Annotated in this window: 53 protein-coding genes and 1 pseudogene (1 of these 54 only partly in view); 17 read left to right on the top strand and 37 right to left on the bottom strand. The window is 36.1% G+C overall.

What is annotated here, in order from left to right; translation table 11 throughout:
* Nucleotides 1-366 carry the beginning of a pyruvate carboxylase gene (gene pyc / locus NST98_RS12950; RefSeq protein ID WP_340715282.1) on the bottom strand. Its footprint begins 3063 nt before the window's first position, so only the first 366 of its 3429 coding nucleotides appear in the window; it begins with the start codon at nucleotides 364-366; the stop codon falls past the left edge of the window.
* A 73-nt stretch (nucleotides 367-439) separates the two neighbouring features.
* Nucleotides 440-2107 (bottom strand): L-lactate permease, encoded by a 1668-nt coding sequence (locus tag NST98_RS12945; RefSeq protein ID WP_340715281.1) that lies wholly within the window; start codon nucleotides 2105-2107, stop codon nucleotides 440-442.
* Between the two features lie 207 nt (nucleotides 2108-2314).
* On the opposite strand from NST98_RS12945, the gene NST98_RS12940 reads away from it, so the two are divergent.
* The 7 genes and pseudogenes from NST98_RS12940 to istB all read left to right on the top strand — a co-directional run bounded on the left by NST98_RS12940 (nucleotide 2315) and on the right by istB (nucleotide 8768).
* Nucleotides 2315-3034 carry a FadR/GntR family transcriptional regulator gene (locus NST98_RS12940; RefSeq protein WP_340715743.1) on the top strand — a complete coding sequence of 240 codons (720 nt, stop codon included), beginning with the start codon at nucleotides 2315-2317 and terminating at the stop codon, nucleotides 3032-3034.
* Between the two features lie 138 nt (nucleotides 3035-3172).
* A complete protein-coding gene (locus NST98_RS12935; protein ID WP_340715280.1) occupies nucleotides 3173-3889 on the top strand; it encodes a (Fe-S)-binding protein in 717 nt (238 codons plus the stop codon).
* Nucleotides 3890-3902: 13 nt separating this feature from the next.
* Entirely contained in the window at nucleotides 3903-5309 is a 1407-nt protein-coding gene (locus NST98_RS12930) for a LutB/LldF family L-lactate oxidation iron-sulfur protein (RefSeq protein WP_340715742.1), read from the top strand.
* Nucleotides 5310-5323: 14 nt separating this feature from the next.
* Nucleotides 5324-6031, top strand: coding sequence for a LutC/YkgG family protein (locus tag NST98_RS12925; RefSeq protein WP_340715279.1), 708 nt, complete (start codon nucleotides 5324-5326; stop codon nucleotides 6029-6031).
* 149 nt (nucleotides 6032-6180) lie between these two features.
* Nucleotides 6181-6276 (top strand): annotated as a pseudogene (locus NST98_RS12920) (NAD(P)H-binding protein); the annotation flags it as partial.
* Nucleotides 6277-6621: 345 nt separating this feature from the next.
* Nucleotides 6622-8046: an IS21 family transposase gene (gene istA / locus NST98_RS12915; protein ID WP_340715278.1), complete on the top strand. Its 1425-nt coding sequence runs from the start codon at nucleotides 6622-6624 to the stop codon at nucleotides 8044-8046.
* Nucleotides 8043-8768: an IS21-like element helper ATPase IstB gene (gene istB, locus NST98_RS12910; RefSeq protein ID WP_134229505.1), complete on the top strand. Its 726-nt coding sequence runs from the start codon at nucleotides 8043-8045 to the stop codon at nucleotides 8766-8768. Before istA ends, istB begins: the two co-directional genes overlap by 4 nt.
* Before the next feature lie 557 nt (nucleotides 8769-9325).
* On the opposite strand, the gene NST98_RS12905 is transcribed toward istB, so the two are convergent.
* Entirely contained in the window at nucleotides 9326-10294 is a 969-nt protein-coding gene (locus NST98_RS12905; RefSeq protein WP_096550003.1) for a serine hydrolase domain-containing protein, read from the bottom strand.
* A gap of 337 nt (nucleotides 10295-10631) precedes the next feature.
* Here NST98_RS12905 and NST98_RS12900 point away from each other — a divergent pair, with 337 nt between their 5' ends.
* On the top strand, nucleotides 10632-12341 hold the full coding sequence (locus tag NST98_RS12900) for a recombinase family protein (protein ID WP_340715277.1): 1710 nt from the start codon (nucleotides 10632-10634) through the stop codon (nucleotides 12339-12341).
* On the opposite strand, the gene rlmH is transcribed toward NST98_RS12900, so the two are convergent.
* The 17 genes from rlmH to rpsF form a co-directional block, all read right to left on the bottom strand.
* Complete coding sequence (gene rlmH, locus NST98_RS12895) at nucleotides 12282-12761, bottom strand: 23S rRNA (pseudouridine(1915)-N(3))-methyltransferase RlmH (protein WP_016838900.1); 480 nt, start codon at nucleotides 12759-12761, stop codon at nucleotides 12282-12284. The two genes, NST98_RS12900 and rlmH, sit on opposite strands and share 60 nt — an antisense overlap.
* Before the next feature lie 181 nt (nucleotides 12762-12942).
* The gene (locus tag NST98_RS12890; RefSeq protein WP_340435218.1) at nucleotides 12943-13107 is read right to left on the bottom strand and encodes a CxxH/CxxC protein; all 165 of its coding nucleotides are present in this window, start codon (nucleotides 13105-13107) and stop codon (nucleotides 12943-12945) included.
* 167 nt (nucleotides 13108-13274) lie between these two features.
* Nucleotides 13275-14537 (bottom strand): S1C family serine protease, encoded by a 1263-nt coding sequence (locus tag NST98_RS12885; RefSeq protein ID WP_340715276.1) that lies wholly within the window; start codon nucleotides 14535-14537, stop codon nucleotides 13275-13277.
* 196 nt (nucleotides 14538-14733) lie between these two features.
* A complete protein-coding gene (locus NST98_RS12880; RefSeq protein WP_173662482.1) occupies nucleotides 14734-15522 on the bottom strand; it encodes an MBL fold metallo-hydrolase in 789 nt (262 codons plus the stop codon).
* 10 nt (nucleotides 15523-15532) lie between these two features.
* Entirely contained in the window at nucleotides 15533-16381 is an 849-nt protein-coding gene (locus NST98_RS12875) for a two-component system regulatory protein YycI (protein WP_340715275.1), read from the bottom strand.
* Nucleotides 16368-17693, bottom strand: coding sequence for a YycH family regulatory protein (locus NST98_RS12870; RefSeq protein ID WP_340715741.1), 1326 nt, complete (start codon nucleotides 17691-17693; stop codon nucleotides 16368-16370). The genes NST98_RS12875 and NST98_RS12870 overlap by 14 nt, the downstream gene beginning before the upstream one ends.
* Complete coding sequence (walK, locus tag NST98_RS12865; protein ID WP_340715274.1) at nucleotides 17690-19525, bottom strand: cell wall metabolism sensor histidine kinase WalK; 1836 nt, start codon at nucleotides 19523-19525, stop codon at nucleotides 17690-17692. The genes NST98_RS12870 and walK overlap by 4 nt, the downstream gene beginning before the upstream one ends.
* Nucleotides 19526-19530: 5 nt before the next feature.
* Nucleotides 19531-20244, bottom strand: coding sequence for a response regulator YycF (yycF, locus tag NST98_RS12860; RefSeq protein ID WP_340436172.1), 714 nt, complete (start codon nucleotides 20242-20244; stop codon nucleotides 19531-19533).
* A gap of 292 nt (nucleotides 20245-20536) precedes the next feature.
* Nucleotides 20537-22015 carry a peptidoglycan DD-metalloendopeptidase family protein gene (locus NST98_RS12855; protein WP_340715273.1) on the bottom strand — a complete coding sequence of 493 codons (1479 nt, stop codon included), beginning with the start codon at nucleotides 22013-22015 and terminating at the stop codon, nucleotides 20537-20539.
* 798 nt (nucleotides 22016-22813) lie between these two features.
* Nucleotides 22814-24100 (bottom strand): adenylosuccinate synthase, encoded by a 1287-nt coding sequence (locus NST98_RS12850; protein ID WP_340715272.1) that lies wholly within the window; start codon nucleotides 24098-24100, stop codon nucleotides 22814-22816.
* Between the two features lie 169 nt (nucleotides 24101-24269).
* On the bottom strand, nucleotides 24270-25625 hold the full coding sequence (gene dnaB / locus NST98_RS12845; protein WP_096549981.1) for a replicative DNA helicase: 1356 nt from the start codon (nucleotides 25623-25625) through the stop codon (nucleotides 24270-24272).
* Nucleotides 25626-25638: 13 nt separating this feature from the next.
* Nucleotides 25639-26085, bottom strand: coding sequence for a 50S ribosomal protein L9 (rplI, locus tag NST98_RS12840; RefSeq protein ID WP_016838911.1), 447 nt, complete (start codon nucleotides 26083-26085; stop codon nucleotides 25639-25641).
* The gene (locus tag NST98_RS12835) at nucleotides 26082-28055 is read right to left on the bottom strand and encodes a DHH family phosphoesterase (RefSeq protein ID WP_340715271.1); all 1974 of its coding nucleotides are present in this window, start codon (nucleotides 28053-28055) and stop codon (nucleotides 26082-26084) included. The genes rplI and NST98_RS12835 overlap by 4 nt, the downstream gene beginning before the upstream one ends.
* A gap of 12 nt (nucleotides 28056-28067) precedes the next feature.
* On the bottom strand, nucleotides 28068-29009 hold the full coding sequence (locus NST98_RS12830) for a YybS family protein (RefSeq protein ID WP_096549979.1): 942 nt from the start codon (nucleotides 29007-29009) through the stop codon (nucleotides 28068-28070).
* Nucleotides 29010-29527: 518 nt separating this feature from the next.
* Nucleotides 29528-29764 (bottom strand): 30S ribosomal protein S18, encoded by a 237-nt coding sequence (gene rpsR / locus NST98_RS12825; RefSeq protein ID WP_016838914.1) that lies wholly within the window; start codon nucleotides 29762-29764, stop codon nucleotides 29528-29530.
* Nucleotides 29765-29808: 44 nt separating this feature from the next.
* Nucleotides 29809-30330, bottom strand: coding sequence for a single-stranded DNA-binding protein (ssb, locus tag NST98_RS12820; protein ID WP_340715270.1), 522 nt, complete (start codon nucleotides 30328-30330; stop codon nucleotides 29809-29811).
* Between the two features lie 38 nt (nucleotides 30331-30368).
* Nucleotides 30369-30656, bottom strand: a complete 288-nt coding sequence (gene rpsF, locus NST98_RS12815) for a 30S ribosomal protein S6 (protein ID WP_016838916.1) — start codon at nucleotides 30654-30656, stop codon at nucleotides 30369-30371.
* Between the two features lie 188 nt (nucleotides 30657-30844).
* Between rpsF and NST98_RS12810 the strand changes: the two genes are divergently transcribed.
* Complete coding sequence (locus tag NST98_RS12810; RefSeq protein WP_340715269.1) at nucleotides 30845-31390, top strand: DUF3267 domain-containing protein; 546 nt, start codon at nucleotides 30845-30847, stop codon at nucleotides 31388-31390.
* A gap of 74 nt (nucleotides 31391-31464) precedes the next feature.
* Here NST98_RS12810 and ychF read toward each other — a convergent pair whose 3' ends face one another.
* The 3 genes from ychF to NST98_RS12795 form a co-directional block, all read right to left on the bottom strand.
* Nucleotides 31465-32565, bottom strand: a complete 1101-nt coding sequence (gene ychF, locus NST98_RS12805) for a redox-regulated ATPase YchF (RefSeq protein WP_340704728.1) — start codon at nucleotides 32563-32565, stop codon at nucleotides 31465-31467.
* A gap of 160 nt (nucleotides 32566-32725) precedes the next feature.
* Complete coding sequence (locus NST98_RS12800; protein WP_096549975.1) at nucleotides 32726-32923, bottom strand: DUF951 domain-containing protein; 198 nt, start codon at nucleotides 32921-32923, stop codon at nucleotides 32726-32728.
* Nucleotides 32923-33843 carry a mechanosensitive ion channel family protein gene (locus NST98_RS12795; protein WP_340715268.1) on the bottom strand — a complete coding sequence of 307 codons (921 nt, stop codon included), beginning with the start codon at nucleotides 33841-33843 and terminating at the stop codon, nucleotides 32923-32925. The genes NST98_RS12800 and NST98_RS12795 overlap by 1 nt, the downstream gene beginning before the upstream one ends.
* A 99-nt stretch (nucleotides 33844-33942) precedes the next feature.
* Here NST98_RS12795 and yyaC point away from each other — a divergent pair, with 99 nt between their 5' ends.
* Nucleotides 33943-34572, top strand: coding sequence for a spore protease YyaC (gene yyaC, locus NST98_RS12790; RefSeq protein WP_340715267.1), 630 nt, complete (start codon nucleotides 33943-33945; stop codon nucleotides 34570-34572).
* Here yyaC and NST98_RS12785 read toward each other — a convergent pair.
* The 14 genes from NST98_RS12785 to rpmH all read right to left on the bottom strand — a co-directional run bounded on the left by NST98_RS12785 (nucleotide 34489) and on the right by rpmH (nucleotide 46748).
* Nucleotides 34489-35196, bottom strand: coding sequence for a DUF554 domain-containing protein (locus NST98_RS12785; RefSeq protein WP_340715266.1), 708 nt, complete (start codon nucleotides 35194-35196; stop codon nucleotides 34489-34491). The genes yyaC and NST98_RS12785 overlap by 84 nt on opposite strands.
* A 57-nt stretch (nucleotides 35197-35253) precedes the next feature.
* Nucleotides 35254-36129 carry a ParB/RepB/Spo0J family partition protein gene (locus NST98_RS12780; RefSeq protein ID WP_016838923.1) on the bottom strand — a complete coding sequence of 292 codons (876 nt, stop codon included), beginning with the start codon at nucleotides 36127-36129 and terminating at the stop codon, nucleotides 35254-35256.
* Nucleotides 36122-36883 carry a ParA family protein gene (locus NST98_RS12775; RefSeq protein WP_016838924.1) on the bottom strand — a complete coding sequence of 254 codons (762 nt, stop codon included), beginning with the start codon at nucleotides 36881-36883 and terminating at the stop codon, nucleotides 36122-36124. The genes NST98_RS12780 and NST98_RS12775 overlap by 8 nt, the downstream gene beginning before the upstream one ends.
* A 200-nt stretch (nucleotides 36884-37083) precedes the next feature.
* Nucleotides 37084-37971: a nucleoid occlusion protein gene (gene noc / locus NST98_RS12770; RefSeq protein WP_016838925.1), complete on the bottom strand. Its 888-nt coding sequence runs from the start codon at nucleotides 37969-37971 to the stop codon at nucleotides 37084-37086.
* 365 nt (nucleotides 37972-38336) lie between these two features.
* Nucleotides 38337-38480, bottom strand: coding sequence for a hypothetical protein (locus NST98_RS12765; RefSeq protein ID WP_172597780.1), 144 nt, complete (start codon nucleotides 38478-38480; stop codon nucleotides 38337-38339).
* A 463-nt stretch (nucleotides 38481-38943) separates the two neighbouring features.
* A complete protein-coding gene (gene rsmG / locus NST98_RS12760) occupies nucleotides 38944-39660 on the bottom strand; it encodes a 16S rRNA (guanine(527)-N(7))-methyltransferase RsmG (protein ID WP_340715265.1) in 717 nt (238 codons plus the stop codon).
* 85 nt (nucleotides 39661-39745) lie between these two features.
* On the bottom strand, nucleotides 39746-41641 hold the full coding sequence (mnmG, locus tag NST98_RS12755; protein WP_340715264.1) for a tRNA uridine-5-carboxymethylaminomethyl(34) synthesis enzyme MnmG: 1896 nt from the start codon (nucleotides 41639-41641) through the stop codon (nucleotides 39746-39748).
* Between the two features lie 35 nt (nucleotides 41642-41676).
* A complete protein-coding gene (mnmE, locus tag NST98_RS12750) occupies nucleotides 41677-43062 on the bottom strand; it encodes a tRNA uridine-5-carboxymethylaminomethyl(34) synthesis GTPase MnmE (protein ID WP_096549967.1) in 1386 nt (461 codons plus the stop codon).
* Between the two features lie 216 nt (nucleotides 43063-43278).
* Complete coding sequence (locus NST98_RS12745; RefSeq protein ID WP_172597780.1) at nucleotides 43279-43422, bottom strand: hypothetical protein; 144 nt, start codon at nucleotides 43420-43422, stop codon at nucleotides 43279-43281.
* 495 nt (nucleotides 43423-43917) lie between these two features.
* On the bottom strand, nucleotides 43918-44061 hold the full coding sequence (locus tag NST98_RS12740; RefSeq protein ID WP_172597780.1) for a hypothetical protein: 144 nt from the start codon (nucleotides 44059-44061) through the stop codon (nucleotides 43918-43920).
* Between the two features lie 464 nt (nucleotides 44062-44525).
* Nucleotides 44526-45278 (bottom strand): RNA-binding cell elongation regulator Jag/EloR, encoded by a 753-nt coding sequence (gene jag, locus NST98_RS12735; protein WP_168412426.1) that lies wholly within the window; start codon nucleotides 45276-45278, stop codon nucleotides 44526-44528.
* Entirely contained in the window at nucleotides 45275-46051 is a 777-nt protein-coding gene (gene yidC, locus NST98_RS12730) for a membrane protein insertase YidC (RefSeq protein ID WP_340715263.1), read from the bottom strand. Before yidC ends, jag begins: the two co-directional genes overlap by 4 nt.
* A gap of 140 nt (nucleotides 46052-46191) precedes the next feature.
* The gene (rnpA, locus tag NST98_RS12725) at nucleotides 46192-46545 is read right to left on the bottom strand and encodes a ribonuclease P protein component (protein WP_096552378.1); all 354 of its coding nucleotides are present in this window, start codon (nucleotides 46543-46545) and stop codon (nucleotides 46192-46194) included.
* A gap of 68 nt (nucleotides 46546-46613) precedes the next feature.
* Complete coding sequence (rpmH, locus tag NST98_RS12720) at nucleotides 46614-46748, bottom strand: 50S ribosomal protein L34 (RefSeq protein ID WP_016839592.1); 135 nt, start codon at nucleotides 46746-46748, stop codon at nucleotides 46614-46616.
* A gap of 531 nt (nucleotides 46749-47279) precedes the next feature.
* On the opposite strand from rpmH, the gene dnaA reads away from it, so the two are divergent.
* The 7 genes from dnaA to NST98_RS12685 all read left to right on the top strand — a co-directional run bounded on the left by dnaA (nucleotide 47280) and on the right by NST98_RS12685 (nucleotide 57595).
* Nucleotides 47280-48623: a chromosomal replication initiator protein DnaA gene (gene dnaA, locus NST98_RS12715; protein ID WP_096549965.1), complete on the top strand. Its 1344-nt coding sequence runs from the start codon at nucleotides 47280-47282 to the stop codon at nucleotides 48621-48623.
* A 169-nt stretch (nucleotides 48624-48792) separates the two neighbouring features.
* Nucleotides 48793-49929, top strand: coding sequence for a DNA polymerase III subunit beta (dnaN, locus tag NST98_RS12710; RefSeq protein ID WP_340715262.1), 1137 nt, complete (start codon nucleotides 48793-48795; stop codon nucleotides 49927-49929).
* Nucleotides 49930-50300: 371 nt separating this feature from the next.
* The gene (yaaA, locus tag NST98_RS12705; RefSeq protein WP_016839595.1) at nucleotides 50301-50531 is read left to right on the top strand and encodes a S4 domain-containing protein YaaA; all 231 of its coding nucleotides are present in this window, start codon (nucleotides 50301-50303) and stop codon (nucleotides 50529-50531) included.
* The gene (gene recF, locus NST98_RS12700) at nucleotides 50528-51640 is read left to right on the top strand and encodes a DNA replication/repair protein RecF (RefSeq protein ID WP_096549963.1); all 1113 of its coding nucleotides are present in this window, start codon (nucleotides 50528-50530) and stop codon (nucleotides 51638-51640) included. Before yaaA ends, recF begins: the two co-directional genes overlap by 4 nt.
* A 69-nt stretch (nucleotides 51641-51709) precedes the next feature.
* Entirely contained in the window at nucleotides 51710-53644 is a 1935-nt protein-coding gene (gene gyrB / locus NST98_RS12695; RefSeq protein WP_408647311.1) for a DNA topoisomerase (ATP-hydrolyzing) subunit B, read from the top strand.
* Nucleotides 53645-53669: 25 nt separating this feature from the next.
* Complete coding sequence (gene gyrA / locus NST98_RS12690; RefSeq protein ID WP_340704734.1) at nucleotides 53670-56201, top strand: DNA gyrase subunit A; 2532 nt, start codon at nucleotides 53670-53672, stop codon at nucleotides 56199-56201.
* 293 nt (nucleotides 56202-56494) lie between these two features.
* A complete protein-coding gene (locus tag NST98_RS12685; protein WP_340709625.1) occupies nucleotides 56495-57595 on the top strand; it encodes an HD-GYP domain-containing protein in 1101 nt (366 codons plus the stop codon).
* Nucleotides 57596-57671: the final 76 nt, after the last annotated feature.

Raw genomic sequence — 57671 nt, 5'->3', positions numbered from 1 at the left:
AGCCTTTACTTTATCCCCAAATATGCTTAAATGTTTTGATTTTGGTCCAATGAAGATGATTCCTTCTTCTTCGCAACGGCGAGCAAACTCTACATTCTCTGATAAAAAGCCATATCCCGGGTGAATAGCATCCACATTTGCTTCTTTTGCTATTTTTAAAATTCCTTCAATATCTAAATAAGCATCAATCGGTTTTTTTCCATTTCCTACTAAATAGGATTCATCCGCTTTAAAACGATGAATGGCGCCGCTATCCTCATGGGAATAAATTGCAACGGTTTTTATTTTTAATTCAGTACATGCACGGAAAATGCGGATGGCAATTTCGCCGCGGTTTGCTACTAAGACTTTTTCAATTTTTTTCATAAGTTTTCCCCCCATTACTCAAAATTGTTAGCAGCATCATCTATAACAGACAATACTGCTAAGATTTCAGAACTTATGGAATCATCCATGTAAGTACCGTGCTTTGCAAAAATGTAATGATACATATGCAGAGAAGTAAAATGAGACTATATTTTAAGGCGAATTTTAACAACTCTGATTCTCTTCCGATTAATCCCACCGCTGCAGCAGCTACAGCTAATGTTTGCGGCGAAATCATTTTTCCAGTCACGCCTCCCGATGTGTTGGCAGCCAACGCAAGAACCGGATCCATGCCGATGGATTCAGACGTAACTTGCTGCAACTTGGCAAACAATACGTTGGAAGATGTATCGGAACCTGTAACAAACACACCAATCCAGCCAAGCACCGGCGAGAAGAACGGGAATAAAGCTCCTGTTTTTGCCAATACTAAACCTAAAGTCGTCATCATGCCGGCTGTGTTTGCCACATAAGCATAACCAACAACGCAGCAAATAGTTAAAAGCGGGAATTTAATTTCGTTGATGGTTTCACCAAAAGTTTTTACCCATTTACCCCAAGAAACTTTCAATAGAAACTTAGATACTATAGCAGCAAATAAAATGGCTGTTCCCGCAGCACCTAATAATTCGAATTTATACACTGCCGCAATTTCTTTGCCTGTTGAACCATCAATCACTTGATTATGTAAAAACGGTACTTCCGGATAGAACGTGAGCGCACCACCAATGTTATTCACAAAGGTTAAAAATGCGTTCTCGCCTTCATATGTACCTAATAACGCCTTTTTGAAGGATGGAATTCCCCAGGCAGAAATAAATAGCGTTAATACAATAAACGGAGACCAAGCTCTTAAAATTTGTCCACTAGTATAATGATTTTTTGTATCCTCCATTTGGCCATCCGTTTCAAAACGATAAATATGTTTTGGCTGCCAAAAGCGCAAGAAAATCGCTAAAGCTACTAAGGATACTAAGGATGAAATAATATCCGGCAATTCGGCACCCAAATAATTGGAACTTAAAAATTGCGCCACTGCAAACGAAATACCGGATACTAAAATTGCAGGCAGCACTTCAAAAGCCCGTTTAAAACCGACCATAATCGCCACTAAAACAAAGGGAATAAATACGGCAATAATAGGCAATTGACGGCCTACCATTTTTGAAATTTCTAAAGCAGGAATCCCTGTAATCCCTTCCATTACTGTAATCGGTACCCCAATAGCCCCGAAAGCTACAGGAGCTGTGTTTGCAATTAAACAAAGTCCCGCCGCTTGCAACGGTTTAAAACCCAACCCTACTAGCAACGCCGCTGTAATGGCAACCGGAGCGCCAAATCCTGCTGCCCCTTCCAAAAATGCCCCAAAAGAAAAGGCTATCAATAGAGCCTGAATACGACGATCTTCAGTAATAGATAACACCGATGAACGAATAACATCAAAGTGTCCGGTTTTTACCGTCAAGTTATATAAAAATACGGACGTAATGATAATCCAGCCAATTGGAATAATTCCATATACAGCCCCTTGCGAAGCAGATGCTACTGCTGTCAAAACTGGCACCTTAAATGCTAAAACTGCAATGACGATAGCTATAATTAAAGTGGTTAGCCCCGCCATATACCCTTTCATTTTTTTAATAGCAAGCGCCCAGAAAAAATATAAAATAGGAATTGTTGCAACCAGGGCTGTCCACCCTAAACTGTTTCCAACTGCTGTAAAATTTTGAGTAAATGTCATGCTCTTTCCCCCAATGTTTCAAAATATCCCCTATTAAGTCATCTGATGACCTTATGACTTAGATTATAAATTGAATTTTTTAAAAATTCAATGTTGTTTTACTTGAGTTACACTTTTATCTTCTCTGAACGAGAAGATTTTTCATTGTACTTTCGGTATAATGTATAATTAATTTACCGATTTTGCTTGAAAAACGAGGTGGATTATTTGAAACTTGCAAAAGTAAAAACGAAAAAAATTTACGAAGAAGTTTGTGAAATTCTTTATGAAAAGATCCGTACAGGCGAACTAAAACCAGGTGACCGTTTAGATTCTGTTGAATATTTAGCAGAGCAATTACAAGTCAGTAGATCCGCTGTCCGTGAAGCATTATCAGCCTTAAAAGCAATGGGGCTGATTGAAATAAAACAAGGCTCTGGCACATTTGTGAAAAACTTCCCTAAACAAAAACTGGAATTTCCTCTTTCTACGGCCATTATTACATACAGAGAATACGTCCCTCATTTGCTTGAATTAAGAAAAATTCTTGAAGTTGGGACGGCAAGAAGCGCAGCGAAAAACAGAACAAAAGAAGATCTTGTCATTTTAGAAGGAATCCTTGAGGAAATGAAAAACGTAGAAGGGGATGAAGAGCTTGGTGAAAAAGCGGATTTCGAATTCCATAAGGCCATTGCAAATGCTTCCCACAACCCTCTGCTACCTAATTTACTAAACCAAGTATCTGGGCTTACGATTGAATTAATGCGAGAAACAAGGCGCATTTGGTTATTTTCTAAACAAACCACGATTGAACAATTATATGATGAACATATGCAAATTTATTTAGCTATCAAACAACAAAATCCCGAACTAGCAGAACTCGCCATGTATTCCCATTTAAATAACGTAGAAGAAATTTTAATGAAATATTTCGATATGGCTGAATAAGGAAAAGTGTAGAAGTTTAACCAGCTTCTGCACTTTTTTTGTATTTTCAAAAAATTATAGTAGAATTTAAAAAAATGTGTTACTATTTAAGTCATCTGATGACCTGTTGATTTATGTAGGATTATAGGGGGATTCATAATGAAAGTCTCATTATTTGCGACATGCCTTGTCGATATGTTTCAAGGGAATGTAGGAAAAGCGACTGTTGAACTTCTTGAACGGCTTGGTTGTGAAATCGATTTTCCTTCATCACAAGTTTGCTGCGGACAGCCGGCTTATAACAGCGGATATGTAGAAGAATCAAAAGGTTCCATGAAAAACATGATTAAAGCATTTGAACATGCAGAATATGTTGTTACGCCATCAGGTTCTTGCGCATATATGTTCAAAGAGTATCCGCATATTTTTAAAGGGGATCCGGAATGGGAACAAAGAGCGCAACGTTTAGCAGATAAAACCTATGAATTAACCGACTTTATTGTAAATGTTTTAAAAATTGAAAATGTCGGAGCCCGGTTAAAAGGCAAAGCTACTTATCATACATCATGCCATATGACGAGACTTTTAGGAGTAAAAGATGCACCCATCCGATTACTTCAAAATGTTGAAGGAATGGAATATGTTGAACTTCCAGGAAACGAGCGCTGCTGTGGATTTGGCGGTACATTCTCTGTGAAAATGGGGAATATTTCCGGAGAAATGGTGGATGAAAAAGTTCGCAATATCGAAGAAACAGGAGCGGATATTTTAGTTGGTGCAGATGCCGGATGCCTTATTAATATTGGAGGAAGAATCAGCCGCACCGGAAAGCCGATTCGCGTTATGCATATTGCAGAAGTGTTAAATAGTCGCTAAGGGGGGATTCATGATGGCTATGAAAACAAGTGATGAACATTTTAAAGAACGCGTAGAGACGAACTTAAACGATGCCTTTATGCGAGGCGCTATCTCCGCTGCCCAAGCCCGATTTCAAACCCGCCGTCAAGCTCGCGTGGAGGAATTAGGAAATTGGGAAGAATGGAGAGCTCATGGAGAAGAAATTCGAAAACACGTTTTAGAAAATTTAGATGCATATCTTTATGAGTTGAGCGAAAATGTGGCCAAACGAGGCGGCCATGTATTTTTCGCGAAAACAAAAGAAGACGCATCGAACTATATAAAAAACATCGCCATTCAAAAAGAAGCGAAAAAAATTGTTAAATCTAAATCGATGGTGACAGAAGAAATCAATCTAAACGCAGCGTTGGAAGAAGCCGGCTGCAAAGTGGTGGAAACCGATCTGGCAGAGTTCATTTTACAATTAAATGACCATGAACCACCTTCACACATCATTGTGCCATCATTGCATAAAAACCGCCATCAAATACGGGAAATCTTTGCAAAAGTTGGCTACGACAAATCAGAACAACCTGAAGAAATGGCGCTGTTTGCCCGCAAAAAGCTGCGCGAGGAATATTTAACAGCAGACATCGGCATTACAGGATGCAACTTTGCCATTGCCGAAAGCGGCACAGTGACTTTAGTGACAAATGAAGGAAATGCAGACCTTGTCTCAGCTCTGCCAAAAACTCAAATCGTGGTAATGGGGATGGAAAGAATTGTACCAACCTTTGAGGAAATGGAAGTTCTCGTCAGCCTATTAACTCGCAGCTCGGTCGGCCAACGATTAACAAGCTATATCACATTGCTGACAGGCCCAAAAGGAGAAAACGAAACAGACGGTCCGGAAGAATTCCACTTAGTCATTGTAGATAATGGACGCTCGAAAATTTTAGGCACGGAATTCCAGCCTATACTACAATGCATCCGCTGTGCAGCATGTGTCAATGTTTGCCCAGTGTATCGCCATGTAGGCGGCCACACTTACGGGTCAATTTATTCTGGCCCAATCGGCGCTGTTTTATCTCCGCTGCTTGGAGGATATGAAGATTTCAAAGAACTGCCGTATGCATCAAGCCTTTGCGGTGCTTGTACAGAAGTTTGCCCTGTAAAAATTCCATTGCATCAATTATTGCATTTGCATCGTCAAAAAATTGTGGAACAGGAAGGAAAAGCCCCGATTTCAGAACGTTTAATTATGAAAGCCTTTGGGCTAGGGGCATCAACTTCGCCGCTCTTTAATATGGCAACAAAAGTCGCTTCACCTATCATGTCTCCTTTTGTAAAAGATGACAAAATCACAAGCGGACCAGGCCCATTAAAAGCTTGGACGGAAGTGCGGGATTTTCCTGCCCCAAATAAAGAAAGCTTCCGCCATTGGATGAAGCAGCGTTAGAAAGGAGAGCAATCATGACGATTCAAAATCGCGATGAATTCCTAAATCAAATTGCCCAAAGCCTCGGCCGCCCTGTTCGAACAAAAGTGGAACGTCCGGTTTGGAAATATTGCCCCCAACATGAAGTGTTAAAAAATGCATCCCAAGATGAAATAGTGGAAGTGTTGAAACAGCAATGCGAAAACATCCATACAACGTTCGTCCAAACAACAACCGCGGATTTGCCGAATGTACTTCATCAAGTGGTGAACGATTATGGAGGTGAATCGGTCATCACATGGAAAGACGACCGCTTTGAAAAATTCGGGGTGAAGAAATGGATGGAAAATTTGCCGGAAAACGGCATCCACTTTTACGAGTGGAATCCGGACACCCCTGAGGAAAACATTCGCCAGGCCGAAAAGGCGAATATCGGTATAACGATCAGCGAAATGACATTGGCCGAATCCGCCACCGCTATGCTTACCAGTCATCCAAACCGGGGACGCACAATGAACTTTTTGCCGCAAAAAGTGATCGTGCTTATTCCGAAAAGTTCCATTGTCCCTAGAATGACGCAAGCTGCCCAAAAAATCCGCAAGCAAATCGAAAAGGGTCAACAAGTGCCATCCTGCATTTTATTTATGTCAGGACCAAGCAATTCAGCAGATATAGAATCCGTATTGATTGTCGGCGTGCATGGCCCCGTAAAAGCAACTTATATTGTCATTGAAGATCAATAAACATTTTCTATGAAAACGGCAGGATGTTGATTGCACAACATTTTGCCGCTTTTTTAGTGCTCCAAACTAGGCAGCTTGCTAGCGTTCAAATCTCTCAATTCTATTGATTCACAAGGGAGATTTACCGTCGAACGGAAGGGGGGAGCGCAATGAAAATTATTGTCTTTGGAGCAACTGGCGCTGTGGGACGTCATGTCGTAAAACAAGCATTAGAAAAAGGGTTTGAAGTCACAGCCTTTGTCCGCAATGGTCTCTTATTTTTATTGTTTTTTAATCCATTCTTTTTCATAAGATGTATCCGGTTTAATTTTTTCAATTTCTTTAAACGCCTCATTGATTAGAAAAACAAATGGATAGTTCGAAGGATTTAAAAAATAAGACTAATTACAAAAAATCTTACAGATTATGATGAAATGAACGTCAATATGTATTGGGAATGTGTATGGCAAAATAAAAGTGCAGAGCTTTGCAAAGGAAAAATGCAGAGTCCTGCACTAAATTTTTGTGCATAAACAAAAAAAGACTTGCCAGTCACCCCAAGTCCCACTACAGTAATTGTGTCAAGCAATTGGTAGTGGAGGTAAGAAAGGATGCTAGCAATGTCTGATATTAATTGTATCAAACATTTAAGAAATAACAAAGGTTTATCTATTTCAGAAATACAAAGAACAATGGGAATTAATTGGCGAACAGCTAAGAAGTATGCGGATGAAGATCAACTCCCTAAACAGAAATCATTTAAAAAGAAAGGGATGATGTATGAGGAAAAGTGGGGAGAAATTGTTTCAGATTGGCTTTTTGAGGATTTAAAGTTAAGGAAAAAATTAAGAAGAACAAAGAAACAAATATTTGAAGAACTAAAGGAAATGGGTTTCCAAGGTTCTTATCGTACTGTTTGTTACTTTATCTCTGAATGGATGAATACTCACCAAGAAGAAAAGGATAAAGGGTATGAAAGATTAGAACATCCTCCGGGTGAAGCTCAAGTAGACTTTGGAGTAATGGAAGCTGTACAAGATGGAGAAATTGTGGATATTCATGCTTTAGTTATGACGTTTCCTCATAGTAATGCTGGATTTGCAGTACCGTTACCAGCTGAAAATCAAGAATGCTTCTTACATGGTCTCAATATTCTTTTTAAACAGGTTGGGGGAGTACCTAAAAGGATAAGAATCGATAATTTGACCCCCGCTGTGAAGAAAAAAAGGACAAAAAATGAAGAAGCACAATTAACTGATGAATTTGTTCAATTTCAGAATTATTATGGCTTTGATGTGCAGGTATGCAATCCAAGAAGTGGCCATGAAAAAGGAAATGTTGAGAATAAAGTTGGATATATACGCTATAACTTTTTTACTTCAGCTCCAATAATGGACAGCTATGAGGGTTTAACTGATCAATTATTTCATAAATTAGAGGCGGACAGAAATAGAATTCATTATGCCAAAAACGTACGTATTGAGGACTTATGGCAGGAAGAACGGGATTATCTTCTAGCATTACCGGAAAAGCCCTATCCTGTATTTAAAGAGCATCTTGTTAAAGTAAACAAATATAATGAAGTGAAAGTGGATCAGACGTTGGTTCATGTCCCTAAGGGTGGCAACTATAGTCAATTACAAATGATATTAACATGGGATCAATTAAAGATTGTTTCACCTAATGGGGAGATATTATTGGATGACTATCGGCCATATATGAAAAAGCGAAAAGCTTTACCATGGCTTTCAATAATTAAAACATGGATTCATAAACCAAGGGTTGTAGAATATTCGCGCTATAATAAGTATTTACCGGGAAGAATTAAAGAATTTTTGTTGGTAGATAATTTAATTATTCGACGAAAACGATTAGAAGCTCTAGCTAGTTTATTAGTTTCTCATGACATGAAGAAGATTAATGAAGAGTTCTATGAATTAATTGCACAGGATAAGCTACCTAGTGATAATAATCCTTATGAAGTGGACTGGAGTAAATACGATTCATTAGCTCCTAGAGAGGAGGCTGTCAATTGAAACAGGACATTAAAGAATTGTGTAAGTCATTGAGGTTAGCTTATGTTGCGGATGTATACGAGCAAATACCGTTTGAAACTCCGGAACAATTCTTGTATGGGCTACTTAAGGAGGAAATAAGATTAAGAGAAAAAGCGAGAGCGATCCGCTTGATAAAAAAGGCGAAGTTCTTAGATAAAAAGAGTTTACATGATTACGAGTGGACCGAACAACTTCGGTTCCCTCCTCACTTAACCAAAGAGGATTTGTGTAGCCTACAATTTATTGAGAATCGAGAAAATGTAGTTTTAGTTGGTTCACCCGGGACAGGGAAGACTCATTTAGCCACAGGACTAGGGAGAAAAGCTTGTGAACTAGGTTATGAGGTTCGTTTTTACCGTGTTGCCCACCTAGTTGAGGAATTAGAGCAAGCTTTACGTAACAACCGTTTATCAGCATTTAGAAAACGGATGGAGAAGGTTGATTTGGTCATTTTAGATGAAATGGGATACTTACCATTTAGTAAAGAAGGAGCTGAATTATTATTCCAAATTATATCGGAGTTTTATGAACAGAAAAGCGTAATTATTACATCTAACTTAGAATTTAGTCAATGGAACCGGATCTTTACAGATTCTCGATTAACAGCAGCGTTAGTGGACAGGCTAATTCATCACGCCCATATCATCTCTTTTCATGGCGAGAGCTATAGACTGTCCCACGCATTGTCGAAAAGGAATTAAATGGGTGGCAAACCTCTGCATTTTTAATTGCATTTCTCTGCACTTTTCTATTGCAAAATACAACTATTAACAAAGCAGATAGAATTAAAGAATAGCAGTGACTTATTACCATTAATTAACCACATTGCTAATGATTTTAATTCATTTTATAACCTATTAGACGATTATGATAAAAAAAAATTACTCCGATTTCTTATTAAAGAAATTCAAGTAAATAATGGAGAAAAACCTAAAGATCGAACGATCAAGAGAATAGTTTACGAGTTTGATGAAGATTTATTTGAGGAGATAAGTCATGAACTTATTTAACAACTTGTTGGCATTTTACTGTTAAATTTGTATTCTTTCTTAGTCTGAAGCTAATTAGCAGTCTATTTTTAACGAATAGAATGCTAATTAATACTCCAGTTATTTATCCTGTTCTGAAAATGTAATAGTCGTTAGAATAGTTGGCTTTAAAGCAGGTTTAATATCATTTAGTATAACTAAGTCTATTGGTTTCTGAATATAATCCTCAAACTCACCTGATAGTTTAAGAAGAAAACTTCATAATCTCTTTACACTATTCGATCGAACAATGGCATAATATGCTTTCTAATCAATTCAATTCTATCCTTGGCACGTGGCATAAAGCGAGAAGCAATAGTAACTACTATTTTCTTTTTAGGATTTATGAAAATTATATTTCCGCCATCACCCAAAGCTGCATAGCCATCATCAACAATCCACCACAAGTAACCATATGACAACTCTCCCCATCGGCTCTTTTCACTTGTGCTGTCATCTATCCATTTGGAAGATAAAATTTGCTTACCGTCCCATAAACCACCATTTAAATATAACTGACCTATCTTCATCATATCCCTTAGCGTTAAAGTAAGCCCCCAACCGGCGGTATTTACACCTTTAGGGTCTGCCATCCAACCAGTTACATATTTATCCTTGAGAAAAGCTAAATAATCTTCTTTGTTTTGTATAAATGCATTATTTGGCTCCTTTATTCCAAGAGGTTTAAACAAGTTTTCTGTAGCGAAATTAATCACTGACTGACCAGTTGCGTTTGTAAGAATACCAGACAAAATATTAATTCCAACGGTAGTATATTTAAACTCCCCAATATCGCTTTTTCCCCCTAGTAAATCTAATGCGGCTTTTACCCAATCATCACTCGAATAGACCTTTGTATACGGCTCCGACTTGTATTTAAATGGTGCAGTCATCGTCAATAAATTTTTAATAGTGACATTTTGTATTGTTTTTTCGCCACGCTTAATCGTATAATCCGGGAAAAACTCTAATACTTTCTGTTCTATATTTTTAACATATCCTTTATCTACTGCAATGCCAATAAGAGCTGATACTATACTTTTTGTTACAGAAGCCACATGCAATGCATCATCCTTGGTATACTCATGAAAATATTGCTCAAAAACCATACTTCCATTTTTTGAAATAGCAATGCCTGCTATATTTGAATAATCATTTTCTATTAAATACGTAAAATTAGTAATTGGATTATTATTCATACTTACCTTTTCGTATTAATACATTGACGTCAAATATATCAATACATTCCTTTCATTAAAGTGATTGATCAATATTGATGTAATAAAGAATAATCTATTATAAAATTATTCTCAATTCTTTTTTTGAACTTTTCTCAACAACCTATCCTTCCTGTTATTATAAGTTTGCTTTCTACAACTCCGTTTTTACTCAACATCATATTAATAATTCCTTAAACATATCTATTTTTTTGGTTACAATTTATTTTTACTAGGTTTGCTATAAACAAATAGAAACTTGAATCCTTTTTCCCTTTCCAATATTTTCATAGTATTATAAAGGCAAAGGAGGATAAATATGACACCAGAAATAAAAAGAGTAGCAATCTACGCCCGCGTTAGTACAGAAGAACAAGCAAAAGAAGGTTTCAGTATAGCAGCACAACTTCAAACACTTCGGCAATATGCTCAAGTTTATAAATGGGAAGTAGTCGATGAGTATGTCGATGAAGGAATTAGCGGTAAATCGGTAAATGGACGTCCTGAAATGCAGAGGCTAATTAAAGATGTTGAAAATGAGAGATTTGATGCCGTTATAGTATGGAAAATATCTCGACTCTCTAGAAATATGTTAGACACACTCATGATTCTAGATAAGTTTGAAAAATACAACGTGAAATTTATATCCTATTCGGAGAACTTTGATACCAGTAGTCCAATAGGTCGCCTAGTACTTCAAATTATGGCTTCTATTGCTGAAATGGAGCGTAATACTTTATCCGAAAATGTAAAACTAGGAATGAAACAACGAGCATTAGAAGGTCGATGGAACGGCGGAGTTGTATTTGGATATGACACTGTTAAGAAAGAGCTTGTTATCAATGAAGAGGAAGCTAAGATAATACAGCTAATCTATCATATGTATGCAAATGGGAAAGGCCTAAGAGCAATTTCTAACTACTTAAATAAAGCAGGATTTAGAACGAAGCGAAACCGGCATTTTTCTATTAACGGTGTAGCACAAATCCTAGACAATGTTGTATATAACGGTAAAATCAGTTGGCTAAAAGTTGAGAATTGGGACACCAAACGGAGAAAAGGGAAAAATCCAAACCCCATCCTAGTTGAAGGAAAACACGAAGCTATAATTTCGGACGAACTATGGAACGTTGTACGAGCAAGGAGAAAAAGTAAATCATTTAAGCAGCGTCAATCAAACGAACCATTTTTACTTAGTGGCCTTTTACGCTGTCCTGATTGTGGTCAAGGAATGGTTCCATCCATTACAACACATACAAGAAGAGATGGAACGAAACGAAAACACCGTTATTACGTCTGTAGCGATTTTCATAATAAAGGATCCGCTGCTTGTAAAGCAAATTCCATTAAGGCATATGAAGCAGAAGATACAGTTATCAAGAAAATTGAACAATTCAGTTCTAATAAGAAAAAGTTGTATAAGACTCTCCTAGACATTAGTTCTAGTTCTGCTAATTTAATAAGCCAACTTAATAAAGAACTAGTAGGGATTGAAAGGCGATTAAAGGAAATTGAACAGTTACAAACAAAGTATATGGAAGCCTTTGAGAAAAACACTCTCCCTGTGGATATACTGCAAGAAAGATTACAAAAGGTCTCCAATGAAAAGAGAGAGTTAGAACTAAAGAAAAATGAAATTATAATACAATTAGGTTCTATCGATTCAAAAGTAATCCAACAAGAGTTGATCGAAAATTTACTTATAAAATTCCTATCTGTTTACAAGAAGACATCTAGGGAAAATCAAAAACAGCTACTCCAGCTGTTAATTGAAAATATAACAATCAAGCAAAAAGATAGAACCAGAACCATAAAAAATATAGAACTTGAATTTGATTTTACTGAAATGAATATATCGAAAACTTTTACACTAATCCACTTGTTATATCGCGAAACGGATAATGAACACACCTTTTCAATACCCGCTTCCGATAAAGAATTACCAACTTACCTACAACAATTTTTGCCTCTATTTATGGTACGGTTCTCCCTTCATGATCCTGAAACTTCGGTAGATTTGTTCCAATAAGACAAGCCGCATTAGTTGATGGGGAAAAGTCATGCGGCCGAAACTAAGTTTTTCATTTGCACGATTTAATACCTCTTTATGTAAACCGAGGGATCCGCCTATTACAAACGCGATTTTGCTTGAGCCATAAGTCATCTGTTTCTCTAATCCCTCTGCTAACTCTTCCGATGATTTCATTTTTCCATCAATGGCGAGCGCATAAACGAACGTTCCATCCGGAATTTTTGCTAAAATCCGCTCGCCTTCCTTCTTTTTCACAATCTCCATTTCTGCTTCGCTCAACTGTTCAGGCGCTTTTTCATCGGCTACCTCAATTAAATCGACTTTCGCGTAACTCGAAAGGCGCTTTACATATTCATCAATGCCCATTTTTAAATACTTTTCTTTTAACTTACCAACTGAAATAATCGAGATATTCATATTTTCCACCTAACTCTGTCTTAAATTTGTCCACACTAATTGTCAGTCCTGCATAAATTTATTCAACTAATCATAAATTTTAGAAATTCACAAGCAATCCACATCTATAAACTATTTATAAACAAGTTATCCACAAAAGTTTTACACATATCCACAACCACAATCAATATTTTGTGTAAAGCTATTTTCTTGATACAATATATTCTGCTTCTTTTTCGCAGTACTCACACTTTGTGGATAGCTCTTTTTCCTCGTCCACTTTCTCTAAAACTGGATATTCTTTTGTTTCAGCGACAATGACATCTAAAGCATGATTTACGTGCATTTCACAGCAAAATTTTTTCATGCTCAACTCTCTCCTTCTGAACTATATTTTCCACAAGATATTCACATTTTTCATATTTTATCCACAAAACATTTTAACAAACAAAAAAAGAGTAGGAAATAACAGACTTTCTTTTCCCTACTCTTTTGTGGAAAAATCATGTTGATAACTGTCATTTATCCACAACATTATAACTGACTACCCTCAGTTAATTTTAATTGCAACTCTATCATTTTTCCTGCGCGATATACTTTCATCTTTAATGTGTCACCAATTTCCGTTTCGTTATATAAATGTTGACGTAAGTCGATGGAGTTTTCAATTTTTTGCCCATCCATTTCTACAATGACATCATATTGTTCTACACCTGCACGATCAGCAGGAGAACCTGGCACCACTTCTGTCACCACAACACCCGTTGTGACTTCTTCAGGCAATTTTAATGTTTGTTTTTGATAGAATGCTGGTACGTCCGTTAAATCTAATAAACCAATTCCCATCGTCGGTCTTTTTACTTCACCATGTTGCTCAAGTTCTTCAATGATTGGAATCACCGTGTTAATCGGGATTGAGAAACCTAATCCTTCCACCGTTGACTCTGCAATTTTCATTGAGTTAATTCCAACTAATTCACCAGCAATGTTCACTAATGCGCCTCCACTATTTCCCGGGTTGATGGCTGCATCTGTTTGCAATACTTCTGTTTCCCAGTCGACATAACCATCACCATTCAAATCGACAGGTACGGAACGCTCTTTTCCTGAAATGACTCCTGTTGTAACCGAACCGTAAAAGTCTAATCCTAGAGGGTTACCAATGGCAATGACTGTCTCTCCTTGTTTTAACACATCGGAATCGCCAAACTCTGCAACGACTTCAACATTTTTGCTTGGAATGGAGACAACCGCTAAGTCTGTCCAAATATCGCTACCAATCAGTTCTGCATTTTCTTTCGTTCCATCAGCCAAAGTTACTTCTAATTGTTTGGCATTTTCGACAACGTGATAATTCGTGACAATATAGGCTTTATTTCCATCAACTTTATAGATCACCCCTGAACCGCTACCAGCTTCAGTCTCTCTAGATTGACGCGTCCAGAAGTCCGACACTTCTTGAATGTTTGTAATCCCTACGACTGCTTTCGATACTTTTTCCACTGCCTTTGTAACATCTGTTGTCACTTCTGTAGCCGTTTGCGTAATTGTTGGAGTGTGATGAGTTGTACTACTTGGCAATTGGTCTACCATAGAGGGAAGCAACAACCAAACTAATAATGCTCCTACAATGACTCCCACAAATCCGCTAAAAAAATAGCCTAAAACCCCTTGTCTTTTTTTATTTTGCCGTTTCTTATATTCCTCTTCTTCTCGTCTTAATTGTTCTTGTAAAGGAGAGTATGAAAAATCCTTATCCGATTCATTCCGATGTTCATCATTTTGATAAAAACTCATGACCCTTCTCCTTTCTTTCTTTCATCGTCATTTATGATACATGCCAAACATTAAAATTACATTAAAATGCAATAAAACCAAATTAAAAATTCATAATTCCAGTATGAACGTCGTATTCAATTTTTAACAATATTTGCATTTAATTTAATTAAAAAAGAACTCTGTATAACATACAAAGTTCTCATTAAATCTAATTTTACACCGTCACAAGTAATGTTGGTTCTTCTGCATCGGTATCATGTAAATGCAAAAATTCCCCTTCTTTAATTCCATAGGACTCTAATATTTGCTTTACTGTCATGCGAGCAAGTTCTTTCATGTTGTTTTCCTTGCTTAAATGAGATAAATAAACATGGGTAGGTTTTGCTTCAACCACTTCGCTGATGGCTACAGCAGCATCTTCATTGGAGACATGTCCAACATCGCTTAATATGCGACGTTTAATAGACCAAGGATATTTCCCCATTTGAAGCATATTAATATCATGATTGCTTTCAAATACGAATGCATCTGCACCGCGTATAATTCCTTTCATTCGATCACTCACATACCCTGTGTCCGTGATGATTACTAATTTCCGTCCATTCTCATGAAATACGTAAAACATCGGATCAACCGCATCATGCGATACAGCAAAGGATTCAATATCTAAAGAACCAAAGGATTGTACCGACTCCATGTTAAACAAAAAGCGCTGATCAAGTGGAATATTGCCAACATGCTCTTCCATCGCTCTCCAAGTTTTCTCGTTTGCATAAATCGGCAGCTTATATTTTCTTGCGACTACACCAAGGCCTTTAATATGGTCACTATGTTCATGTGTCACTAAAATCCCTGATAAATTTTTCATGTCGCGACCAATTTTTGCAAAGAGCTGCTCCATCTTTTTTCCGCTCAATCCAACATCCACTAAAAAGGCGTGTTCATCGGTTTCGACATAAATGGCATTGCCTGTACTGCCGCTAGCTAAAACACTAAATCGCATTTCGTACACCCTATTCTTCTTCTAATTCTCTTAACAGTTCTAATTCATCTGTTTCATCTTCATCAACTGTTAAATCTGACTGAACATCAATGATTTTACCTTCTACAGCATTCACGAAAAATTCTTCTTCTGCTCCATCTGCATCCTTAACGCTTACTTTCCAAGTAGGAACGAATACTTGCGTTTGCGTTAGCTGAACAAGAGTTGAATACCCTAGTTTTATTTCTGTAATATGAGATCTTGGTTTCAATAAGTCCCTGGAATATAATATTTGAATAATTTGATATGGTGGGAGAAGGTTTTCTTCTTCTTCAAATTTTTCAAAATCATTCAGCATTGTTTGCTCATATCTCGTTACTTCTAAATCTTCATTCCAATAAATTGTAACGATACCATGAATGTTATAGTAAATTGTTTTATCTTCAAATTTTTGAAAGAAAATAGCTGTTCGTTCATCTTCATTAATTTTCCATACTACATATGATGAGCCATTGTATACGTTATTTCGAACAAACTCGTTAAATGATGATTTTTCTTTTACATTTCGAAGTTTCACTGGTTCATCTAGTGTAACGATGAGTTTATTGTTATTTTCGATTGTCATTTGTTGATAGTTTTTCAGTTGCAAATTTTCTGCGCTAAAATCCTTTACTTTTGCCGAAATATATGGAGCAGATTCTATATTTGGCAGTAGATTAAAGGTAATTTGATCGTCTTTTAACCTGGACTCAATCGTTTTTCCACCGGACACTTTCACTTGTTGAGTTTCAATATGGCGATTTAAATAGAGAGAGAGAAGGAAGACATCTAAAATTAAAAACACAATAATGAATATGGTTTTTGATCTATTCCAGTCCACTATTTCCCCCTCCTAGTACATCCGGTGTAATGCGAATCCAGCTTCCTTGACTGACTGCAAACCAACTCGGTTCTAATGTAAATAAAAGATTATTGTCATTTTGTTTTAAATAATATCCCAGAATGATATCATCCACTTCATTTAACTCTAGTTGCTTTCTCTTCTCAATGAATTCAATAACCTCAAGACCTGAAGATAGTTTTCTTTCAAATTTTTCAGAGTTTATATCTAAATCCAGTAAAAAATAAGGTCTCTTATAGCGGAATATTTGATTTTCTCCCCAAGTCGTAGTAATTCTTGTTGTCGTATCTGTACTTACAACAGGCAATCCTTGTTTATACAATTGGTATTCGATAATGTGCTTTTGCTCATTTACAGAGATCAAACGATAATCCCCAGTAAAACCTCCATGTTCATTCACAAATTCAAAGCTATCTAAAAGTAAGCGGGATGGAGGTAATTCAACGATACTTTCTGTAGACGGATTTACATAATTCAAATAACGATATTTTACATCTACTGTCATTAACGTCATACCGTCTGTATACTTTAAGGAATCTTGATTTTCAACATTTTTACGGACAATAGTTGAATCATAAAACAATATATCTCTAAATGTATCCGGATGAATTTCATCAATATAGTAAGTGTATTGAACTAATTTAACTTCTTCAGCTGGTACGTATAAAGACAGGGCATTTGGACGCTCTATTTCTTTATAAAAGGCCAATCCTTCCAATGCTTGTAAAACCGTTGACTGAAAATAATCTTCACTCATTTTTACTTCAGTACTATAAATATTGCGATGGGATTCACTTAAAAAATAAAGAGTTACCGCATTATTCGTGGTAACCTTGCTCCAATCAATTACAAGTCGATTGAAGCTGATTTCTGGCAAGTCATCTTGTGTTAATGGAACAATCGAGTGAAATACCTTGATTGGCACTTCTACAGAAAAAAACAATGTTATCCGATTGTTTGCTCGTAAAAAATCATTCATTTTATCATTCGAAAAATTACTTTGAACATAAGTAAGAGCCGAACCTTTCCAATTCATCATGATTTCCATCAAATCGTTAATTGCTCCAGAACCGATCGTACCTTTCCATTCATCTTGCTCTCTTACTAAAATGCGATAAGGTTTTATGATTTCCTGGAATTTTTTTTGTTTACCCACAACTAATTGATCAACTTGTGTTTCTTCAATCACTTGAAGGTTTGGTGTATATGTCCAAATTGAAAAGGTTAGGACGATACTTAAAAGGACTAGGAAAAGAAGAATTATGGATTTGATATGTTCGATATACTTCATTCCCAATCACCAGCCCCATCTATTTCGTACGGTAACGTAAAGAAGATTGTCGTTCCTACCCCTTCTTCACTTTCTGCCCAAATTGTACCATTGTGAGCTTTAATCATTTCCTTCGCAATGGCAAGACCTAAACCAGTTCCCCCCATGGCGCGAGAACGTGCTTTGTCTACGCGATAAAACCGATCAAAAATCTTTCCAAGATTCTCTTTTGGTATACCCATTCCATCGTCGGAAATCATTACTTTTAACATATTTCCTTGAACGGTAAAGCCAAATCGAATGTTGCCGCCATCAGGGGAATATTTTATTGCGTTAGAAATAATGTTATCGATTACTTGTGTCAATTTATCTGTATCAATTTCCACAAAATATGGTGTCTCCGGAATATAGCGAATGAATTTAACGTTTTGTGATTTTGACATTTCAAACCGATCAATAATTCGGTGGAAGAAACTATTAAATTCAACAACTTCTTTATTTAATTTATAATCCCTGCTATCCATTTTGGATAAATTCAATAAATCATTCACAAGGCGAATCATTCGCTCTGTTTCCGTTTGTGCTACATTGAGAAAATGCGGAGCGATATTTTCATCTCTCCACGCACCATCTGCAAGAGCCTCTAAATAGCTTCTCATCGTTGTTAAAGGCGTCCGTAATTCGTGAGATACATTCGCTACGAATTCACGGCGTTCCATTTCAATTTTTTCTTGTTCCGTAATGTCGTGTAATACAGTGATTAAACCGTTGACAAATCCCGTTTCCTTTTGGATGACAGAAAAATTTGCACGCAAAATGAAAGGAGCTTCTTCTGTACTAAAATTCAAATTTAGCGGCTCTTTCATATGAATTAAATCTTCAAAGCTGTAGTTTTCTTCAATTCCTAGGACAGAAGCAATTGGTCGGTTTAACGTTTCTTCCCTCGTTACGTTTAACAAACTTAATGCAGGGTCGTTAATTAAGATGACTTTTCCTTTGCGATCCGTTGCAATGACACCGTCTGTCATATTGGCCAATACAGAAGCCAATTTCCGGCGTTCAGCTTCTGTTGACGATTGCGCTTCTTGCAGTCGATTGGTTAAATGGTTAAAAGCAATCGCCAATTGTCCAATTTCATCGTTACCGTACACTCGTACTTTTCTTGAGAAGTTCCCTCTTGACATTGCTTGTGCTTGCTTGCGCATATCCATGATGGGTCTAGTGATTGTTCGTGCAATGAGAATACCTAATACAACTGTGATGACTAAAGAAATTGCTGTTCCAACTGCAAAGATTTGGTTAATATCATCCATTTGATCATATACTTTTTCAATATTGGACTCTATATAAATGGCACCAATCACTTCGCTATTTGGACCAACCGTATTTAAAATAGGGGTTGCAATGACCCAAACTCTGGTATTTGTTTCCGCATCCAATGCGATTTCCTCTTGATACGTTTCAGAAGAAATAACTTTCTTCACAATATCATCATTCGAACGCTGTCCAATGATGGATTGGTTTTCTGAATCGGAAGTTGCCAATACTCTATTACGGTTATCAATAACCCGAATCTCATTGATATCACCTGTAGCAAACTCCCGTAATGCAATGACCAAACTTTGCTCTAAAGTCGGTGTAGTTTCATCTCGTTCTTTCATCAATTCTTCACGAATACTGTATTGAATCAAATCGATTCTTTGAAGAATGGAATCTTCGAAGTTGGATTTTAAACTATCTTCCAACTTATTAGAAAAGTAAATCCCAATGATTTGTAATGCAATAATAATAAGCAGCAGGTAAATTAATACGAGTTTTACATGGATTGAACGGAAAAAACTAACTTTCTGCATTCATTCTACTCCTGTTCAGGATTTCGCAAATAATATCCGACCCCTCGGCGAGTTACAATCCAGGTTGGATGGCTTGGGTTATCTTCAATTTTTTCGCGGAGACGTCGAATCGTTACATCCACTGTCCGTACATCTCCGAAATAATCATATCCCCAAACGGTTTGCAATAAATGCTCCCGCGTCATCACTTGTCCAATATGTTTTGCTAAGTAATGTAGCAATTCAAATTCTCGATGAGTCAATTCTATCGTTTCCCCACGTTTTTGAACGATATAAGCATCTGGCTGAATAATTAAGGAACCAACCGTAATGTGATTCGATTCCTCTTTCGTTTCTTCAGATTGTGTAGAAGCTTTTAATCGTCTCATATTCGCTTTTACACGAGCAATTAATTCCCTTGTACTAAAAGGTTTCGTCACATAATCATCGGCACCCATTTCCAGACCCAATACTTTATCAATTTCGGAGCCTTTTGCTGTTAGCATAATAATAGGGAAATCATATTTTTTTCTAACTTCACGACAAACTTCCATACCATCTCTTTTAGGAAGCATGATATCAAGCAACATTAAATCCGGTTGTTGTTCTTCTATTATTTTCAACGCTTCTTCTCCATCGTAAGCGCAAATAACTTTATATCCTTCTTTTACTAAGTTAAATTGCAAAATATCTGCAATCGGCTTTTCATCATCAACAACTAAAATTGTTTTACCGTCCATGTTCATATTCCTCCTTAATATGAAATAAATCTATCTCAATGCATCTATTCTTCTATTGATGTATAGCTATAATTAAATCTATCACGGTTTTTGCTTTCATGCATTTCAAAACCATTATAACAAAAATCAAATGTCCTATTGTTGTTATTTTTGAGCATATACTATTAGGGAATTTTATGGTCATTATTTTCCGGGAAATATTTCGACAAATTTCTCATTGATGGAAATTTCCCAAGATGTAATAAAAGAAAAGAGGTAATGACATGTAATGATGCCACTACCTCAATCGAAATTAATCTAATACTGCTAATGGATTAATCAGTGATCCATTTTTGCTTACTTCAAAATGCAAGTGTATTCCTGTTGAATTTCCAGTCGTCCCCATTTTTCCAATAACAGAACCTTGAGGCACTACTTGTCCAACGGAAACATATATTTCTGACAAATGGGCATATAGAGTAGTATATCCATTATTGTGATTGATGACTATTTTATTTCCGTAAGACCCATCCCATCCAGCAAAAGTTACAACGCCATTGTCACTTGCTTTAATGCTGTAATTCGATGGACGAGCAATATCAATTCCTCGATGGTAGCTGCCCCAACGAGACCCCATATTACTTGATATATATCCACCGCTTGTCGGCCAAATAAATTCACCCGTACCACGTGATGAAATTACCTTTGTTCCCACTTTTTCAATATGTTTCGTAGGTTCTACTAACACTTTTTCTTCGGTAATCGTTTTCTTCACGATATTCCCGTTTACTTCTGTAATTAAGTAAGATACTTCTTTTTCTCCTGGACTACCTTCTTGTATAATTTGTTTTTCCCCTTTATACATTGAAGCGTCTTCTTCAATAACTTTTTCATAATCAATTTTTTCTTTATTCACTTTTTCGTATATCACTTGTACGTTAATTAAAGGCTTTTCTACTGTAACGTTTATTTCTTTTCCAATTGGTAATAATGTATCAATCGTTATATCAGGATTAAGTTCCAATAACTCTTTCGTTGTTAAACCATGATTTTTAGCGATTTTTCCAAGGACATCGCCTTTTTTCACAACATATACTTGCTTTTCAATCAATCCAGTTTTAATATATTGTACCGCTTCATCAGGTGTAAGAATTTTGGCAGGGCTTACTTTTGTTTCTTCACCTGAAACATCTTCTGAAAGAAAAACATCGATGATTCTTGATTGATTTGCCTCTAATTTCGGCAATTGTTTATTTGAGCTTTTTGATTGTTCAAGCTCTTTTAGTTTTTCTTCCGGAACATATTGAAGCTTTAGTTTTTTAATAGTTTCTTCGTAGTCTTTTTTATTTTTTAAATAAAGGATTGGTTCTCCATCAACTTGTAAAGCAAATGCATCTGTTTGTGGTTCTAATTGTTCACTTAATGTTTTTAAAGTTTCTGAATCATTGGTTTTATAAGAAAATACTTGTTCTGGAACAATCGTTACTAAAGAATCTGCATCTATTTCATAATCCTTATATTGCAAACTTACTTCTTTTTCTTTATCTTCAATAATTTTTCTCACTTTGTTCTCATCTGAAACTGAACCGATATATTCGTCTTCTAAATAAACATGGTAAATTTTGTCGATAGATTCTATATTCCCTTCATTAGCAAAAGCTAAGTTAAAGGAAACAGTCAAAAGCAACACTGCAGCAAACAAAACTTTTTTTAGAATGCCATATTTATTATTTTGATTTAGAAGACTTAGATTATGACTACCGTCTCGACCAGTATTCCATTTCGTATTCATAAACAAGCCCCTTCCAAAATCGTCCGCAAATAGGATGCTTTTTCATACTCACACCTACTTACTGTATCATAATGTGTATTTTGAATGAACATTTTAAAATTTTTGTAATGAAAATGTATTATTTAAGCAATTTTTGTTACAAAATATATAATGATGGAGAATGATGAAAATTTTTATATATTATGATCAAATTTTGACGAATTTATTCATCATTCTCTTATTTTGTGCAACTATAAAATAAGAAATGAATAGTTAATCTTATATGATAGTCTCACATACTCTACTGGAATTCTTATTGAAAGAGGAAGGCGCTTAGAGAAATATTAAAAAGTCACCATTTTCCTTTTGATGAAAAATGGTGACTTTTATTTTTCGCTTTCGCACAGAACAAACATAGTTAAAATATTAACTTCTTTGATTGAGGTTTTACTGATGAGATAGTATTATTTACTCCCATATATCATTCACTATGTTTGTTTGTTGCTGTCGCTTTGCTTTCGCACAGAACAAATGTAGTTAGAATATCGTTTCTAAATAAACTATGTTTTTATTGTTGAATATCCTTATTCCCAAACATCATTTACTACATTTGTTTGTTGCTGTCGCTTTGCTTTCGCACAGAACAAACATAGTTAAAATATTAACTTCTTTGATTGAGGTTTTACTGATGAGATAGTATTATTTACTCCCATATATCATTCACTATGTTTGTTTGTTGCTGTCGCTTTGCTTTCGCACAGAACAAATGTAGTTAGAATATCGTTTCTAAATAAACTATGTTTTTATTGTTAAATATCCTTATTCCCAAACATCATTCACTACATTTGTTTGTTCCCGGGCTGGGCCTACGGAGAATGTCATTAAAGGAATACCTGTTAATTCAACAATACGATTGACATAGTTTTGAGCATTTGTAGGCAGTTCATCGAAGGAACGTACACCTGTAATATCTTCAGTCCAACCAGGAAGTTCTTCATATACAGGTTCACATTCTTCTAATACATGTAAACTTGCAGGATACTCCGTAATAATTTGATCTTTATATTTATAAGCCGTACAGATTTTTACTGTTTCTAAGCCAGTTAATACATCGATTGAGTTTAAAGCTAAATCTGTAATACCAGAAACGCGACGAGAATGGCGTACCACTACTGCGTCAAACCAACCTACACGGCGAGGACGACCAGTCGTTGTACCGTATTCTCGACCTACTTCACGAATTTGATGGCCAACTTCATCAAACAATTCCGTTGGGAATGGACCGTCGCCTACACGAGAAGTATATGCTTTTGAAACGCCCACTACTCTCGTAACGTGAGAAGGACCAATTCCTGTACCTGTCGTCACACCACCAGCCACAGGGTTAGAAGATGTAACAAACGGATATGTTCCATGGTCAACATCTAACATAACGCCTTGAGCACCTTCAAATAATACACGTCCGCCCTCATCTAAGATGTCATTTAATACTTTTGAAGTATCTGTTACATATTGAGCAATTTCTTGACCGTAGCCATAATACTCTTCAAAGATATCCTCGAATTTTAAACCTTCTACTTCATAATATTTCTCGAATAAACGGTTTTTCTTTTCTAAGTTCTCGCGCAATTTTTGTTCAAATATTTCTCGATCTAGTAAATCTGCAATGCGGATTCCCATACGAGCAATTTTATCTTGGTAGCATGGGCCAATTCCCTTGCATGTTGTTCCGATTTTTTTGTCGCCACGAGCTTCTTCTTCTACTTTATCTTGATAAATGTGATATGGGAGAATGACATGAGCACGATTTGAAATACGTAAATTAGATGTATCAATGCCACGAGCTTGTAAACCTTTTAGCTCATTTACTAATGATTTTGGGTTGATTACCATACCATTCCCCATCACAGATGTTTTCTCTTTATAGAAAATCCCAGATGGAATTAAATGTAATTTGTATGTTTCTTCACCAATTTTAATTGTATGTCCAGCATTGTCACCGCCTGAAAAACGAGCGATCACATCCGCTTTTTTAGAAAGGAAATCCGTAATTTTCCCTTTTCCTTCGTCTCCCCATTGAGTTCCAACAACAACAACTGAAGTCATTTCTGCACCTCCGCGCACTATGCGTCCTTTATCAAACAGATTAATTGTACAGTGAAATAGAGCATTCGTCAATGCATCAAACAAAAAAACACGAACAAATAAATATTTTTTATGTACAATTGTTCGTGTTCTTCAAAGTTTATTTTATTATGTTACTTTTCTCTTCGTGTTATGCATGCATTGGTTCTTGTCGTTGAGACCAATCAATATTCAAAAATTTATTAAACTCTTTTTTAAACGCAAGGGTCACAGTTCCCGTTGGACCGTTCCGTTGCTTTGCAATAATAATTTCAATCATGTTTTTGTTCTCTGTTTCTTTATCATAATAATCGTCACGATATAGGAAAGCTACGATATCCGCATCTTGCTCAATACTTCCAGATTCACGAATATCACTCATCATCGGACGCTTATCTTGACGTTGCTCTACCCCGCGGGATAGCTGAGATAACGCAATAACCGGCACGTGTAATTCACGAGCTAATGCTTTTAATGAGCGAGATATTTCAGAAACTTCTTGTTGACGGTTCTCCCCGCGTCTGCCGCTTCCTTGGATTAATTGTAGGTAGTCAATTAAAATCATCCCTAATCCCTTTTCTTGGGCAAGTCGACGGCACTTCGCTCGAATTTCATTAACGCGCAAGCCCGGCGTATCATCAATATAGATCCCCGCATTAGAAAGGGTACCCATTGCGATTGTTAACTTGCTCCAATCTTCAGCAGTAAGCGCCCCTGTTCTTAAAACTTGAGCGTCAATATTTCCTTCTGCACAGAGCATACGCATGACTAATTGTTCAGCACCCATTTCGAGCGAGAAGATCGCAACATTTTCCCGAGCTTTGACCGCCACATTTTGCGCAATGTTTAACGCAAAAGCTGTTTTCCCTACAGATGGACGGGCGGCTACAATGATTAAATCATTTCGTTGAAAACCCGCTGTCATGCGGTCTAAATCCGTAAAGCCCGTCGGAATTCCGGTAACGTCTCCTTTTCGATTTTGAAGTTGCTCAATATTATCGTAAGTTTGAACAAGAACGTCTTTCACATGTTTGAAGTCGCCAGCGTTTTTTCGATTGGCTACTTCCATCATCTTTCTTTCAGCTTCGGATAATAATTCCTCTACTTCATCTTCCCGTATATAGCTATCTTCAACGATTTTTGTTGCCGTGCGTATTAATCTTCTTAAAATGGACTTTTCTTCTACTATTTTTGCATAGTAACTAACATTAGCTGCTGTAGGTACGGCATTTGCTAATTCCATCAAGTAGGATAGACCGCCTACATCTTCGAGTTCTTTTCTTACAGATAACTCTTCTGTAACAGTAACAACATCAATCGCATTCCCTTTGTCACTTAAATCAAGCATCGTTTGGAATATTTTTTGATGGGCAATGCGATAAAAATCTTCCGGAACTAAAATTTCCGATGCAGTAATTAATGCTTGAGGATCAAGAAATATCGCACCAAGAACTGATTGCTCAGCTTCATGGTTATGCGGTGGAACGCGATCGATTAGATCACTCATTTTATTTCGCTCCTTATTCTTCCTTTACATGGACTTTTAAAGTCGCTTTTACTTCCGGATGTAATTTCACTGGAACATTTGTGACACCTAATGAACGAATACCTTCATTGCATTCCATTTTTCTTTTATCCACTTTAATTCCATAATTTTTTTGTAAGCTTTCTGAAATTTGTTTTGTTGATACAGAACCGAATAGACGTCCGCCTTCTCCTGCTTTTGCTTTAATTTCTAACGTAATATTTTCTAATTTTTCTTTTAACTCTTTTGCAGCTTGAAGTTCCTGTGCTGCAAGTTTCGCTTCATGTTTCTTTTGTCCTTCAAGACGACTTAATGCTTCTTTTGTAGCTTCTACAGCTAAACCTTTTTTAATTAAGAAATTTTGTGCATAACCATCAGCTACATTTTTCACTTCGCCTTTTTTCCCTTGACCTTTTACATCTTTTAAAAATACAACTTTCATTCTTCCATGCTCCCTTCTAACGTTTCAATAATAGCATTTTGTAATAATTCTAAAGCTTCTTCTATTGTATCGACTTCAAGTTGGCAAGCCGCATTTGTTAAGTGGCCACCGCCTCCCAGTTTCTCCATTATCAATTGTACATTGATTTCTCCTAATGAACGGGCACTGATACCCATTAAGCCATCTTGTCTGCGGGCGATGACAAAAGAAGCATTTACGTCTTTCATTGAAAGCAAAATATCTGCCGTTTGGGCAATTAAAACAGAATCGTACTCTTTTTCTTCTTCTGCATGCGCAACCGCAATTCCTGGATAGGTAAATCGAACATTTTGTATGATTTTTGAACGCTCAATAAACGTATGAATATCTTCTTTTAATAAACGTTGCACAAGCACCGTATCCGCCCCGTACGTTCTTAAATAGGATGCTGCTTCAAAGGTTCTAGCACCTGTTCTTAGCGTAAAGCTTTTTGTATCTACAATGATTCCAGCGAGCAAAGCTGTTGCTTCAAGTTTCGAAAGTTTTTCATTATCGGGCTGATATTCTAAAAGTTCCGTTACGAGCTCTGAAGTCGAGGAAGCGTACGGTTCCATATAAACAAGTGTTGAATTGTTAATAAACTCTTCCCCTCGTCGATGATGATCAATTACAACAATTTTCTCGAAACGTTTTAACAATGTTTCATCTACTACGAGGCTCGGGCGATGAGTATCCACAACGACTAATAATGATTTTTCAGACATGATGCTTAAAGCTTCTTCTGGTGAAATAAAATATTCCTTTAAATCGGATTGTTGTTTAATTTCATCTATTAGTCGCTCAACACTGCCGTTTAATTCATCAAAATCTAATACGATGTAGCTATCCACTTTATTCATATGAGCCATTTTCCGAACACCAATCCCTGCTCCAATTGAATCCATATCGGGATTTTTATGCCCCATAATAAAAACGAGATCGCTATCTTGAATTAAATCTTTTAAAGCATGGGAAATCACGCGTGCTCGGACTCTCGTACGTTTTTCGACTGGATTTGTTTTTCCACCATAAAATTTAATTTTTCCATTCGATTGTTTAATAGCCACCTGGTCTCCGCCGCGCCCTAATACTAAATCTAAGCTTGATTGAGCTAATTCACCTAGTTCAATTAAGGATGGCGAACCAGTACCTATTCCGATACTCAATGTAAGTGATAAATTTTTCTTAGCCGTCTTTTCTCGAATATCGTCTAGAATCGAGAATTTCTTCTTTTCCAATTCATTTAAAGTTGATTCATTTAATATCGCTAAAAATCGATCCGTATCAATTCTTTTAATATAAATGTCATATTCCTCTGCCCAATCGTTGATGATGGATGTAACGGTTGAATTCGTCATGCTTTTTGTTTGGTCATCCATCCCTTGCGTAATATCATCATAATTATCGATGAAAAGAATAGCAATGACTGTTCGATCATCATAATATTGCTTTTCAATTTTTACTTGTTCAGTTACATCGAGAAAATATAATAGTTTTTCTTCTTGTTTATAAATGACTTTAAATTTCCTATCTCGAATGGTTACGATGCTATCAGTTTTTTCATCAGATTTTCTTATTTTTTGTAATTCATCCGATAAAAGGAACAAATCCTGACCTGTTAAAGTTGGGATATCCAAAAGCCTCGTCATGTAGGGATTAGCCCATTCAATTTCATATTTATCATTGATTAATACAATACCAATCGGCATTTCTAAAAGAACTTCCTGCCCAACTTTTTTCATTCGAAACGCTAAAGATTCTATATATTTTTCTATTGCAAAATAAGCAATTCTTTCTGTTTTCCAATCATAAAATATAATTAATGTAACAAGTAACGCGAAAGCTGCTCCAACCCATATATTCAATAAAAACAATCCAACAATACCCACTAATCCGAAAACCGCCAAATGTAAAAGCGGGTAAAGTATCCTCCGCTTCCTGTAAGTATCCATGAGATCAGCCCCTTACTTTCGAATCTTTCCTGTCACAAATGAGCGAATATCGAAACCTAAATCTAAAATTCCTAAGAGCATCACAAAGTTATACAAAGGAATTGCAAAAATTGTTGCTAATCCCTTTAAAAATTTAGGCGCTCGATAAGCATCCAACACAAAGTGCAGGAAAGAAATTCCTTGAATTGTTAACAACACCCATAAGACTAATGAAAAATTAAATGTGATTACATATAGTGATGTTCCTAATTCAGGGCGTACAAACAATTGAATCGTTAAGACGATTAAATAAATCCATAAAATGGTACGAGGTAAGCGTAAATCTTTAAAAGCTTGAAATTTTGGAACAGTAATACCTAATCGTTTTAGGATTGGCAGATTTACTGTAATTAAAAGAAACGATAGGAAGAATGCAGCTAATGTAACGGTTGCAGGAATGGCTATCTCTATATGTTGAAACATTAGATTGAACGCTTCTTCAGTCATTGGCTGTTCGCCAGTTAAACTTTCAGCGAATTCAAAAGAAGCCATATAACTTTCCCGCATCAGTTGGAAAGATTCCTTAATAAAATCTGTTTCAAACAGTTTAATAGAAATTAAATATTGAATTGCAAAAGTAATTAACACTGAAATACCAGTTGCCATGAATAAGTAAGCTTTACTTTTATTCGTGCGCAGTGCATCTCCCATCACGACACCGCATACCGCAAAAATCATGGAAAATGGTAAAATTAACAATCCCCCGAAGAAAAAGGTGATAATACACCCAATAACTCCTAAAATAATGGAAGATGATCGGTCATACTTTGCGCTAAACCAAGCAATAGGTAATGGAGCAAATAATGTCGCCACTAAGCTGATTATTGGTACATAATATGCAATTGCAATGAGAATAGCAAATATTGCAATCATCATTGCGCCATGTGTAAGCCTTTGTGTTTGATTGTTCGGCATGAGAAACCTTCCTTTATTACAATTCAATAATTCTTTACATTCGTATATTGTACCATTTTTTATAAAGTAGGACAAAAATACGATAAAGCAAAACGATAAAAGAATGTCGGAAGAAAAAACATAATCGTCTAACCTAAAAGATTAGATGATTATGTTTGATGTGATGAATTTTTACTTTTATTAAAAGTTAAAAAATAAATAAATTCACCGCTAAACTAGTAGTAAAGTCTTCCTGAATGGTTTTTATCGTGCATAAATTCATTGTTGGCAACAAGTAGAATTACTTTGTTCAGCTTCATCGTTATCAAGCTTTTTTTACGCCTTAATCTTGTTGAGATTCTTTATATAATTTGATGGCTTATTTCCCATGCAATGATGTTTTGCTGTACATTTTGTTTACTATTTCAAATTAGGGAAGAATGTCGCTGATTCTCTCTTTCCAGAGTACATTTAATTATTGCTGAATTAAAAAAGCAACAAAGGCTAAATTTTGCCTTTGCTGCTTTTTATAACATTCATTATTTATCTTCCGCTACGAATGGAAGAAGTGCCATAATACGAGCGCGTTTGATTGCTGTAGTTAATTTGCGTTGATATTTTGCACTTGTTCCAGTTACGCGACGTGGAAGAATTTTTCCGCGTTCAGAAATGAATTTTTTTAGTAAATCTACATCTTTGTAGTCGATGTGTGTAATGTTATTTGAAGTAAAGTAGCAAACTTTGCGACGTTTGCGACCTCCGCGACGTTGTGCCATCGATTTTCCCTCCTTTTTTATTATTTCTCCGTTATCCGAATACCTTAGAACGGTAAATCGTCTTCTGAAACTTCAATTGGACCTTTGCTTGATGCAAATGGGTCTTCATCTACACGTGTATAATTCGGCTGATTTTGAGGAGGTTGACTTGGGAATGGTACACCAACTGGATCTTGCGTGCCACCGTATGAAGGTTGACTTGCACCGTACGAAGGTTGTCCCCCATATGGCTGTTGCCCCTGTGCACTTCTTGGTTCTAAAAATTGCACGGAATCTGCTACGACTTCTGTCATGTAAACACGTTTGCCATCTTGACCCTCGAAACTACTAGTTTGGATGCGTCCATCAATACCGACGAGACTTCCTTTTCTCATGTAATTTGCGAGGTTTTCAGCTTGTTTTCTCCATGCTACACAGCTAATGAAATCCGCTTCTCTTTCACCTTGTTGATTCGTAAACGTTCGATTTACAGCAACTGTAAATCGAGTTACCGGTACTCCATTTGGCGTGTATCGTAGTTCAGGGTCTTTTGTTAGCCTACCTACTAATACGACACGATTGATCAATTTGACAACCTCCTCTTCAGCATTAATGTTCAATAAGATTATTCTTCTTCACGAACAGCGATATGACGAATAATGTCTTCGTTAATGTTTGCTAAACGATTGTATTCATCGATTGCTTTAGCTGGAGCATTAACTTTCACGATGTGGTAAATACCTTCGCGATAGTCTTTGATTTCATAAGCAAGACGGCGTTTGCCCCATTCTTTTGACTCGATGATTTCCGCACCATTTGAAGAAAGAATGTCATCAAAGCGTTGAACTAAAGCTTTTTTCTCTTCTTCTTCAATGTTTGGACGAATAATATACATTAATTCATATTTTCTCATCGCTTTTTGCACCTCCTTATGGACTTTGGCTCTCCTTTATTTCAAGGGAGCAAGGAGTAAATTTCTATTACTCACATCTTTGAATTGTAACATATACTTTTAGCAATCGCAACTAGCATTCAATGAGGAGTATAAGATTTTCTAAAATCTGTTATTTCGATATAATGGGAAAAAGGGGTTGAATAATTTTGTTGGAAGAGAAAGATCCACTGATTATTGAATTAGATATGAAAAAAATTGCAAAGTTGAATTTTTGGATGACCCTTCTTTTGGGCATTCTTTTTTTAGCATTCAATACAATCATCCATCGACAGTTTCATTTTGAAATGACCATTACGCTATGGAATTTTCTATTATTTATTGTAGGCTATTGTGCACTGATTATTTTGCATGAATTGTTTCATTTAATTGGGTTTATGATTTTTGGAAAAGTGAAGTGGAGTCAGCTGAATTATGGTATAAATGTGAAGCTAGGAGTTGCTTATGCAACAACGTCAAAACCGTTACCAAATCATGCAATGAAAAAAGCGCTAATGCTTCCCTTTTGGACAACAGGGGTCCTGCCAACAATAATTGGATTTGTTTTCGATAATCAATTAATGGTTTTATTAGGTGCTTTTTTAATTGCAGGGGCTGTCGGGGATTTTTATATGTATAAAGAACTCCGCAAATTTCCTAATCATGCGCTTGTAAAAGATGACCCCCAATTACCAAAATTGTATGTATATCAATAAAAAGAAAAAGTGGAATTTACGTAAATATATTTAAAACATCTTGGCGTAAATTCCACACTTTTTATTATGCCTGATTATACATTGAATCGGAATAACATAATGTCGCCGTCTTGTACGACATAGTCTTTACCTTCTAAACGAACTTTCCCTTGTTCTTTTGCTTGTTGCATAGAGCCAGCCGCTAATAAATCTTCAAAGGAAACTGTTTCAGCTCGAATGAAGCCTCTTTCAAAGTCAGAGTGAATAATACCTGCACATTCTGGAGCTTTCATCCCTTTTTTGAATGTCCAAGCACGCACTTCTTTTTCTCCTGCAGTAAAGTAAGTAGCAAGGCCAAGCAAATCATATGCAGCTCGAATTAGTTGGTCCAATCCGGACTCTTTAATGCCCAATTCTTCAAGGAACATTTTCTTTTCCTCTTCATCAAGCTGCGCAATTTCTTCTTCAATTTTTGCACATACCGTAATAACCTTTGAGCCTTCTTTTTCTGCATATGCACGAACTTGTTTTACATACTCATTTTCATCTGCATTTGCCACTTCATCTTCCGAAACGTTTGCAACATAAAGCATTGGTTTTAATGTTAATAAATTTAATCCTTTGATTACTTTTTTCTCATCTTCCGTTAATTCAACAGAACGAGCAGGCTTTTCATTTTCAAGAGCTTCTTTAATTTTGATTAAAATTGGCTCTTCAATCATTGCATCTTTATCTTTTTGCTTTGCTATTTTGCTTACTCTTTGAAGACGTTTATCTACTGATTCTAAATCAGCTAAAATTAACTCTAAATTGATGACCTCAATATCTGCTATTGGATCAACTTTACCTGCAACGTGTGTAATATTTTCATCATCAAAGCAACGAACCACTTGGCAAATCGCATCGACTTCTCGAATATGAGAGAGGAACTTATTCCCTAAACCTTCTCCTTTTGACGCGCCTTTTACGATTCCAGCGATATCCGTGAATTCAAATGATGTTGGAACTTTCTTTTGAGGTTTTACAAGCTCTGTTAATTTGTCTAATCGAGAATCTGGAACGTCTACAACGCCTACGTTTGGATCAATCGTTGCAAATGGATAATTAGCAGCAAGGGCACCTGCTTTTGTAATTGCATTAAATAGTGTCGACTTTCCTACGTTTGGAAGACCTACAATTCCAGCTGTTAGTGACATTGACTCACTACCTTTCTTATGAGAAACATAACTATTAGTTTTTGCACTAGTGTTAATTATATGGATTTCCACATAAAAAGTCTATTTTCCATTTATTTTTGTATGAACAACAAAAAATCCCCACATTCATACAAAGTACTGTGTGGGGATTACATAACAATTATTCTTCCGCTTCTTGTATAACTTTTTTCATTTTTTTCGTAAACTCCCTACGAGGTAGCAAGACACTATGTCCACATCCTTGACACTTAATTCGAATATCAGCGCCCATTCGAATAATTTTCCAAGCATTCGTACCACATGGATGTTGCTTTTTCATTTCCACAATGTCATTCAATTTAAATGTTTTTGTCTCCATCAATTCTCATCTCCCCTAGACATTACTTTACTAGAATCATATATCATCATTTTTGGATAAGCCATTGGTATATCATTTTTCTCTAAAATCTTTTTGACATCCCTTCGAATGATTCTTGCAATTCCATAATGCTGTTGAGGTTTTGTTTCTGCAACAATTCGAATTGTTATTTCAGTACCAGTAACATTTTGAACTCCAACAAACTTAGGTACATCGACAAGCTCCTCATATTGTTTCGGTAATGTTTTTAAATATTCCGTCATTAAATTTTCAATTTTTTCAATATCCGCTTCAATTCCAACTTGCATATCTATGACTGCTTTTGAGTTATTTAGTGAAAAGTTTACTACTTCGGTAATTTGCCCATTCGGAACAATATATACTTCTCCAGTTGTCCCAACAATTTTGGTCGTTCTTAATCCTATTTCAGTTACTGTACCTTCTGCTGCACTTGATGTATTAATTCGAACATAATCTCCAACACCAAACTGATCTTCGAAAATGATGAAAAAACCCGTAATGACGTCTTTTACTAAATTTTGTGCACCAAAACCAATTGCAAGGCCTGCAATACCTGCTCCAGCAAGTAACCCTGCAACATTAATATTTAAGGAAGATAGTGCTCCAATTATCGCCGAAAAGTATACGACGTATGATAATACACTTTGCGACAATTTTAATAGTGTTTGTTGCCTTCTTTCTGAATATTTTAATGGAGATTGCATTCTTAGTTTAAAGATACGAGCAATAATTCGCTTCCCAATAAATACAATAAGATAAGAAAGTAAGAAAATTGCAATGATTTTAATGGAAGCTCCAACAATAAAATTCCAAAGATCCTCACTTGAAAAATACTCCCATATCTTCTCCGATATATTGATTATCTCTTTCGTTTCTTTTTCCACAACATGAATCGCCATTTTTCCACCTCTAGTATAGAAAAGTAAACAAATGGATATAATTCTAAAAAATAATTATAGACATTCTATTCTAAAATCATAAAAGAAAGTGGGAATCACATGCAAAATATTTCTCAAGAACTATTTAAAATGTCCGTTCATCATGAAGAAACAGGTGCAATATGGCGTTTAAGCGAATTATTTTTACAACATATTCCCTTTGAACATAACAATCTTGTTTTTTGTTGCATCGGTACAGACCGTTCTACGGGAGACGCTTTAGGTCCTTTAACCGGAAGTTTATTATCCAACTATCAGTTTCCTTTTCGAATCATTGGAACGCTAGAAGATCCTCTTCATGCTATCAATTTAGCACTTACTGTTGAAGAATTACAACAAATGTCCACTTTCCCTTTCGTTGTAGCTATTGATGCATGTCTTGGAAGAGAAAAAAGTATTGGTCAAATTATTATCCAAAACGGACCTTTACTGCCTGGAAAAGCAGTGAATAAAGAGCTGCCACCCATCGGCGATATTTCCATCAAAGGAGTTGTCAATGTAGGTGGATTTATGGAAATGCTAGTTTTGCAAAACACTCGACTTCATGTAACTTATTCGATGAGCAATAAAATTGCCCGTGCACTTTTGCTTGCGTATCAACGTCATTTATTGAAAAGGAAACATGATTACAATTATTCCAAGAACAACAACAATTCCTGGCAGCAAATTGGCTACACGAATTTTAGTTAATCCTGCAATATTTAAACCAATCGCTAATATCATAACGCCGCCAGTTGCTGTCATTTCTTGGATAAAGAGATTCATTGCCTCTTCAGGTATGTATTTACTAATCAGTCCTGAAAATATAGCAATCATACCTTGATAAATCAATACGGGAAATGCTGATAATAATACACCTATACCTAACGTAGATGTCAAAATAATGGAGGTAAAGCCGTCTATAATTCCTTTTGTAATAAGAACAGCATGATCATTTCTTAACCCGCTGTCTAATGCACCGATAATTCCCATTGAGCCAATAACAAAAATAAGGGACGCTGTAATAAAACCTTCAGCAATATTACTATTTGAATCTTTACTTTTTATTTTTGATTCGACCCATTTTCCAAAACGATTAAATGATGAATCTAAATCAATCCACTCACCTATAATCGCCCCAACTACTAAGCTAACAATCAAAATAACAAAATTATTCGTTTTTAATCCCATTTGAATACCTAACAATGCAACTGCAAGTCCAATAATTGAAAGTACGGTATTTTTCATTTTTTCTGGTAAATTCTTTAAGAAGCGTCCAATGATCGAACCGATGATAATCAATAATGCATTGATAATTGTTCCGAATAATACCATAAGTTGTTATCCTCTTTCTTTGTTTTCAAAAATAGAGCGCCTTAATTGGCGCCCTTTTTATACCTCATCATGTTCTAAATTTAATATTTCTAATATACGCTCCAAATCATCTTCAGAATAAAATTCAATTTCAATTTTCCCTTTATTTTTTGTTTTCTTTATTTGAACATTTGTACCAAAAAATTCCCTTAATTGTGATTCAGTTGCTTGAACAAAAATATCCTTATTTGTTGACTTTTTCGTTTCACGTGAAACATTTTCGTTTAGTTGTTTAATTAATGCTTCTAATTGACGTACATTTAATGATTGATTCACTACTTTTTTTGCTACTTCTATTATTTTTCTTTTATTTTTTAATCCAAGTAATGCTCTTCCATGACCCATTGAAAGGGCTCCATCATTTACCATTTGCCGAACTTCTTCTGGTAATTGAAGTAATCGAATCATATTCGTGATATGCGGACGGCTTTTCCCCAATCGTTTTGCTAAATCATCTTGAGTGAAATTTAATTTTTCAATTAAATTTTGATATGCTTCAGCTTCTTCAATTGGAGTTAAATCTTCTCTTTGTAAATTTTCTAGGATAGCAAGTTCCATCATTTGTTCTTCTGTCATTTCTTTAATTATTGCCGGAATTTCCTCTAACTTCGCCAATTTAGCCGCACGATAACGACGTTCTCCCACGACTATTTCGTATTTTTTTCCTTTCTTTCTGACAACGATTGGTTGAATAATACCATGTTCTCGAATGGATTGAGCTAATTCTTCAATTGTTTCATCATCAAACTTCTTCCGTGGTTGAAAAGGATTTGCGACAAGTTTTTGCAACGGAATTTTTTCTACATGTTCTTCATTCTGAATAGTTTCTTGAATGGACTCTAATGTTTCTGTAGGAAATAGAGCACCAATCCCTTTCCCTAAACCTCTAGCCATTTTTTACCACTTCCCTTGCTAACTCTAAATACACTTCAGCGCCTCGTGATTTCGGATCATAGATGATAATTGGTTCTCCAAAGCTGGGTGCTTCACTTAAACGTACATTTCGAGGAATAATTGTTTTGTAGACTTTATCTTGAAAATATTTTTTTACTTCCTCAATCACTTGAATCCCCAGATTTGTACGAGCATCTAACATCGTTAAAAGGACACCATCAATTGATAAAGTTGGATTTAAATGTTTTTGTACCAATCTCACTGTTGATAATAGCTGACTAAGCCCCTCTAACGCGTAATATTCACATTGAACAGGAATAATGACTGCATCCGATGCAGTTAAAGCATTGATCGTTAACAGCCCTAATGATGGTGGGCAGTCAATAATGATGAAGTCATAATCATCTTTAACCTCTTCCAATGCATGCTTTAAACGCACTTCCCGTGAGATTGTAGAAACTAATTCAATTTCAGCACCTGCTAATGAAATAGTAGCTGGTATGACATACAAATTTTCTACTTTTGTTTGTTGAATAACGTTTTTTACATCTTCATCATCAATAATCACGTCGTAAATACAGCTAGATGTTTCTCCTTTATTTATGCCAACTCCACTAGTGGCATTTCCTTGGGGATCGATGTCAATTAGCAATACTTTTTTTCCTAAATAAGCAAGGCAAGCGCTCAAATTTACAGATGTAGTAGTTTTTCCGACACCGCCCTTTTGGTTGGCGATTGCTAAAATTCTTCCCAATTTTGTGCACCTGCTTTCATCTTTTCGAATAGTTAAAAGCGTAATTTTTTAGTCAAATAGAATTTATATTTACTTCTTTCATTCTATCAAATTTATAATATAGTTGTATTCCATAAACCAAATTTCTTGAAAAAATAATATAGAAAAAGCGGTCGTCTCTGTACGTGGCAGAGACGACCACTAGTTTCACGTGAAACAATTTAAGACTTTTTCTTTGGTATTTTTACTGTGATTTGATAGTAATCTTCCGTATCTTCTTCTTCCGTTTTTATATTAATTCCGCTTTTTGATACCATCGATAAGGATTGCTTAATTGTATTTAAAGCGATGCGAATATCTTTACTAATAGCCTTGCGTTTTGGTTTTGTTTTTTTCTCTTCTTCCGTTTCAACAGGTTTTGTTAGTTGTTGAATATATTCTTCAAGCTGACGGACGTTCCAGTCATTTTCTTTTATCAATTCGACTAATTTTATTTGTAATTCTTCGTCTTTCACACTGATTAACGCTCGTGCATGACGCTCAGTAATTTCACGTTTTAAAATTGCATCTTGCACATATTTTGGAAGTTTTAACAATCTTAATTTATTAGCAACGGTGGACTGACCTTTTCCAAGGCGTTGAGCGAGTGCTTCTTGTGTTAAATGATGCAGCTCAATTAGTTGTTGGTAAGCTAATGCTTCTTCGATGGCTGTCAACTCTTCACGCTGCAAGTTCTCTATTAACGCAATTGAAGCTGTCTCTTTATCATTTAAATTCCGTACAATTGCAGGTACTTCCGTCCAATTTAATTTTTTAATCGCCCGATAACGTCTTTCTCCTGCAATGATTTCATAACGGTTATCTTCTAAACGACGAACAACAATCGGTTGTATGACACCATGAGTATGAATGGTTCTAGATAATTCTTCAATTTTTTCTTCATCAAAAATTGTGCGTGGCTGATATCGGTTCGGTACGATTTGATCAATTGGAATTTTTATCACTTCTTCAGAGTGTTTTCTCTCTTTCTCTTCCGTTTCTATTTCACTTTTTTTTTCAGAAACTAGTTTTTCCCCGCCCCCAAAAAATCGCGAAAAAGGACTTTTCATTCAATGGCACCACCTTTTGGAAACTATCTGCACTATATTTTATTATTTAATATTCTATATGAAATGTACAGAGTCTTATAGAAGTAAAATCTATGAAATTGTCATAATTATAATATAATTCTATTATCAAAAGCATATTTCTATTTGAGTTTCACGTGGAACTCCAAACTGTTTTTAGATAGAAGTGATTTCATTTTGAAGGAATCGTATACTGATAATCTTAATAAATGGATTGTTACAATTTTTTATTATACATGAAAAAGTTGTAACAACGGAATTGTTTTGCAAATAATCGAGTAGGAGGGAGTGATTAGCTCCCGTCCTCTCACACCACCGTACGTACGGTTCCGTATACGGCGGTTCAATTAAGATAATTGACGCAAGTTTTCATAACTTCCGTGAATAGCTTGTCTTCTTATGCCAGTGGTCACTCCACCCTCCAAGAGGTCTCCCACGGGATTCACCGCTTCCTTCCTCAAGTGAGGTACTACGTTTTCTGTGTTCATCATGACTCACTGAATGCCAAGGGCTATTCTCTCTTAATTGTTCGGTCCTTCTTAGTAGTTCTAAACCAACTAATACTATGACCTCTGCTGACTTCTGACGGTTCAGCTACTTATCACTAAGTAGGTTATGAAGCGAACTTCACCTATCCGCCAGACCTCCCCGGGTAAGTACATGCACTTTCACACCATCTATCCGCCTCATTTACTCGATATGACCTTCGACAGAAAGAGCTTTGTTTTGTTACGCAAACTCACTCAATCATACCTAGCCTTATATGAGGTTCGTGTTCCTCGGACCGGTGTTTTGCCTCCAGCTTCCTTCAGATTCCGCGTCACCACGGACACCCTTGCTCTTGGCTAACCTCTACTTCTGTCTTCGGGGTTCGGGACTTACACCCTATAGTTCATGTACATGCCGGGCGCACGTAAAGAATAATGCGCTCAAGTTTGATTGAGCGCATATTGATTATTTAATTGGTGTTTTATTTGGTACCCCAGGTTTTCTAGGATATTTTTTGGACGTCTTTTTTGTTTTTTCAATGACAAAAATTGTTCGTTCACTATTTTCTATAGGCAAATGGTAATCAAATTGTTCTTTTAAAGCTCCACCTAAAACCTGAATGGCCTTTTTTGCTTCTTTATATTCTTCATGGGCAGCTGCGGCTTTTAATGCAATAAAATTACCCTCTATTTTAACTAAAGGAATGCAAAGTTCCGCTAACACATTTAATCGTGCAACAGCCCTTGCCATAACGACATCAAATTGTTCACGATATGCTGAATTTTGACCAAAGTTTTCTGCTCTTGCGTGAACAAAATGGCAGTGGGTCAAATTTAATTGTTCACTTAAATGATTTAAAAATGTAATACGTTTATTTAACGAATCAACAATTGTAATTTTTAAGTGTGGAAAACAAATTTTTAACGGAATGCTTGGAAACCCTGCACCTGCGCCAACATCACAAAGAGTTTCAACTTTTGAAAAATCAAAGTAAAAGGCTGCACTGATTGAATCGTAAAAATGCTTTAAATATACGCCTTCTAAATCGGTAATGGCTGTTAAATTCATTTTTTCATTCCATTCAACGAGAATTTCAAAATATTTCCGAAATTGTTCTATTTGCGTCTCATTCAGTTCAATCCCTTTATCTTTTAAGCTTTGAATAAAAAGTTGTTCGTTCATTTTCTACCCCTTTACATAGAGTTTATATATAGTTTGATATAAGAAATAAGCGTTCGAGATCAATGTTGCTCGAACGCTCCTTTTTTTAAGAATTACTACTGATTTTCGCAATTTTTCCTTGTTCAATATATACAAGCAAGATTGATATATCCGCAGGGTTTACCCCGGAAATTCGCGAAGCTTGAGCAATTGTTAATGGACGTACTTCTTTTAACTTTTCACGTGCTTCGGAAGCTAGGTTTGGTACATCATCATAATCGATATTTTCTGGTATCTTTTTGCTTTCTAACTTATGAAGTCGCTCTACTTGTTGCAATGCTTTTTGAATGTAACCTTCATATTTAATTTGAATTTCCACTTGTTCTTTTACTTCTTCACTTAAGTTTTCTTCTGGTGGTGTTAAGGATGCAACTAAGTCATAACGCATTTCAGGTCGTTTCAGTAAGTCGATTGCACGTATCCCATCTTTAAGTTCTGCTCCACCAACTGAACGAACTACTTCTTGCGTTTTTTCGTTTGGTTTAATGATTACTTCGCGAAGTCTCGCTATTTCATTTTCAACTTGTTCTTTCTTTTTCAAGAATTTATTATAACGTTCTTCTGAAATTAAACCTACTTTATATCCGATATCTGTCAAACGTAGATCTGCGTTATCATGACGAAGTAGTAGGCGATATTCGGCACGGGATGTAAGTAGACGATAAGGTTCATTAGTTCCCTTCGTTACTAAATCATCAATTAAGACGCCAATATATGCTTCAGAACGTTTTAATATGAGTTCTTCTTTTCCAAAAATTTTAGCAGCCGCATTGATTCCTGCCATGATTCCTTGTGCTGCCGCTTCTTCATACCCGCTTGTGCCATTGATTTGTCCAGCAGTGTATAGATTTCTAATACGTTTTGTTTCAAGGGTTGGCCATAATTGAGTCGGAACAATGGCATCATACTCAATTGCATAACCAGGTCGCATCATTTGAGCATTTTCTAAGCCAGGGATTGAAGCAATCATTTTTAGCTGAATATCTTCTGGCATGCTCGTAGATAACCCTTGTACGTACACCTCATCCGTTTCTCGTCCTTCTGGTTCTATAAATATTTGATGGCGAGGTTTATCATTGAAACGAACAACCTTTGTCTCAATGGAAGGACAATATCTTGGGCCAGGACCTGTAATTAATCCTGTAAACATTGGAGCCTTATCTAAATTTCCATTGATAATTTCATGGGTTTCTAAGGAAGTATAAGTTAACCAGCAAGGAATTTGATCCATAATAAATTCTGTCGTTTCATAACTGAATGCTCGAGGTACATCATCCCCGGGTTGAATTTCCATTTTGCTGTAATCAACAGTTTTTCCATTCAACCGAGGAGGTGTTCCAGTTTTAAAACGAACAATTTCAAAACCTAAATCTTTTAGTTGGTCCGCTAATGTAATGGACGGCTGTGAGTTGTTAGGGCCGCTCGAATATTTGATATCACCAATGATAATTTCACCGCGCAAATACGTTCCAGTTGTTAAAATTACTGCTTTTCCGCGGAAAACTCCACCGGTTTTTGTGATGACACCTTTTACTTCTCCATCTTCAATTATTAATTCTTCTACCAACGCTTGCTGAATATGGAGATTTTCTTGTTGCTCCAAAATTCGTTTCATTTCCCGTTGATATAACACTTTATCTGCTTGTGCACGTAATGCACGAACAGCTGGGCCTTTCCCTGTATTTAACATCCTCATTTGAATGTGGGTTTTATCAATAACTTTTGCCATTAATCCCCCAAGTGCATCAATTTCACGAACAACAATCCCCTTTGCAGGACCTCCAATGGATGGATTACATGGCATAAATGCAATATTTTCCAAACTAATTGTCAACATGAGGGTTTTTGCCCCCAATTTTGCAGCGGCATGTGCTGCTTCAACGCCAGCATGACCTGCACCGACTACAATGACATCATACATTCCTGCTTCATAATTTGTCATGCCGAAATAATCTTCCCTTCTATAGTAAGTTTCATTTATTTTCCTAAACAGAATTGTGAGAATAACTGATCAATGAGACTCTCGTGTACCGTATCACCTATGATTTCGCCTAGTAATTCCCATGTTCTTGTTACATCGATCTGAACAATATCTACTGGCACTCCAGCTTTTGCAGATTCAATCGCTTCTTCAATCGCATCTAAAGCTTGTTGCAATACGGAAATATGGCGGGCATTCGAAACATATGTTAAATCCTCTGATTCAATTTGGCCCTCAAAGAATAAATCTGCAATTGCCTCTTCTAATGCATCAACACCTTCTTCTTTTAATAAAGAAGTGGTCACAATCCGTCTACCATTTGCTAGAGACTTCACTTTTTCTAAATCGATTTGCTGCGGTAAATCCGTTTTATTGACAACTACAATAAAATTCATGTTTTGTATCGTTTCAAATAATCTTACATCTTCTTCTGATAATGGTTCTGCTGCATTTAACACGAGCAATATTAAATCAGCCTCTTTTAATACTTGGCGAGATCTTTCTACCCCTATCCGTTCAACGATATCTTCCGTTTCCCGAATACCTGCTGTGTCCACTAAACGTAAAGGAACACCCCGAATGTTGACATACTCTTCTATAATATCACGTGTTGTACCTGCTATGTCTGTAACAATTGCTTTATTTTCTTGCGCTAAACTATTTAATAACGATGATTTCCCGACATTTGGTCTTCCTAATATCACCGTTGATAAACCTTCACGCAAAATTTTCCCTTGGCTCGATGTTTGAAGCAATTTTTTTATTTCCTCACGAACCCAAGTACATTTTTCTAATAAGACTGGAACCGTCATTTCTTCAACGTCATCATATTCTGGATAATCAATATTTACTTCCACATGAGCTAAAGTTTCAATTAAAGCTTGACGCAAGTCTTTAATTAACTTAGACAATTTCCCGTCCATTTGATTTAGGGCAACATTCATAGCTCGATCCGTTTTCGCCCGAATTAAATCCATTACCGCTTCCGCTTGAGATAAATCAATTCGCCCATTTAAGAAAGCACGTTTTGTAAATTCACCTGGTTCTGCAAGCCGTGCACCATTTCTTAAAACAAGATTTAATACTCGATTTACAGATACTAGTCCCCCGTGACAGTTGATTTCCACTACATCCTCACGAGTAAATGTTTTTGGTGCCTTCATCACCGACACCATTACCTCTTCCACTATCTTTTCGGTTTTAGGATCAATTAAATGGCCGTAATGAATTGTATGAGTTGGTTGGTCTTGTAATTTTTTATTATTTGGTGATTTAAATATTTTATCCGCTACTTGTATTGCATGATCTCCACTTAAACGAACGATGGCGATTGCTCCTTCCCCCATCGGTGTGGATATCGCAGCAATTGTATCTGTTTCCATTCATTTCACTCCTTTTATTATCCACATGTGGATAACTTACCGAACTTTCTCACTAACAAAATAGATTAACACAAATTATTACAAATCGAAAGTATAGAACTTTTCCACATGTGGATATTTCTGAATTCATCTCAGAATGCTAATCGAGTAGGAGGGAGTGATTAGCTCCCGTCCTCTCACACCACCGTACGTACGGTTCCGTATACGGCGGTTCAATTAAGATAATTGACGCAAGTTTTCATAACTTCCGTGAATAGCTTGTCTTCTTATGCCAGTGGTCACTCCACCCTCCAAGAGGTCTCCCACGGGATTCACCGCTTCCTTCCTCAAGTGAGGTACTACGTTTTCTGTGTTCATCATGACTCACTGAATGCCAAGGGCTATTCTCTCTTAATTGTTCGGTCCTTCTTAGTAGTTCTAAACCAACTAATACTATGACCTCTGCTGACTTCTGACGGTTCAGCTACTTATCACTAAGTAGGTTATGAAGCGAACTTCACCTATCCGCCAGACCTCCCCGGGTAAGTACATGCACTTTCACACCATCTATCCGCCTCATTTACTCGATATGACCTTCGACAGAAAGAGCTTTGTTTTGTTTCGCAAACTCACTCAATCATACCTAGCCTTATATGAGGTTCGTGTTCCTCGGACCGGTGTTTTGCCTCCAGCTTCCTTCAGATTCCGCGTCACCACGGACACCCTTGCTCTTGGCTAACCTCTACTTCTGTCTTCGGGGTTCGGGACTTACACCCTATAGTTCATGTACATGCCGGGCGCAATCGAGTAGGAGGGAGTGATTAGCTCCCGTCCTCTCACACCACCGTACGTACGGTTCCGTATACGGCGGTTCAATTAAGATAATTGACGCAAGTTTTCATAACTTCCGTGAATAGCTTGTCTTCTTATGCCAGTGGTCACTCCACCCTCCAAGAGGTCTCCCACGGGATTCACCGCTTCCTTCCTCAAGTGAGGTACTACGTTTTCTGTGTTCATCATGACTCACTGAATGCCAAGGGCTATTCTCTCTTAATTGTTCGGTCCTTCTCAGTTGTTCTAGACCAACTAATACTATGACCTCTGCTGACTTCTGACGGTTCAGCTACTTATCACTAAGTAGGTTATGAAGCGTACTTCACCTATCCGCCAGACCTCCCCGGGTAAGTACATGCACTTTCACACCATCTATCCGCCTCATCTACTCGATATGACCTTCGACAGAAAGAGCTTTGTTTTGTTTGGCAAACTCACTCAATCATACCTAGCCTTATATGAGGTTCGTGTTCCTCGGACCGGTGTTTTGCCTCCAGCTTCCTTCAGATTCCGCGTCACCACGGACACCCTTGCTCTTGGCTAACCTCTACTTCTGTCTTCGGGGTTCGGGACTTACACCCTATAGTTCATGTACATGCCGGGCGCACCATAAAAAAACGATCTATCTTTTCGATAGATCGTTTTTCATTTTACTTAACCGGTTCAATTACTAAATGACGATTAGGTTCTACACCTTCTGAATATGTTTCAACATCCAATCGATTTGCTAATGCATTATGAATAATTTTTCTTTCATATGATGGCATTGGTTCCAATGCAACTTTTTTTCCTGTCCGTATCGCTTTATCTGCCATTCTCTCTGCCAATTGTTCCAACGCTAGTTGGCGACGCTCACGATAATTTTCAACATCCAGCCTAACTGTGACATACGATTTTGCAGTTTTATTTACAACTAGTTGAGTTAATTGTTGCAACGCATTTAAATTTGCACCACGTTTTCCAATAATCAATGCTGCTTTTTCGCTCTCTAATTTGAAAAGAATCGTTTTTCCTTCTTTTTCCGTTTCAATTTTTAAGTCATGAATATCCATCGCTTTTGCAATGTTTGTTAAGTATTGTACAGCACTTTCAATTGGATCTGGTTGTTCTTCTTCTTGAACTTCTTCATCGTTTGATTGTTCTGATTGTGGTTCTATACTTGCCTTTACCTCTTCAGGTGTCCCATCTTCTGCTAACTTTTCTTGCCCTTTTTCCTTTTCTTCTGTTACTTCTTCAATAATCGTTACTCGAACTTCCGCAGGGCGAGCACCAAATCCTAAAAAACCTTTTTTTGCTTCTTGCAGAACTTCAATTTCCACTTGTTTGCGTGATACGCCAAGCTTTTGTAACGCTAAAGCAATTGCTTCTTCCTTCGTTGCGCCTGTTTGCGTAATTTGCTTCACTTTTTCGCTCCTCCAGTTGTCGCAGGTTTTTCAGTTTCATTCTTTTGCCAAGGTTTCTTATATATAAATAGATTTTGAATTACCGAAATAATATTTCCGACTACCCAATATAATGATAAGGCTGCCGGTAAAACCATCCCAAATCCTATAATCATAAGAGGCATAATATACATCATCATTTTCATTTGAGGGTTATCCATCACTGGGCCTGTCATTAATACAATATATTGAATTAAACCAGCTGCAATTGCAAGAATTATACTAGGTTCCGCCAATGGGAAGATTAGAAATGTTCCAAGCTCAAATTCTGGCGTAACATTCATGCGGCTAATCGCATGATATAGTCCAATGATAATTGGCATTTGAATTAAAGCAGGTAAACATCCCATCATCGGGTTAACACCAGTAGATTGCATTAAAGCCATTAATTCTTGTTGATATTTTTGCTGTGTTACTGCATCTTTAGAACTATATTTTTGTTGAAGTTCCTTTATTTTTGGCTGAATTTCTTGCATTTTCTTTGAGCTTTGTACTTGTCTAATTGTTAGTGGAAGTATTGCCAATCTTATGATAATTGTTACCGCGATTATACCTAATCCATACGATCCTAATAAATCAGCAAAGAATTTTGTAATGGAAACGATTGGCCAAACAATAAATTGATTCCAAAACCCTTCACTTTCAGCAGAAATCGGTTGATTATATTCAGTACATCCGCTAAGAAGAATAACTGCTGAAGCTAAGGTCAGTATAATCCCAAATTTTTTTTTCAACTCTGTTCCTCCTAAAGTTCTACAGTTCTTCGAATTCATTTTTTAGCTATTTTACCATGTTTTGATATAGATACTCTACCTCGAGTTTCATTTCAATTTACTTTTATTTTTTAAAATTGATGACGCTTACATTCAAACAATCAAGAGTTCTTTTTTCGTTTAATAACTTTTGCAATTTTCAGCACATGCTCTAAACTTTTTTTCGTTTCATGATAATTTAAGTTGGCCGCCGATACTCTGGCGATAATAACATAATCCATATCTTGTCTAAGCTCTTCTTTTATTTCAAAAAATACTTGTCGGATATAACGTTTCACTTGATTCCTAATCACAGCATTTCCTATTTTTTTCCCTATGGATAGCCCAATTCGAAATTCCTTTTGTCCTTCTTTAGGCAAACAATAAACGACAAACTGGCGATTAGCGTAAGATTTTCCTTCATTAAACACCTGTTGAAATTCTTTGTTTTTCTTAATTCTTTGGCGCTTCCTCACTCGATCAATCACCCGCTTTTTCCTTAAATTGCAACGAGAAAAAAAAGACCACTGAAAATTCAGTGGACTTATGCTGATAACACTTTTCTTCCTTTACGACGACGTGCAGCTAATACTTTACGTCCATTTTTTGTGCTCATACGTTTGCGGAATCCGTGTACTTTGCTGTGTTTTCTTTTTGATGGTTGATATGTGCGTTTCATCTATATTTACACCTCCAAAGTGATTATTCAGTATCTAATCATACATATAGACCTGAATATTATATAAAAAGACCCTTCTTATTGTCAAATGACTCTTTGATTACAAGTTTAGGAATGCTGCTCTTATTATTCAAAATTTTTTAAAAATATCCACAGTGAAATTGTAGATATTCACAAATTTTGTGGATAATATTTTTTTAAATTTTTTTATCCACAACTGTTATCGACATCTTTTTCACAAACCCAACCCCTGTGGAAAAACATATTGTGAATAAAAATGAACATTGTGGATAAGTTTATCAAGCTATTGAAACAACGATGTTTTTTTGATAGGATAATTGTGCTTTAATTTGTGGAAAACAATTTTGGGAAATATTTTATCCACAATTGTTAATAACTTGTGGATAAAATAAATCACAACCTATGGAAAAAAGTTATCCACAGGTTGTGATTTTGTGTTTTAATAAAATTGGAGAATTGTTTTTGAATGGAATTATTCAAATTAAAATATGAAGTAAAGGAGTCACAGGCTTGGAACATTTAGATGAGTTATGGAACAAAGTCCTGGCCCGAGTCGAACAACAAATTTCAAAACCAAGCTTTGAGACGTGGTTAAAATCTACAAAATTGCTCTCATACAAAGGAACAAACGTAACCATTGCTGCGCCAAACTCGTTTGCGCGAGAATGGCTGGAAAACCACTATGTACATCTAATTGCAGGGATCTTATCTGAATTAACTGGAGAAGATTTGTATATTAAATTTGTTGTACAAAAGGACCAGGACAACGAAGATTTTGATATTCCGGCGCCGGTTATTCAAACAAAAACAGCTGAGCCTTCTGAAGGCCCTCATAGCATGCTTAATCCAAAATACACTTTTGATACGTTTGTTATTGGCTCGGGAAACCGTTTTGCTCATGCTGCTTCCCTTGCAGTTGCGGAAGCACCGGCAAAAGCTTATAACCCTTTCTTTATTTATGGGGGAGTAGGATTAGGGAAAACCCATTTAATGCATGCAATTGGACACTACGTACTTGAACATAATCCAAATGCAAAAGTAGTTTACTTGTCTTCTGAAAAATTCACGAATGAATTTATTAATTCTATCCGAGATAATAAGGCGGAAGAATTCAGAAATAAATATCGCAACGTGGACGTTTTGTTAATTGATGATATTCAATTTTTAGCTGGAAAAGAATCAACGCAAGAAGAATTTTTCCACACTTTTAATACTTTGCACACTGAATCAAAACAAATTGTTATTTCAAGTGACCGTCCGCCAAAAGAAATTCCAACATTAGAAGATCGATTACGATCTCGATTTGAATGGGGATTAATTACAGATATTACCCCACCTGATTTAGAAACGCGAATCGCTATCTTGCGTAAAAAAGCGAAAGCTGATGGACTAGATATACCTAATGAAGTAATGCACTATATTGCTAATCAAATTGACACAAACATTCGTGAATTAGAGGGAGCGCTAATTCGCGTTGTCGCGTATTCATCATTAGTAAATCAAGACATTACGGTAGAACTAGCACAAGAAGCTTTAAAAGATATTATGCCTAATTCCAAACCGAAATCCGTGACAATTCAAGATATTCAAAAAGTAGTAGGGGAACATTACAACATTCGATTGGAAGACTTCAGTTCAAAAAAGCGAACAAAATCTATAGCCTTTCCTCGTCAAGTAGCGATGTATTTATCGAGAGAACTTACGGATTTTTCTTTGCCAAAAATAGGGGAAGAATTTGGTGGGAGAGACCATACAACGGTAATTCATGCCCATGAAAAGATTGAAAAAATGTTAAAGGAAGATAAACAATTACAGGAAGAAATAAAACAGATTCGAAGCATGCTTGGAAAATAAGATTGTGGATAACTTACTTTTTCTTTAACAGGGATATACACAAAATATCAACATGTGGATATGTTGTTTTTTATAGTTAAAACTATACTTATCCACAAATCCACAACCACTAATACTATTTCTATTAATTATTTTAAAAAAATAATAATTTAATAAGTGAGGTATGACGATGAAATTTGAAATAATGAGAGATCGGTTGTTGGATGGACTAAATGATGTAACAAAAGCGATTAGTTCGAAAACAACAATCCCAATCTTAACAGGAATAAAAATTGACGTAACAGATAATGGAGTATTACTTACAGGATCTGATGCGGATATAACAATTCAAACGTTCATTCCTGCTGAAGAAGATGGCAATCAAATTATTAATATTGTTGAAACAGGGTCCATCGTTTTACAAGCTCGAATGTTTAATGAAATTGTAAGAAAACTGCCTACAAATGATGTTGAAATTGAAGTGAAAAACGAATTACAAACTCATATTCGTTCTGGTAAAACAGAATTCCATTTAATCGGTTCAGACGCATCTGAATATCCGTTATTGCCAGAAATCTCTACTGAAAATCGATTTGAAATCCCTGCTGATTTATTAAAATCGGTTATTCGCGAAACGGTGTTTGCTGTTGCTGCTAGTGAAAGCAGACCTGTACTAACAGGAGTTAACTGGAATATAGAAAATGATGAACTAATTTGCGTTGCAACTGATAGCCACCGATTAGCAAGAAGAAAAGTAAAATTAGAAAATCTACCAAATGGCATTGAATCTGTTGTTATTCCTGGAAAAAGCCTGAACGAACTAAATAAAATTTTGGGTGAAACAAGCAATCCTGTTGAAATAACGATGTCCAATCAACAAATTTTATTCAAAACAGATCAAGTTTTATTTTTCTCACGTTTGCTAGAAGGGAACTATCCGGATACATCTCGTTTAATTCCTAATGAGTTTAAAACAAACATTAAGCTGGATGGAAAAACATTTTTACAAGCAATTGATCGTGCATCATTAGTTGCTAGAGAAGACCGAAATAATGTTGTACGATTTGAAACATTAGAAGATGACGCTGTGAAAATATCGTCCAATTCCCCAGAAATCGGAAAAGTAGAAGAACAAATTCCAGTTGAATCGATTGAAGGAGAGAAATTGGTCATTTCCTTCAGTGCAAAATACATGATGGAAGCGTTAAAAGCAATCGATGGACAAGAAGTAATTATTCAATTTACAGGTGCAATGCGTCCATTTATCTTACGATCAGTGCATGATGATTCCATCCTTCAATTGATTTTACCTGTAAGAACATACTAAATAGATTGAAAAAGTGTAGATTAAGTCGAAATGTAGGCTTGTCTACACTTTTTTGCTTAAAAAGATGGATTCCATTATAAAAACTGGACTAACTAATTTAGAAAAGGGGGCACTAGGTTTATAGATTCTTGAGAAAATGATATGTTTTTTATTTTTTTTTATGATAAAAAATGTGAATAATTTCGTGTTGAATTTTTAATAACATTCGTTTTTTAATCAAATTATAAAGACGCTAGAAAATGCTAAAAAGGGTTTGAATTATATGTTTTTCGTCAAAAATTATGTTAGGCTTCTATTGCTTTTCTAGCTTATTAGCGATAATTAAGGTAAGATTAAATGATAGATGTTCGCTAAACGGAGGCTGAATTTGTTTGAATGAAATAGTAATTGATACTGAATTTATCACCCTAGGACAAGTACTGAAAGTTACGAATGCTATTAGTTCTGGTGGTATGGCAAAATGGTTTCTAGAAGAAACGGATGTTTATGTGAACGGCGAAATAGAGAAACGCCGTGGCAAAAAATTAAGGAATGGTGACGTTGTTAATATACCTGGTATTGGAAGATATGTAATTGTAAACAAGAACGGAGAAAAGGAATGATTATTGAGCGTTTACAACTTACCAATTACCGTAATTATGAATCTCTCAACTTAGAATTTTCTCCACAAATTAATGTTTTGATTGGAGAAAATGCTCAAGGAAAAACAAATATATTAGAATCTATTTATGTATTAGCTATGGCTAAGTCCCATAGAACGAGTAATGATAAAGAATTAATACGTTGGGAAACAGACTATGGTAAAATAAAAGGTGAAATCAAAAACCGATACGGTAAAATCCCCTTAGAATTGTTAGTTACTAAGAAAGGTAAAAAAGGGAAAGTTAACCATATTGAACAATTGAAACTGAGTAATTATATAGGGCAAATTAACGTCGTGATGTTTGCGCCAGAGGACTTAAACATAGTGAAAGGAAATCCTCAAGTGCGCAGACGTTTTATTGATATGGAAATTGGGCAAATCTCTCCCGTTTATTTACATGAATTATTGAATTTTCAAAAGCTTTTAAAACAACGAAATCAGTTGTTGAAAAATTATCAGGGGAAACCGAAAATCGATGAAGTACTGTTTGACATTTACACTGAACAATATATTCAATCCGCAGTACAAATTATTCGTAAACGATTTGAATTTGTTGATTTATTACAAGAATGGGCAGAAAAAATCCATTCCGGCATATCCCAAGGAATTGAAAAGTTAAAGATTAAATATCTCACAACAAAAGGGATTGAAAAAGATTGGACTGCTAATGAAATAGCTACATACTTAGCAGAAAAATTTACTCAAGTGAAAGAGAAAGAAATGGAAAGGGGCCTTACTTTAATTGGACCTCATCGTGATGACTTGCAATTTTTCGTAAACGATTACGATGTTCAAACATATGGTTCGCAAGGACAACAAAGGACAACAGCTCTTTCATTGAAGTTAGCAGAAATTGAATTAATAAAACAAGAAACGGGAGAAGCCCCTATTCTACTATTAGATGATGTGTTGTCTGAATTGGATGATTTCCGTCAATCTCATTTGCTGAATACGATTCAAGAAGAGGTACAGACATTTGTAACAACTACGAGTGTTGATGGAATTCACCACGAGACAATACAACATGCGAAATTGTTTCACGTGAAACAAGGGAAAGTGGAGATTTGATTAGCGTTTATTTTTTCGCATTTTAAAATAAGAATTTCAAATAATGCATACAAGGGTATGAAAGAGTAGGTGAACGTGGTGGCTTTAGAGGAAAGTAAAGTTCAGGGAAACTATGATGCTGACCAAATACAAGTTTTAGAAGGATTAGAAGCTGTCCGCAAACGTCCAGGAATGTATATTGGAACAACAACTTCAAAAGGTTTGCACCATTTAGTATGGGAAATTGTAGACAACAGTATTGATGAAGCGTTAGCTGGCTATTGTAATAAAATTAATATAACGATTGAAAAAGATAATTGGATTCGAGTAGAAGATAATGGTCGCGGAATACCAGTAAGCACACATGAAAAAATGGGTATACCTGCTGTTGAAGTCATTATGACTGTGCTCCATGCCGGCGGAAAGTTTGGTAGCGGAGGATATAAAGTTTCAGGTGGTTTACATGGTGTTGGAGCTTCTGTTGTAAACGCGTTGTCTTTAGAAACAGAAGTTTATGTGAAACGTGATGGTCATATTTATTACATTAAGTTTTCCCGTGGAAAAACTGTAGAGCCGTTAAAAATTATTGGGGATACTGACGAAACTGGAACAACTACTCGCTTTAAAGCGGATCCAGAAATTTTCCGAGAAACTACTGTGTATGATTATGAAACGCTAGCAACCCGCATTCGTGAATTGGCGTATCTAAATCGCGGCATCATCCTTACTTTAACGGATGAGCGTGGAGATGAGGTCCGTTCTGATTTTTATCATTATGAAGGCGGAATTAGAGAATATGTTGAACATTTAAATGAATCCAAGGAACCGATTCATGAAACGATTGATATTGCGGGTGAAAAAGATGGAATTTCATTAGAAATTGCACTGCAATATAATTCGGGATATTCAACTGATATATATTCATTTGCTAATAATATCAACACATATGAAGGTGGTACCCACGAATCAGGATTTAAAACAGCCTTGACACGTGTCATAAATGAATATGCACGAAAAAACGGCTTGTTAAAAGATAATGATGCAAACTTAACAGGAGAAGATGTCCGAGAAGGATTAACTGCGATTATATCTGTTAAACACCCTAATCCTCAATTTGAGGGTCAGACAAAAACAAAATTAGGAAATTCTGAAGTAAGCACAATTACAAATCAAATCTTCTCGGAAACTTTTGAACGTTACTTATTAGAAAATCCATCGGTAGCTAGAAAAATTGTTGAAAAGGGAATTATGGCTGCTCGAGCTCGAATTGCAGCCAAAAAGGCACGTGAATTCACGAGAAGAAAATCAGCGTTGGAAATTTCAAACTTACCGGGTAAACTTGCAGACTGTACTTCAACAAACCCAGCAGAATCAGAAATTTTCATCGTCGAGGGGGATTCAGCAGGCGGATCTGCGAAATCTGGCCGAGATCGATATTTCCAAGCGATTCTTCCTTTGCGCGGAAAAATTTTAAACGTTGAAAAAGCCAATTTAAACCGCATTTTATCCAATACAGAAATTCGTGCGATGATTACTGCATTTGGTACGGGTATTGGTGATGAGTTTGATTTAGAAAAAGCACGATATCATAAAATCATTATCATGACCGATGCCGATGTCGATGGAGCGCATATTCGTATTTTATTGCTAACGTTCTTCTTCCGCTTCATGCGTCCGCTTATTGAAGCAGGATATGTATATGCTGCTCAACCACCTCTATATCAAGTGAAACAAGGAAAATATGTTGAATATTGTTATTCAGATGAAGAACTTCAAGAAATATTAAATCGCCTTCCAGACAATCCAAAACCTACAATTCAACGATATAAAGGTTTAGGAGAAATGAATGCAGATCAGTTATGGGAAACTACGATGGATCCTGAAAGACGTACGTTGCTTCAAATTCAATTGGATGATGCTATTAAAGCAGACCAAATTTTTAGACAGTTAATGGGCGATGAGGTTGAGCCTCGTAGACAATTTATTGAAGAAAATGCCGTCTATGTTGAAAACTTAGACATTTAATTTTTGTGAAGGGAGGTTATTATCTTTGGCTGAGAATATACATTCTGAAATCAAACAAGTAAAGATTAGTGAAGAAGTTCAATCATCTTTTTTAAGTTATGCAATGAGCGTAATTGTTTCTCGCGCGTTACCAGACGTACGAGATGGTTTAAAACCAGTTCAACGCCGTATTTTATATGGCATGCATGAACTGGGGAATCATTCAGATAAACCGTATAAAAAGAGCGCTCGTATCGTTGGTGACGTCATGGGGAAATATCACCCGCATGGTGACTCATCCATCTATGATGCAATGGTGCGTATGGCTCAAGATTTTAGTTATCGTTACGTGTTAGTGGATGGTCACGGTAACTTTGGTTCCATTGATGGAGACGGCGCAGCTGCCATGCGTTATACAGAATCTCGCATGTCTAAAATTGCTATGGAAATGTTGCGAGATATCAATAAGGATACGATTGATTACGATCCAAACTATGATGGCACAGAAAAGGAACCTAAAGTATTACCATCTCGCTTCCCAAATTTACTTGTAAATGGTGCATCAGGAATTGCAGTGGGAATGGCTACGAATATACCGCCTCATCAATTAGGAGAAACAATTGATGCTGTCGTTGCGGTAGCTGAAAATCCTGAAATTACGACAGAAGAATTGATGGAAATTATTCCAGGGCCAGATTTCCCAACAGGTGGAATTATTTTGGGACGAAGCGGAATTCGTAGAGCTTATGAAACTGGTCGGGGTACAATTGTTGTCCGTGCAAAAGTCGAAATTGAAACGAGCTCAACTGGTAAAGAAACAATCATCGTCACAGAAATCCCTTACCAAGTGAACAAAGCGAAATTAATTGAAAAAATTGCTGAGCTGGTTCGAGACAAAAAAATTGAAGGAATTTCGAATCTTCGTGATGAATCTGACCGCCGTGGAATGCGGATTGTCATTGAAATCAGAAAAGACGCTAATGCAAATGTTGTGCTAAATAATTTATATAAACAGACAGCAATGCAAATGAATTTTAGCGTGAATATGCTTGCGCTAGTAAATGGACAACCGAAAGTATTAAGCTTAAAAGAAGTACTCTATCAATATTTACAACATCAAAAAGAAGTTATTACACGCCGCACACAATTTGAACTTCGAAAAGCGGAAGATCGAGCTCATATTTTAGAAGGTTTGCGCATTGCTCTAGATCATATCGATGAAATCATCAATATCATTCGTTCTTCCCGCACTGGTGAAGAAGCAAAACCAATTTTAATGGAACGTTTCAACTTAACCGACAAACAAGCACAAGCGATACTAGATATGCGTCTTGTTCGCTTAAGCGGACTTGAAAGAGAAAAAATTGAAAATGAATACCAAGAATTACAAAAATTAATTGGCGAGTTAAGAGCGATTTTAGCGGATGAGGCAAAGATAGTAGATATTATTAAAAGAGAATTGCTAGAAATAAAAGAAAAATATAATGATGAACGCCGGACTGAAATAGCTCCTGGTGGCCCTGAGATGATTGAAGATGAAGATTTAATCCCAAGGGAAGATTCTGTTGTTACACTAACTCATAGAGGTTATATAAAAAGACTTGCTTCCAGCACGTATCGCAGTCAAAAACGTGGTGGTCGTGGAGTTCAAGGAATGAATACTCATGAAGATGATTTCGTTGAACATTTATTGTTTACATCTACTCACGACGTCATTTTATTCTTTACTTCTAAAGGAAAAGTATACAGAGCAAAAGGTTATGAAATCCCTGAATTTGGTCGCACGGCAAAAGGTTTACCGATTGTAAACTTATTAAACCTTGATAAAGAAGAGAAAGTAACAGCGATGATTCGAGTAAAAGAGTATGACGAAAATGCCTTCTTCGTCTTTACAACAAAAATGGGGATTGCGAAACGTACATCTTTATCACAATTTGCCAATATCCGAAATAACGGCTTAATTGCTATTCATTTACATGAAGACGATGAATTGATTTCTGTTCGATTAACAGATGGTTCTAAACATGTCGTTATCGGCACAAGAAATGGCATGTTAATTCGCTTTGAGGAACAGGATATTCGTGAAATGGGCCGCACAGCAGCTGGTGTGCGCGGTATAAAACTTCGCGACGGTGACTGGGTAGTTGGTATGGAAATTGTAGAACCTAGTCAAGATATTTTAGTCGTGACAGAGAAAGGTTATGGGAAACGAACTTCTGAGTCAGAATACCGTTTACAAAATCGCGGTGGAGTTGGAATAAAAACGATTCATATCACAGAGAAAAACGGTCCAATGTGTGCGGTGAAAACGGTAGATGGTACAGAGGATATCATGTTAATCACGAATAATGGTATTTTAATTCGCATGGATGTAAATGATATTTCTTGCATTGGACGAAATACTCAAGGCGTTCGCTTAATTCGATTAGCAGAAGATGAGCACGTTGCGACGGTAGCAAGAGTGAAAAAAGAAGATAATTCTGATGATTATGATTCAACTACAGAAGTAGAAAACGAAGTTAAAGATGAAGAAAAAGAAACTTCAAATGAAGTAGAAAACAAAGATTTAGATGAATAATCTTAATTTCGAAAGGGGGCGTCTGAAAAGTCATTGTGAGACGCCGCCCTTTGCGGCTGTCGCTAACGCTTTCGCCGCAGATAAATTGCGATGAGGAGGCGTGTTTGTTGTGACATCGCAGGAGCAAAGTTTTTAAGAGAAGTTTACTATAAGAAGTAAGGCTGTTCAGAAAGTGTTCGACTTTCAGGACAGCCACTTTTTTCTTTTTAAAAAAGTACTAAAATATTGACTAAATTATTGTATAATTTTACATAGAGAATTCTTTTTGAAAAAAACAAAAAGGGGTTTTCAGTGTGAAATTTACAATGGTGAATGTAAATAACTTGGAGTTAGGTGCAATTATCGCAAAAGACATCTATGCTAATACTAGATTTCCAATTATAACTAAAAATTCACCTATTTCCCATAAGCATTTACATGTCTTTAAAGCTTTTAATATCCATGAAGTGCCTATTCTCATTAATAGCGTGAAAAAGTCTGTTCCAAGTAAAACAGGAGAGGTCGAAGAAGTTATCGTCATTACGGAGCAAGTAAAACAAATTAATCCCTTTGAAAAAAAGTATTTAGAAACATTGGAGCAATTTAAAAAAGACTTTAGCAATTGGGAAGCTGGAGCAAAAATTGATATGACAAAAGTAAGAGGAACGATTTTTCCTTTAGTAGAACAAGTTTTGCAAGATCGGTCATATATTTTTGATTTAAACAGCTATTCTAACCCGAATGAATATCTATACCACCATTGTATCGCTACAGGATTAATAGCAGCTTCAATTGCTAACAAATTAGGATTTGACAAAGGAAATACATTGCAGATGGCGATAGCAGGGACATTAGCAGATTGTGGGATGTCAAAAATTCCAAAAAGCATTCGAAATAAAAAAGCGGCATTAACTGAAGCTGAATTTAATGAGATTCGGAAACATCCAATTTACAGCTATAACATGGTAAAAGAATTACCAGCATTGAAGGCTGAGATGAAAATTGCAATATTCCAACATCATGAACGTTTAGATGGAAGTGGATATCCATTAGGAGTTAATCATGAAAAAGTATCTCAATTAGCACAAATTATTGCAGTTGCTGACACATTCCATGCAATGACTAGTGAACGTTTATATCGTTCAAAAGAGTCTCCTTTTAAAGTAATTGAAATGATTAAAGAAGAGGAATTTGGTAAATTTGATATTCAAGTGGTTAATGCAATGACGAATCTAGTAGCTGATTTACCAATCGGAACAAAAGTAGAATTGTCAAATTTAGAGAAAGCAGAAGTAATGTTTATCAACCAATATAATCCAACACGCCCTTTAATAAAATTATTAAAAAATGGAGAAATCATTGATCTATCAAAACAAAGATCATTAACAATTTCAAGAGTCATAACAAATGAATAGATAGAAATGCTAAATTTTTATTAAGTCGATGGATAGTTAACTTAGAAAAATAATCATTATGCTGTTGAATTTTTTA

Source organism: Ureibacillus sp. FSL W8-0352 (assembly GCF_038004345.1).
Taxonomy (GTDB): domain Bacteria; phylum Bacillota; class Bacilli; order Bacillales_A; family Planococcaceae; genus Ureibacillus; species Ureibacillus thermosphaericus.
The sequence above is the reverse complement of the archived record's forward strand: the minus strand, read 5'-3'. Positions and strand labels throughout refer to the sequence as shown.

Bases quoted from the DNA above. Each gene is read 5' to 3' on its own strand.
- NST98_RS12945 (WP_340715281.1), bottom strand. From the start codon at position 2,107: ATGACATTTACTCAAAATTTTACAGCAGTTGGAAACAGTTTAGGGTGG.
- NST98_RS12935 (WP_340715280.1), top strand. From the start codon at position 3,173: ATGAAAGTCTCATTATTTGCGACATGCCTTGTCGATATGTTTCAAGGG.
- NST98_RS12930 (WP_340715742.1), top strand. From the start codon at position 3,903: ATGGCTATGAAAACAAGTGATGAACATTTTAAAGAACGCGTAGAGACG.
- NST98_RS12925 (WP_340715279.1), top strand. From the start codon at position 5,324: ATGACGATTCAAAATCGCGATGAATTCCTAAATCAAATTGCCCAAAGC.
- istA (WP_340715278.1), top strand. From the start codon at position 6,622: ATGCTAGCAATGTCTGATATTAATTGTATCAAACATTTAAGAAATAAC.
- NST98_RS12905 (WP_096550003.1), bottom strand. From the start codon at position 10,294: ATGAATAATAATCCAATTACTAATTTTACGTATTTAATAGAAAATGAT.
- NST98_RS12900 (WP_340715277.1), top strand. From the start codon at position 10,632: ATGACACCAGAAATAAAAAGAGTAGCAATCTACGCCCGCGTTAGTACA.
- rlmH (WP_016838900.1), bottom strand. From the start codon at position 12,761: ATGAATATCTCGATTATTTCAGTTGGTAAGTTAAAAGAAAAGTATTTA.
- NST98_RS12890 (WP_340435218.1), bottom strand. From the start codon at position 13,107: ATGAAAAAATTTTGCTGTGAAATGCACGTAAATCATGCTTTAGATGTC.
- NST98_RS12885 (WP_340715276.1), bottom strand. From the start codon at position 14,537: ATGAGTTTTTATCAAAATGATGAACATCGGAATGAATCGGATAAGGAT.
- NST98_RS12880 (WP_173662482.1), bottom strand. From the start codon at position 15,522: ATGCGATTTAGTGTTTTAGCTAGCGGCAGTACAGGCAATGCCATTTAT.
- NST98_RS12870 (WP_340715741.1), bottom strand. From the start codon at position 17,693: ATGAAGTATATCGAACATATCAAATCCATAATTCTTCTTTTCCTAGTC.
- walK (WP_340715274.1), bottom strand. From the start codon at position 19,525: ATGCAGAAAGTTAGTTTTTTCCGTTCAATCCATGTAAAACTCGTATTA.
- yycF (WP_340436172.1), bottom strand. From the start codon at position 20,244: ATGGACGGTAAAACAATTTTAGTTGTTGATGATGAAAAGCCGATTGCA.
- NST98_RS12855 (WP_340715273.1), bottom strand. From the start codon at position 22,015: ATGAATACGAAATGGAATACTGGTCGAGACGGTAGTCATAATCTAAGT.
- NST98_RS12850 (WP_340715272.1), bottom strand. From the start codon at position 24,100: ATGACTTCAGTTGTTGTTGTTGGAACTCAATGGGGAGACGAAGGAAAA.
- dnaB (WP_096549981.1), bottom strand. From the start codon at position 25,625: ATGAGTGATCTAATCGATCGCGTTCCACCGCATAACCATGAAGCTGAG.
- rplI (WP_016838911.1), bottom strand. From the start codon at position 26,085: ATGAAAGTTGTATTTTTAAAAGATGTAAAAGGTCAAGGGAAAAAAGGC.
- NST98_RS12835 (WP_340715271.1), bottom strand. From the start codon at position 28,055: ATGGATACTTACAGGAAGCGGAGGATACTTTACCCGCTTTTACATTTG.
- NST98_RS12830 (WP_096549979.1), bottom strand. From the start codon at position 29,009: ATGCCGAACAATCAAACACAAAGGCTTACACATGGCGCAATGATGATT.
- rpsR (WP_016838914.1), bottom strand. From the start codon at position 29,764: ATGGCACAACGTCGCGGAGGTCGCAAACGTCGCAAAGTTTGCTACTTT.
- rpsF (WP_016838916.1), bottom strand. From the start codon at position 30,656: ATGAGAAAATATGAATTAATGTATATTATTCGTCCAAACATTGAAGAA.
- ychF (WP_340704728.1), bottom strand. From the start codon at position 32,565: ATGTCACTAACAGCTGGAATTGTAGGTCTTCCAAACGTAGGAAAGTCG.
- NST98_RS12800 (WP_096549975.1), bottom strand. From the start codon at position 32,923: ATGGAGACAAAAACATTTAAATTGAATGACATTGTGGAAATGAAAAAG.
- NST98_RS12795 (WP_340715268.1), bottom strand. From the start codon at position 33,843: ATGGCGATTCATGTTGTGGAAAAAGAAACGAAAGAGATAATCAATATA.
- yyaC (WP_340715267.1), top strand. From the start codon at position 33,943: ATGCAAAATATTTCTCAAGAACTATTTAAAATGTCCGTTCATCATGAA.
- NST98_RS12785 (WP_340715266.1), bottom strand. From the start codon at position 35,196: ATGGTATTATTCGGAACAATTATCAATGCATTATTGATTATCATCGGT.
- NST98_RS12780 (WP_016838923.1), bottom strand. From the start codon at position 36,129: ATGGCTAGAGGTTTAGGGAAAGGGATTGGTGCTCTATTTCCTACAGAA.
- noc (WP_016838925.1), bottom strand. From the start codon at position 37,971: ATGAAAAGTCCTTTTTCGCGATTTTTTGGGGGCGGGGAAAAACTAGTT.
- NST98_RS12765 (WP_172597780.1), bottom strand. From the start codon at position 38,480: ATGATGAACACAGAAAACGTAGTACCTCACTTGAGGAAGGAAGCGGTG.
- rsmG (WP_340715265.1), bottom strand. From the start codon at position 39,660: ATGAACGAACAACTTTTTATTCAAAGCTTAAAAGATAAAGGGATTGAA.
- mnmG (WP_340715264.1), bottom strand. From the start codon at position 41,641: ATGACAAATTATGAAGCAGGAATGTATGATGTCATTGTAGTCGGTGCA.
- mnmE (WP_096549967.1), bottom strand. From the start codon at position 43,062: ATGGAAACAGATACAATTGCTGCGATATCCACACCGATGGGGGAAGGA.
- NST98_RS12745 (WP_172597780.1), bottom strand. From the start codon at position 43,422: ATGATGAACACAGAAAACGTAGTACCTCACTTGAGGAAGGAAGCGGTG.
- NST98_RS12740 (WP_172597780.1), bottom strand. From the start codon at position 44,061: ATGATGAACACAGAAAACGTAGTACCTCACTTGAGGAAGGAAGCGGTG.
- rpmH (WP_016839592.1), bottom strand. From the start codon at position 46,748: ATGAAACGCACATATCAACCATCAAAAAGAAAACACAGCAAAGTACAC.
- dnaN (WP_340715262.1), top strand. From the start codon at position 48,793: ATGAAATTTGAAATAATGAGAGATCGGTTGTTGGATGGACTAAATGAT.
- recF (WP_096549963.1), top strand. From the start codon at position 50,528: ATGATTATTGAGCGTTTACAACTTACCAATTACCGTAATTATGAATCT.